Here is a 57,671-nt window from a genome sequence, read left to right on the forward strand (position 1 = left end):
AGCATTTACTGCGTAAGCCCATGCCGGTCGAAGATACCAGGCCGCTGCGACTGTTTATTAAAAACACAGCACTCTGCAAACACGAAAGTGGACGTATAGGGTGTGACGCCTGCCCGGTGCCGGAAGGTTAATTGATGGGGTTAGCTAACGCGAAGCTCTTGATCGAAGCCCCGGTAAACGGCGGCCGTAACTATAACGGTCCTAAGGTAGCGAAATTCCTTGTCGGGTAAGTTCCGACCTGCACGAATGGCGTAACGATGGCGGCGCTGTCTCCACCCGAGACTCAGTGAAATTGAAATCGCTGTGAAGATGCAGTGTATCCGCGGCTAGACGGAAAGACCCCGTGAACCTTTACTATAGCTTTGCACTGGACTTTGAATTTGCTTGTGTAGGATAGGTGGGAGGCTTTGAAGCGTGGACGCCAGTTCGCGTGGAGCCAACCTTGAAATACCACCCTGGCAACTTTGAGGTTCTAACTCAGGTCCGTTATCCGGATCGAGGACAGTGTATGGTGGGTAGTTTGACTGGGGCGGTCTCCTCCTAAAGAGTAACGGAGGAGTACGAAGGTGCGCTCAGACCGGTCGGAAATCGGTCGTAGAGTATAAAGGCAAAAGCGCGCTTGACTGCGAGACAGACACGTCGAGCAGGTACGAAAGTAGGTCTTAGTGATCCGGTGGTTCTGTATGGAAGGGCCATCGCTCAACGGATAAAAGGTACTCCGGGGATAACAGGCTGATACCGCCCAAGAGTTCATATCGACGGCGGTGTTTGGCACCTCGATGTCGGCTCATCACATCCTGGGGCTGAAGCCGGTCCCAAGGGTATGGCTGTTCGCCATTTAAAGTGGTACGCGAGCTGGGTTTAGAACGTCGTGAGACAGTTCGGTCCCTATCTGCCGTGGACGTTTGAGATTTGAGAGGGGCTGCTCCTAGTACGAGAGGACCGGAGTGGACGAACCTCTGGTGTTCCGGTTGTCACGCCAGTGGCATTGCCGGGTAGCTATGTTCGGAATAGATAACCGCTGAAAGCATCTAAGCGGGAAACTAGCCTCAAGATGAGATCTCACTGGGACCTTGAGTCCCCTGAAGGGCCGTCGAAGACTACGACGTTGATAGGTTGGGTGTGTAAGCGCTGTGAGGCGTTGAGCTAACCAATACTAATTGCCCGTGAGGCTTGACCATATAACACCCAAGCAATTTGTTGACTCGAAAGAGCACCAGATTGCGGTGTGTGAAGACGAAACGAACCGAAAGTTCGAGATACTCACAAAACACCGAAAGCTATCACATACTCAATTTGCTGAAGCGAGGCCAGCTGGCCACGACTCAGTACCCGAATTTTTTGACGACCATAGAGCATTGGAACCACCTGATCCCATCCCGAACTCAGCAGTGAAACGATGCATCGCCGATGGTAGTGTGGGGTTTCCCCATGTGAGAGTAGGTCATCGTCAAGATTAAATTCCGAAACCCCTGTCTGCTTACGCAGACAGGGGTTTTGTTTTTGGGCGCGATTTGCCGACGGTGTTAAAGTCCCTCCCTCGCTTTTGCATTCTTCAAGGAAGCCGCTATGCCGGACGCGACGTCACTCAATGCTGCTTTTATGGTGGTTCAAAGCAACAGCCTGGAAGAACTGCGCAGTCTGGTGATCAACGTAATGCGGCGTTATCCGTTGGCTCCCCTGGAAAATGAAATTGCCCTGGTGCAGAGCAACGGTATCGCCCAGTGGCTGAAGCTGGCATTGGCAGAAGACCCGGAAGCCGGGGATACGGGGGGCTGCGGCATAGCGGCCGCGATTGATGTGCAGTTGCCGGGCAGCTTCATGTGGCAGCTCTATCGTATGGTGCTGGGCCGTGACGAGATTCCGGCCAAATCCCTGCTGGATAAGGCCCCACTGACCTGGCGGCTGATGCGCTTGTTGCCCGAGCTGATCGATCAGCCGCACTTCGAACCCCTGCAACGCTTCCTCACCCACGACACCGACCTGCGCAAGCGCTACCAACTGGCCGAACGGCTGGCGGATCTGTTCGACCAATACCAGGTGTATCGCGCCGACTGGCTGGAAGACTGGGCCGCCGGTCGCCATCAACTACGCAATGTCAGGGGCGAAGCCAAGGCGCTGACGCCCGCCAACTGCTGGCAGGCCGAATTGTGGCGTGCACTGTTGCTGGATGTCGGCACAGAGGGCATGGCGCAAAGCCGTGCCGGAGTCCATCAACGCTTCATTGAACGCATCAACAGCCTGGACGCAGCGCCAAAAGGCTTGCCTTCCCGAGTGATCGTTTTCGGTATTTCTTCACTGCCTGCTCAAGCCCTCGAAGCGCTCGCCGGGTTGGCACGTTTCAGTCAGGTGCTGCTGTGCGTACATAACCCCTGTCGGCACCATTGGGCGGACATCGTCGCCGATAAAGATCTGTTACGGCACCAATACAAGCGTCAGGCGCGCAAGGCCGGAATGCCCGTGGTACTCGACCCGCAAAGCCTGCATCAACACGCCCATCCATTGTTGGCGGCCTGGGGTAAACAGGGGCGTGACTACATCAATTTGCTCGACAGTTATGACGATCCCGGCAGCTATCGTTCGGCCTTTCGCGATGGACGAATCGATCTGTTCAGCGAAAACCAGCCAAAGAATATGCTCAACCAGTTGCAGGACGACATCCTCGAGTTACGTCCTCTGAATGAGACCCGCGAACTCTGGCCGGCGATCGATCCCGCACAGGATCACTCGATCCGTTTTCACATTGCCCACAGCGCCCAGCGTGAAGTGGAAATCCTCCACGACCAGCTGCTCGAGCGCTTCAGCGCCGATCCACAGTTGAACCCTCGCGATGTGATCGTGATGGTCCCGGATATCGACAGTTATGCGCCGCATATCCGCGCGGTATTTGGCCAGCTTGAGCGAGATGACCGACGTTTCATTCCCTTTACGCTGGCGGACCAGGGTCAGCGTGGCCGCGATCCGCTGCTGATTGCCGTGGAACATCTGCTCAAGCTCCCGGACAGCCGTTTCCCGGTCAGCGAGATTCTCGATCTGCTGGATGTTCCAGCCTTGCGCGCTCGCTTTGGGGTTGAGGAGCGCGACCTGCCGACCTTGCATCGCTGGATTGAAGGCGCCGGTATTCGCTGGGGCATGAACGCCGAACAGCGCGCCGGGCTCGGTCTGCCGGATGAGCTGGAGCAGAACAGCTGGCGTTTCGGCCTGCGCCGGATGCTGCTCGGTTATGCCGTTGGCAGCGGCGCTGCGTGTGACGGCATTGAACCTTACGATGAAATCGGCGGGCTGGACGCCGCATTGATCGGGCCGCTGGTGGCCTTGCTCGATGCATTGCAGATCGCCCATCAGCAACTCTCGCTGCCGGCACCGCCACAGCAATGGGGCGAGCGTCTGCAAGCACTGGTACAGGTGTTCTTCCTGGCCAGTAATGAACATGACGACTACCTCCTGGCTCAGCTCGAAGACTTGCGCGAAAGCTGGCTGGACACCTGCGAGTCGGTTGGCTTACAGGATAAGCTACCGCTGACCGTGGTCCGTGAGGCCTGGCTGGCCGGTCTCGACCAGGGCCGGCTATCGCAACGCTTTCTGGCCGGGGCGGTGAATTTCTGCACCTTGATGCCGATGCGCGCGATTCCTTTCAAGCTGGTCTGCCTGCTTGGCATGAATGACGGCGACTATCCGCGTGCGCAGCCACCGCTGGACTTCGATCTGATGGGCAGCGACTACCGTCCCGGCGACCGTTCGCGGCGTGAGGATGATCGCTACCTGCTGCTCGAGGCTTTGCTCTCGGCGCGAGATCAGCTGTACATCAGTTGGGTCGGACGGAGCATTCGCGACAACAGCGAGCGTCCGGCGTCGGTATTGATCGGTCAGTTGCGCGATCATCTGGCCAGCGGTTGGCGGCTGTCCGATAGCGATGAATCGCTGCTTGAGGCAATGACTCAGGAACATCCACTGCAACCCTTCAGTGCACGCTACTTCCATGAAGGCGATGCGCTGTTCAGTTACGCTCGAGAGTGGCAGTTGCTGCATCAGCCATCGGCACCAGCCAGCGAACTCCCAGCGCTTGCGGCCTACCACCAGGAGGAGCCGCTGAGCCTCGGCCTTTTGCAGGACTTCCATCGAAATCCGGTGCGACATTTCTTCAGTCAGCGGCTCAAGGTGTTTTTCGAAGCCGCCGAGGTGCCGCTGGCGGATGAGGAGCCCTTTGTCCTCGATGCGTTGCAACGCTATAGCCTGAGCGACAGCTTGCTGGAAGCCGCCCTTGGCCATGGGGATCAGCCGGATCAGGCATTGGCAGCCCAAGCCAAACGCTTGCAGGGTTGTGGTCTGTTGCCGATGGCCGGGTTCGGTGAACGCCTGCAACAGGAACTGATCGAGCCTTTGCCGGATTTGCTGCAACGCTATCAGCAGCTGTTGGCGTTATGGCCGACACCTCTCAACAGTGCCTTGCCAGTGAGCCTCGAATTGCACGGAATTGCTCTTGAAGGCTGGCTCAGTGGCCTGCATCAACGCAGCGATGGCGGATTATTGGCTGTCACTACGATCCCCAACAGCATCGGTTCGATAAAGACCCGCAAATGGCATCGGCTGACCCGCCCCTGGGTCAATCATCTGGCGGCCTGTGCCAGCGGGTTGTCGCTGACCACGGCGCTGGTGGCCAGCGACGACAGCTTGTTGTTGCCGCCCCTGGAGAAGAACGCAGCCCTGAAAACCTTGGGCGATCTGGTGCAGGCCTGGCAATCCGGCATGCGTCAGCCATTACCGATTGCGGTAAAAACCGCTTTCGCCTGGCTGGCTCAGACCGATCCGCTCAAAGCCGAAGCGGCCGCGCGCAAAGCCTATGAGGGTGATGGTCAAACCACTGATGGCGAGCGCCGCGAAAGCCCGGCCCTGGCCCGGCAATTCGCCGATTACAACGCTCTGGTTGCTGACGAAACCTTCGCCAACTGGTGCGACGCGCTCTATCGCCCGCTGCTTGAAGCCCCGTGGCGATCATTGGCCAGCGAGGAGGCTCGCTCATGACCACCAAGACACCTCTGGCATTGGCGTTCCCCCTGCGAGGCAGCCAACTGATCGAAGCCAGCGCCGGGACCGGCAAGACCTTCACCATTTCGGCGCTCTATCTGCGCCTGGTGCTCGGCCATGGTGGTGAGCCCGCCGGCTTCGGCCGCGAATTGCTGCCGCCGCAGATTCTGGTGGTGACCTTCACCGATGCCGCGACCAAGGAGCTGCGTGAGCGTATCCGCACCCGTCTGGCCGAAGCGGCGCGGTTTTTCCGCGATGAAACGCCGGCACCGGATGATTTGATCAACCAGTTGCGCGAGCAGTACAGCCCGGAGCAATGGCCAGGTTGCGCCAATCGCCTGGACATCGCGGCGCAATGGATGGACGAGGCGGCGGTCTCGACGATTCACAGTTGGTGTCAGCGCATGTTGCGCGAGCATGCCTTCGACAGTGGCAGCCTGTTTACCCAGACCCTGGAAACCGACCACAGCGACTTGCTCGGTGAAGTGCTGCGCGATTACTGGCGGCTGTTTTGCTACCCGATGCAAGGGGATGCGCTGAGCTGGGTGCGTGCCAACTGGGGTGGCCCGGCCGCCTTGTTGCCGCGAGTCCGCGCCTTGTTTGCCAGCGAACGCGACAACGCCCATGGCAAAGCACCGGCCGAGCTGATTGCCGAATGCCTGCAGGAGCGACGCGAGGCCTTGGTGCAACTCAAGACGCCCTGGCTGCAATGGGCGGCCGAGCTGCGCGCTATCTGCCTGCAAGCGGTCACCGACAAGGCCGTCGATGGGCGCAAGATGCAGGCGCGCTACTTCGAGCCCTGGTTCGAAAAAATCAGTGCCTGGGCTGCGGAGGAATCCCAGGAACAATTGGATATCGGCACCGGCTTCAGTCGTCTGACCCCGGACGGCATGGCTGAAGCCTGGAAAGGCCAGGCCCCGAACCATCCTGGGCTGGACGCGATGCCCGGGCTCAAAGCCAGCCTGGATGCCTTGCCAACCCCGGATGCCGCAGTCCTGCAACATGCTGCGCAGTGGGTCGGTGCGCGCTTTGAAGAAGAGAAGCGCCGGCGCGCCGAAATGGGCTTCGACGACATGCTGCTGCGCCTCGACGCCGCCCTGCAAGCCGACGGCGGCGAGCGCCTGGCGACCTTGATCCGCGAGCAATTCCCGGTCGCGTTGATCGATGAGTTCCAGGACACCGACCCGGTGCAGTACCGGATCTTCGAGAGCATCTACCGCATCGAGGACAATAATCCCGAAAGCGGGCTGTTCCTGATCGGTGACCCGAAGCAGGCGATCTACGCCTTCCGTGGCGCCGATATCTACACCTACCTGCGCGCGCGCCAGGCCACCAGTGGCCGCTTGCACACCCTGGGCACCAACTTCCGCTCCAGCCATGGGATGGTCAAGGCGGTGAACCATGTATTCGAGCGAGCCGAGTCTCGTGAACTTGGCCGTGGTGCGTTTCTGTTCCGGGAAAACAGCGGCGAGAACCCGGTGCCCTTCCTGCCCGTTGCCTCCCAGGGACGCAAAGAATTTCTGCAGGTCGATGGCCAGCCGCTGCCTGCGCTGAACATCTGGCAGTTGTCCGCCGAACAGCCATTGTCCGGTGTGGTTTACCGGCAACAACTGGCCGCCGCCTGCGCCAGTGAAATCGTCGCGCTGCTCAATGGTGGTCAGCAGGGCCGAGCGGGGTTTGTTCGAGGCGGTGATGAGTTGCGCGGCCTGCTGCCGGCCGATATCGCGATTCTGGTGCGTGACGGCAAAGAGGCCCAGGCGGTACGCGCCGAGCTGTCCGCCCGAGGCGTACGCAGCGTCTACCTGTCGGACAAGGATTCAGTGTTCGCCGCCCAGGAAGCTCATGACCTGCTGGCCTGGCTCAAGGCCTGCGCCGAGCCGGATGTCGAACGGCCGTTACGTGCGGCACTGGCCTGTATCACGCTGAACCTGCCGCTGGCCGAGCTGGAGCGTTTGAATCAGGACGAACTGGCCTGGGAAGCGCGGGTCATGCAGTTCCGCGGCTATCGGGCAATCTGGCGCAATCAGGGTGTGCTTGCGATGCTGCGCCGTCTGCTGCATGACTTCCAGTTGCCTCAGGCGTTGATTGCTCGCAGCGATGGTGAGCGAGTGTTGACCAATCTGTTGCACCTGTCCGAACTGCTGCAGCAAGCCGCCGCCGAACTCGATGGCGAACAAGCCTTGATCCGGCATCTGGCCGAGCATCTGGCATTGTCGGGGCAGGCCGGCGAAGAGCAGATTCTGCGGCTGGAAAGTGACGAGCAATTGGTCAAGGTGGTGACCATCCACAAGTCCAAAGGCCTCGAGTACCCCTTGGTGTTTCTGCCGTTCATCTGCTCGGCCAAGCCGGTGGATGGCAGCCGCCTGCCGCTGCATTACCACGACGCGGCGGGCAAGGCGCAGGTGTCGTTGAAGCCGACCGCCGAGCTGATTGCCCAGGCGGATGAGGAGCGTCTGGCGGAAGACCTGCGCTTGCTCTACGTGGCACTGACTCGTGCGCAACATGCTTGCTGGTTGGGCGTCACCGACCTCAAACGCGGCAATAACAACAGTTCAGTCCTGCACCTCTCGGCATTGGGTTATCTGCTGGGGGGGGGCGCTGCCCTGACCGAGTCGGCCGGCTTGAACCGCTGGCTGGAAGACTTGCAGCAAGGCTGCGAGGCGCTGAGCTATCGCGAAATGCCGCAAGCCACCGATGAATGCTTCCATCCGCCGCGCAACGAAGCGCGCTTGCTCGCGCCGCTGATTCCTAAACGCAAGGCTGCGGAGAACTGGTGGATCGCCTCCTATAGCGCCCTGCGCATTGGCGAGCGCATGAGCGCCGGCAGCGACGAAGCACCGGAAAGTCCGCAGGCGCAGAAGCTCTTCGACGATGAGCGACTTGATCCGGATTCCCCTCGGGCAGTCATTGCCAGCGGTGGCGATATCCACCACTTCCCCCGTGGCCCGAACCCGGGGACCTTTCTCCACGGCTTGCTCGAGTGGGCCGGTGACGAAGGTTTTGCCGCGGATCGGCACAGTATCGAAGATGCCATCGGCCGGCGTTGCAACCGCCGTGGTTGGGAAGGCTGGATCGGCACCTTGAGCGACTGGCTGCAGCACCTGCTACAAGCGCCATTACCGATCGGCGCCGGACAGCCGCCCGTGGTGTTCGAACAATTGACCCAGTACCGGGTCGAGATGGAATTCTGGTTTGCCAGCCACAAAGTCGACGTGCTCAAACTCGATGAACTGGTGCGCCAATACACCCATAACGGCGTGTCCCGGGTGGCGGCAGAACCGGTGTTGCTCAATGGCATGTTCAAGGGCTTTATCGACCTGACCTTCGAGCACCAGGGCCGTTACTACGTCGCCGATTACAAATCCAACTGGCTGGGCGTCGATGATTCGGCCTACACCGGGCAGGCGATGGAACAATCGATTCTCGACAACCGCTACGACCTGCAATATGTGTTGTACCTGCTGGCCCTGCATCGCCAACTCAAGGCGCGGCTGGCCGACTACGATTACGAGCGGCACATGGGCGGGGCGCTGTATCTGTTTTTACGTGGCACCCAGGCCGCGAGCCGGGGCGTGTATTTCAGTCGTCCGCCGCGGGAGTTGATCGAACGTCTGGACCGGCTGTTCCAGGGCAAACCGGAACAACCCAAGGCTGAACCCGCCTGGGAACAGGGAGTATTGCTATGAATCGTTCCTTTGCCGATTTGCTGCCGACATCGCTGGCCGCGCAAAGCCTGGCCGAGCTGGCGCCCTTGAGTCGAGCCGACGACCTGTTGCTGTTGCTGGAACGCTGGGTCGAACGCGGCTGGCTGAGGGCGCTGGACAAAGCCTTTGTCGCCTTCCTGCATGAACTGGATCCCCAGGGTGACCCGCTGGTGTTGCTGGCGGCGGCGTTGACCAGCCATCAACTGGGCCACGGGCACGTCTGCCTGGATCTGTTCGAGACCCTCAAGGAGCCGGACTTCGCCCTGTCGTTGCCGCCGGAAGGCGAAGTACCGAGCGCTGCCATGTTGTTGCCTTCGCAACTGCTCGAAGCCTTGGAAGGCGCGCACTGGTGCAAGGTCCTGGCCTTGAGCAAATTGGTCGCGCTGGCCGTCGATGTCAGTGACGACGCGCAGCAGCGGCCGTTGGTGTTGTCCGGCAAGCGATTGTATTTGCGCCGTTACTGGGCTTATGAACGGCGCATCGACAGCGCCCTGCGCCAGCGTCTGGCGGCCGACGAAGCAATACCCGATCATCTGCCGGAACGTTTGAGCAGCTTGTTTGGTGTGGCCGCTGGCGAGGCGCCGATCGACTGGCAGAAACTCGCCTGCGCCCTGGCCACTCGCGCAGCCTTCAGCATCATCACCGGCGGCCCCGGCACCGGCAAGACCACCACCGTGGTGCGTCTGCTGGCACTGCTGCAGGCGCCAGCGGTGGAGTCCGGCAAACCGTTGCGTATCCGCCTCGCCGCCCCCACCGGCAAGGCCGCCGCACGGTTGACCGAATCCATCAGCCAACAGGTTCGTACCCTGACAGTCCCGCAAAACGTGCGGGACAAGATTCCCACGCAAGTCACCACCGTGCACCGTTTACTCGGCAGCCGCCCGGGCACCCGGCACTTTCGTCACCATGCCGGCAACCGCTTGCCGCTGGATGTGCTGGTGGTCGATGAAGCCTCGATGATCGACCTGGAAATGATGGCCAACCTGCTCGACGCCTTGCCGGCCCATGCCCGGTTGGTCTTGCTCGGCGACAAGGACCAGTTGGCCTCGGTGGAGGCCGGTGCGGTGCTCGGTGATTTGTGCCGCGATGCCGAGGCCGGTTGGTACAGCCCGCAGACTCGCCAATGGCTGGAGTCGGTCAGCGGTGAAAACCTGAGTGCCAGTGCTTTGCACGAAGACACTGAAGGCGCTCATCCGTTGGCCCAGCAAGTGGTGATGTTGCGCCACTCCCGGCGATTTGGTGAGGGCAGTGGCATTGGCCAGTTGGCCCGCTGGGTCAACCAGCAACACGCCGATGAGGCCCGCAAACTGTTGGCCGCGCGCAGCCATGCCGATGTGTTTTCGCTGGCGCTCAAGGGCGAGCAGGATCGCGCTCTGGAGCAGTTGGTGCTGGAAGGACAGGGCGACGGCCCGCAGGGTTATCGGCATTACCTGAGCTTGCTACGCAGCCAACGCCCGGCAGTCGATACCGCGCTTGAGGATCCACGCTGGACCGAATGGGCGCGCGAGGTGTTGCAAGCGTTCGACCGGTTTCAGTTGTTGTGTGCAGTGCGCAAGGGGCCCTGGGGCGTCGAGGGCTTGAACCTGCGCATCACCGGCGCGCTGCTCAAGGCCCGGCTGATCGACAGCGACCAGCAGTGGTACGAAGGTCGCCCGGTGCTGATGACCCGCAACGATTACGGCCTGGGGTTGATGAATGGTGATATCGGCATCGCCCTGAAACTGCCGGAACGCGATGGTCCACAGGCCGGTAAACAAGTGCTGCGCGTGGCATTCCCGCGCAACGATGGCCAGGGTGGCGTGCGTTTTGTCTTGCCCAGCCGGCTCAATGATGTGGAAACCGTGTTCGCCATGACCGTGCACAAATCCCAGGGTTCGGAATTCGCCCACACCGCGTTGATTCTTCCTGACGCACTGAATCCGGTGTTGACCAAGGAGCTGATCTACACCGGAATAACCCGCGCCAAGGACTGGTTCAGTCTGATCGAACCCCGGCCGGGTGTGTTCGAAGAGGCGGTGCGGCGCAAGGTCAAACGCCTGAGTGGGTTGATGCTGGAGCTCGGGTGATATGGGAGCCCTGTGGCGAGGGAGCTTGCTCCCGCTCGGCTGCGCAGCAGTCGTAAAACCGATGCACGCGTTCTATCTGAAGATACGCGGTGACTGATTTTAGGGCCGCTGCGCGCCCCAGCGGGAGCAAGCCCCCTCGCCACAAAGTGAGAGCTTGCCCCCAAACCTGGCAAATTACCCCACCATCGCCAGCGGCATTTCAGGCGTAGCGGGCAGCCCCATGAAGCGTCGGACCCGCTCCCCCTCCTGTTCATTGCGAATGGCGTGCGGGCTTGCATCCAGCTGAATACGCCCGTCCTCCATAAAGATGACCCGATCGGAAATCGACATCGCGAAGTCCATCTCGTGGGTCACGATCAGCATGGTCATGCCTTCCTTGGCCAAATCGCGGATTACGTTCAATACGTCGCCCACCAGCTCCGGATCGAGGGCTGACGTTGGTTCGTCGAACAGCATGATCTGCGGCTCCATGGCCAATGCCCGGGCAATCGCTACGCGCTGCTGCTGGCCGCCGGAAAGTTGATGCGGGTATTTGTGGGCATGGGCGAGCAAGCCGACTTTATCCAGCAGCGCATAGGCCCGTTGTTCACTCAAGGTTCTGGCACTGCCGTGGAAGCGCGGCGCCAGCGTGATGTTGTCGAGAATGCAGCGATGGGGGAACAGGTTGAAACTCTGGAAGACCATCCCGATATGCCGCACACCCTGGCGGACTTTGCTGCTATTGAGGTTGTCGCCGGCGTTGATGAAGCTTTCGCCGAACAGCATGATTTCACCTTGATCAATGCTCTCAAGACCATTGACGGTGCGAATCAGTGAGGTCTTGCCCGAGCCGGAAGGACCGATGATGGAGACCACCTGGCCGCTGCCGATTTTCAGGTCGATGCCCTTGAGCACTTCATGATCGCCGTAACTTTTATGAATGTCCTGCAGGTGCAGGATCGAGTCCGCTGCGGAGTTGGTCTGTGTGCGGGCCACAACGACCTGCGACGAAATAGCCGACTTGAGTTCGGCCACAGCGGCGTCGTCGAGGGTTTTCGGTTTGCGCTGGTTCAAGTCCAGAGAGTGTTCCAGGCGCTGCAACAGCCAGCCGAACACGCTGACGATCAGTACGTAGTACACCGCCACCGCCGCCAGGGTTTCCATCACCAGGAAGTTTTGCGCGTACAGGCGTTGGCCGACAGTGAGCAGTTCGGTCAGGGAAATCACCGAGACCAGCGACGTCAGTTTCACCACGGTGATGTATTCGTTGATCAGCGTTGGCAAGGAAATACGAAACGCCTGGGGAATCACGATCAGCCGTTGCAGCCCGAGCAGACCAATACCCAGGGCGCGTCCGGCTTCTTTCTGGCCCTTGGCGACCGAGATCAGACCGCCGCGATGGATTTCCGCCATGTACGCCGCTTCCGTCACCACCAGGGCGAACAGTCCGGAATAGAACGGGTTGGACAACACCGAACCGGTGGCCGGGAACAGCTGTGGCAGGTTGTAGACAAAGACCACCAGTACCAACAGCGGAATACTGCGAAAGAACCAGATGTACACCGACGCTGGTGTCCTGAGCCAGGCAGCGCTGGACAGCTTGGCCGACGCCAGCAAAAAGCCCAGCAGCATCCCGATGAACCACGCCAATGCGCTGAGTTCAATCACCGTGACACAGGCATGCCAGAAGCTCGACATTGAGAACAGGGAGAAAAAGTAAGACCAATCAAATTGCATAAACACCTCAAGCCGCCGTATGTCGCTGAAGTCGTGGCGCGCGGGCAAGCCACGCTCCCACAGGTTGGGGACAGTCCTTGTGGGGGCGGGTTCGCCCGCGATAGCTCGTCAGTCAGCTATGGGTTCCAGGTTGTACTTGCTCAGGATCGTTGCGTACTCGCCGCTTTTCTTGACTTCAGCGAAGGCCTTGAGCAGCGCCTGATAGGCGGCGTCGTTACCTTTCTTGACGAAGATCCCGAGGGTCTGCTGATAGACAGGGTGCTGGCTAGTCACCACTACTCGACCATTGGTGCGCTCGGCGATCATCTTCGCGGCGCCAGCGATTTCCAGTTGGGCCTGAATGTTTTTCGACAAGAGCGCCTGGGTGACTTCCGGAGCCGACGGGTATTCGCTCAGGCTGATGGCGCCCTTGTTATTCGGCACGCAGTAGTTGGTCGAGAGCTTCTGCAATTCGCTGACCCAGGTGGTGCCCTGTTCCAGTCCGACTTTCAGGCCACAGAGGTCTTCCGGGGTTTGCAGGTTCAGACCGCTGTCTTTCGGGGCCATGATTGACGCACCGGTTTTCGCGTAGGCAATGGTCATGGCCTGAGTCTGGCGCTCTGGAGTGATGTACATGCCGGAGATGATTGCGTCATAACGCCCGGCATTCAGACCGAGGATCAGGCTAGGGAATTTGGTGTCGACGAACTCGGCTTTCGCTTGCAGATGTTTGGCCAGGGCGTGACCGAGCTCCGGGTCGGAACCGACGACGTTTTTCTCGGCATCGTAGGATTCGAAGGGCGGGTAGGTGATTTCCATGCCGATCTTCAACTGGCCTGGTGTTGCGGTCGTTGCAAGGCTGGCAGTGGCGCAGAGCAGGCCGGCGGCGAGCAGGGTCAGGCGCGATGCAGTATTTTTAGTGAACATGTTCGGTGACTCCAAAATAGGGACGTAGTGGTCGACGACAGGTTTCAGGAAGGCTGCGCCTGGTTTTTCAAATGGCCAAAGCTCGATGGCTTTCGGGCTTTTTCCGGAAGCCGGATTTCGCCGTTTTCGACCCGCTTGCGCAGGTATTGGTAAGTCTGCAAAGCCTGGCCGTACATGTGTTCACCGATAGCGATCTGTTCATAGTCGTGTTCGGCTTTGGCAAAGCTGGGCAGCGGTTTGATTTGGGTATGGAAGTCGCAGGCATAGAACAGCGGGAAGGAGTAGCGCTCTTCACTCACCGAGCGCACGCGGTGAGCGGTCGCCACGAAGGTGCCCGCGGTCATGACTTCGAGCATGTCGCCGATATTCACCACGAAAGCGTCTGGAACAGGCGGCGCATCAATCCATTGGCCAAGGTTGTTCATCACCTCCAGCCCCGGTTTGTCAGCCAGCAAAATGGTGAAGCACTCGTAGTCGGTGTGCGCGCCAATACCGGGTGCGTCCTGGACCGTGTCGTCGAAGGGGTAGTGGATCAGCCGCAGCTTCGAGGGCGGGCGGGTGACCATGCTGTCGAAATAGTCTTCTTCCAGGCCCAAGGCCAGGGCAAAGCCACCGAACAGCCGGCGACCCAGGGCGAAGATCGCCGCGTAGTAAGCCTGCACCGCTTCCTTGAAACCGGGGAGCGACGGCCATTCATTCGGTCCGAGCAGCGGGGTGTTGGCCAGCACCAGCGGGTCGTCTGCCGGGACTTCGAAGCCGATATCGAAGGCTTCCTTGTGATCCGGTTTGCCCTTGGCGTAAACCTCTTCGCCTTCCGGGACATACCCTTTATGGGTCTTCGATGTGCCGATGTAATGCTGCATCTTGGTGTCGAATGGCTGAGCGAAATAGTCCTTCGCCGCCTGACGCAAGTTGGCGATCAGCTGTGGATCAATGCCGTGGCTGGTGATGTAGAGAAAGCCGACATCACTGGCAGCCAACCCAAGCTGCTCGGCGACGGCCAGTCGATGTTCCAGTTCGATGCTGAACAAGCCGGCGATATCCACCACCGGAATGCTGTGGAAGTTAGCGTGGGTCGCACTATTGATCTTCTCAGGCATGACGCAAAAACCTCACAGGAGGGTTGAGTGGTTGAAGCGATCGAAGTGTTCGCGCTCGGTCCTGGCCATCCAGATATTCAGCGACCACAGGTCGGCGACCGGCACATTGGTGAAAGGCAGGTGATGCAAATAGCCGTCGGCGCCGAACTCTGGCGTCAGGGTGCTGACCTGATAGCCGCGAGCCTGCTGGGAGCGCCAGATGGCTTCCCAGTGCTGTTGATGGAAGGCCAGTTCCCGGGCGTATTCCGGGGCAGCGGGATGGGGAACCTGCGGGCCCTGGTCATAACCGACCCGGGCCTGAATATGGTGTACGCGCTCGACGAAGGCACTCAGGTCATCCGCCGGGTCATTCAACAGGCGTTCGCAGGTGACCACCCAGTGGCTGATATCGCTGGTGAAACGCAAGTCGGGTAGCTGTCGGATCAGCTCAAGGGTCAGCCAGGGGTTGAACAGCGAGCGCGAACGGTGAGTTTCGAAGCTGCAGAACTGCCCGTGCTTGCGCGCCAACTCCATGGCCTGCCCGAAGAACTCCACCTGCTGCACCAGTGGCCAGCGGTCATTGCCGGCCAGCACATTGACGAAGCGTGGGTTGAGCTCGGCGGCCCAGGCGAGTTTTTTGTCCAGATCAAGGAGGTGTTCGGCGGGCGCTGCGGATTGTTCCGGCAGCACGTCATAGGCGGTAAAAACCGTGCTGATGTAACCGACTCGATTGGCCTGTAAAAAGGCCCCGAACTCGGCTCGCTCGCGGGTTTCCAGTGGCAGGCGGGCTTCCATGCCGTCGAAGCCGGCTTCCAGCAACTCATCGAGTGCCTGAGCCTTGCTCGCGGTATAGCCCCAAAGGGTACGGAATATTTCAAGTTTCATCGGCGAACCTCCACGATTCCTTCAACTACTCAAGGCTCGACGGCGGTCCATGACCGAGTCGGGCTGTTACGGCAGTAGTAAAAGGTTTCCATGAGTCGGATCTCTGGGTATCCGTTCTCAATCGATCGTTGTTAATTTTTATTGTTATTACGGCCGCTGGCGGCCGCAGGTACGTTGGCGCCGATGGTAGGCAGGACACGGGGCCGGGAAGAATAGCAAACTCAAAATTGTTACTTCAGACTTTTCTGAACAATTAGGCACCTATCTATCAGCGCAGTTTCGTGAAGGTTTCAGCGGCTGTGCTACCGTTTGGGCATCGCCCTGACGATTGAAGAGAATCCCTGCATGGATGTGGACGGTAACGCCGGTCCCATGAAGCGCCTGCGCCAGCACAGCCGTCCTACATTGCACTCGGTCATTGGCCGCGGACATTGGATCGTTGCGTTGGTGGCGGTGGCCATGGCCAGCCTTTCCTTGACCCTGCTCAGCGTTCTGGCCTTGCGCGTCCATGCCGATCACAACCTGCATTTGATAGCCCGCTCGATCAGCTACACCGTCGAAGCCGCAGTGATGTCCGACGACAAGGTCGCGGCCACTGAAGCGCTGGCGTTGATTGCCTCTACCGAGGAGGTCGCGCAGGCCGAGGTCTTCGATGCGCGCGGGCGCTTGCTGACGCATTGGCAGCGCCCGGAATCCGGATTGCTCTTTGATCTGGAAACGCAGATCGCCCGGGCCTTTCTGGAAAAACCGATCACCCAGCCGATCCTTCATCAGGGCCGGGAAATTGGCAGCATCCTGCTCACTGGACACGGCGCCAGTCTGCTGCGCTTTTTGCTCAGTGGTCTGGCCGGCATTCTGTTGTGCACCGCCCTGAGTGCCTGGGTTGCGCTGTATCTGGCGCGCCGTCAGCTTCGAGAAATCATAATTCCGTTGCACCGCCTGGCCAGTGTCGCCCACACGGCGCACATTGAGCGAGCCTTCGACCTACGGGTACCACCGACCGAAATTGCCGAGCTCGATAACCTGGGCAACGACTTCAATGCCTTGCTCGATGAAATGGAAACCTGGCAGACGCACCTGCAAAACGAAAGCCAGTCACTGGCCCACCAGGCCAGCCATGACAGCCTCACCGGCCTGCCGAACCGGGCGTTTTTCGAAGGCCGACTGATCCGAGCGTTACGCAATGCGAAGAGGCTCGACGAGCGGGTCGCGGTGTTGTTTCTCGACAGTGATCAGTTCAAAGGCATCAACGACCACTTCGGCCACGCAGCCGGTGATGCGGTATTGGTAGCCGTCGCTACTCGGGTCAAAGCGCAGTTGCGCGAAGAGGATCTGGTGTCGCGCCTGGGCGGTGACGCGTTCGCTATTCTGCTGACGTCCCTGCACAAGAACGAGGACGCCGAGCGCATTGCCGAGAAGATTATTGCCAGCATGGACCTGCCGGTGCAGCTGTGGGGCAGCACCTCAGTCCTGACGTCTCTGAGCATCGGCATTGCCATCTACCCCGATCATGGCGCTTCCCCGGGTGCCCTGCTCAATGCCGCCGATGCGGCGATGTATCAAGCCAAATGCCTTTCCCGAGGGCAACACACTGCGGGGGCGGACCTCCCGGCTGCCAATGTTCAAACCAGAGGCTAATCCCCTTGATTGTGCTGAGCGCAGATCAGTCGGCGAACAGCATCGAGCGGGTTTCCCCCATCAGCAGCCCGCGATTCTGTTCGGTCACGCTGCGGATATAGTCCCACAACAGGGTGATCCGCTTGAGCTTTCGCAGGTCTTCGCGGCAGTACATCCAGAACTGTCGAGTGATGTTGATCTCTTCTGGCAGCACCGGCAGCAGGCGCGGGTCCTGAGCGGCGAGAAAACACGGCAGGATCGCCAGCGAGCGGCCCTGTTGCGCGGCGACATACTGAGCGATCACGCTGGTACTGCGCAGGGTGGCGCTGGCGCCGGGCAGTACGTTTGCCAGGTAAAGCAGTTCGGAGCTGAACGCCAGATCGTCGACATAACTGATGAACTGGTGTTTGCCCAGGTCCGCCGGGCGGCGGATGGGCGGGTGTTTGTCGAGGTAATCCTGGGTCGCGTACAGCTGTAACCGGTAGTCGCAGAGTTTGCAGCACACGTAGGGGCCGTGCTCCGGACGTTCGAGGGCGATGACGATATCGGCCTCGCGCTTGGACAGGCTGATGAAGTGCGGCAGCGGCAGGATGTCCACCGAGATCGCCGGGTAGGTATCGACGAAGTGGCTCAGCTGCGGGGTGATGAAGAAGCTGCCAAAGCCTTCGGTGCAGCCCATGCGCACATGGCCGGAAAGCGCCACGCCTGACCCCGAGACCTGCTCGCAGGCCATGTGCAACGTGCTTTCGATCGACTCGGCATAGCCCAGCAAGCGTTGACCTTCGGCAGTCAGCACGAAGCCGTTGGTCCGTGATTTTTCGAACAGCAAGGTGCCCAGTGCACCTTCCAGTGAGCTGATGCGGCGCGACACGGTGGTGTAGTCCACCGCCAAGCGCTTGGCGGCCGTGCTGGCCTTGCGTGTTCGGGCGACCTCGAGGAAGAACTTCAGGTCGTCCCAGTTCAAAGAGCTTAAAGACGTGATGTTTTTTTGCATGTTGGACCGGCTTTTATGTGCGTTCTTATTAGAAGTTTGCACATCTATACTCCAAAAACAGTCCGATAACCAATTCGGGACGCACCCTCATTTCAAGGCGACGACACGCCTTGGCTGTCTGCATCACCACTCTCTTCAATAACAAGAAGCCAGGAGACCATCATGAACGCATCTCTCACGCCAGACGAAACCACCCTGCAACGGGTCAAGCTGCTGATCGACGGCGAATGGGTCGAGTCGCAGACCACCGAATGGCACGACATCGTCAACCCGGCCACCCAGCAAGTGCTGGCCAAAGTTCCGTTCGCTACCGCCGCTGAAGTCGACGCCGCCATCAGCGCCGCCCATCGCGCCTTCCAGACCTGGAAGCTGACGCCGCTCGGCGCGCGGATGCGCATCATGCTCAAGCTCCAGGCGTTGATTCGCGAACACTCCAAACGTATTGCGGTAGTCCTCAGCGCCGAGCAGGGCAAGACCATTGCCGACGCTGAAGGCGATATTTTCCGTGGCCTGGAAGTGGTCGAGCACGCCTGCTCCATCGGCAGCCTGCAAATGGGCGAGTTCGCCGAGAACGTCGCCGGTGGCGTCGACACCTACACCCTGCGTCAGCCGATCGGCGTCTGCGCCGGGATCACTCCATTCAACTTCCCGGCAATGATTCCGCTGTGGATGTTCCCGATGGCCATCGCCTGCGGCAACACCTTCGTGCTCAAGCCTTCCGAGCAGGACCCGATGTCGACCATGCTGCTGGTTGAACTGGCGCTGGAAGCCGGCGTTCCACCGGGCGTGCTCAACGTGGTGCATGGCGGCAAAGACGTGGTGGATGCGCTGTGCACCCACAAGGACATCAAAGCCGTATCGTTCGTCGGTTCGACCGCGGTCGGCACCCATGTCTACGACCTGGCCGGTAAACACGGCAAGCGCGTGCAATCGATGATGGGCGCAAAAAACCACGCAGTGGTGCTGCCCGACGCCAACCGCGTACAGGCCCTCAATGCCTTGGTCGGTGCCGGTTTTGGTGCTGCTGGCCAACGTTGCATGGCGACATCGGTGGTGGTGCTGGTAGGCGCCGCCAAGCAATGGCTGCCGGACCTCAAGGCGCTGGCGCAGAAACTCACCGTCAATGCCGGCAGCGAGCCGGGCACCGATGTCGGTCCGGTGATTTCGAAAAAGGCCAAGCAACGTGTGCTGTCGCTGATCGAAGCGGGCATCAAGGAAGGCGCGAAGCTGGAACTCGACGGCCGCGACGTCAAGGTTCCGGGGTTCGAACAGGGCAACTTCATTGGCCCGACCCTGTTCTCCGGCGTGACCACCGACATGCAGATCTACACTCAGGAAATCTTCGGTCCGGTACTGGTGGTGCTGGAAGTCGATACCCTTGATGAAGCCATTGCGCTGGTCAACAGCAACCCGTTCGGCAACGGCACCGGTCTGTTCACCCAGAGCGGCGCAGCAGCGCGTAAGTTCCAGACTGAAATCGACGTTGGCCAGGTCGGCATCAACATCCCGATTCCAGTGCCGGTGCCGTTCTTCAGCTTCACTGGTTCCCGTGGTTCCAAGCTCGGCGACCTCGGCCCGTACGGCAAACAAGTGGTTCAGTTCTACACTCAGACCAAGACAGTCACCAGTCGTTGGTTCGACGATGACAGCGTGAACGATGGCGTGAACACCACCATCAATCTGCGCTGATCGAGGAGAAGAACATGAAGATTGCATTTATCGGTCTGGGCAACATGGGCGCGCCGATGGCGCGCAACCTGATCAAGGCCGGCCACCAGCTGAACCTGTTCGACCTGAACCATACCGTGCTCGCCGAACTGGCTCAACTGGGTGGCACCATCAGCACTTCACCGCGTGAAGCGGTTCAGGGCACCGAGCTGGTCATCACCATGTTGCCGGCCGCCGCCCATGTGCGCAGTGTCTGGCTGGGGGAAGACGGTGTGCTGGCCGGGATCGCCAAGGGTGTGCCAGCGGTTGATTGCAGCACCATCGATCCGCAAACGGCTCGCGATGTAGCGCAAGCTGCGGCCAAACAAGGCGTGACCATGGCCGATGCCCCGGTCTCCGGTGGCACCGGTGGTGCCCAGGCAGGCACCCTGACCTTCATGGTCGGGGCAACGCCGGAGCTGTTCGCCACCCTGCAGCCAGTGCTGGCGCAAATGGGCCGCAACATCGTCCTTTGCGGTGAAGTCGGCACCGGGCAAATCGCCAAGATCTGCAACAACCTGCTGCTGGGGATTTCCATGGTCGGCGTCAGCGAAGCCATGGCATTGGGCGATGCATTGGGAATCGACACCCAGGTGCTGGCCAGCATCATCAACAGCTCGACCGGGCGTTGCTGGAGTTCGGAGATGTACAACCCATGGCCGGGCATCGTCGAAACGGCGCCAGCCTCGCGTGGCTACACCGGCGGTTTCGGTGCCGAGCTGATGCTCAAGGACCTGGGCCTGGCCACTGAAGCCGCGCGTAAGGCGCACCAGCCGGTGGTACTCGGCGCAGTGGCCGAGCAGCTGTATCAGGCGATGAGTCAGCGTGGGGAAGGTGGCAAGGACTTCTCGGCGATCATCAACAGCTATCGCAAACCCCTGTAGGAGCTGCCGCAGGCTGCGATCTTTTCGCATGCAACCCGGTAGCAATCTCCCGAGAGCCCGCATGGGTGGGCTCTCGGTTTTTTTGTGTTTGATGAGACCCTGATCCCTCTGTAGCAGCTGCCGAAGGCTGCGTTCGGCCGCGCAGCGGTCGTCATTCTGAATGTCATATCCATCTGACGAACCGTGGTCTCAGGTTTTACGACCGCTTCGCGGCCGAACGCAGGCTGCGCCAGCTGCTACAGGTTCAGGCAAAAACGAAATACTTGCGCACGGTCTCGACCACTTCCCAGGTACCTGTCATCCCCGGCTCGATGACGAAAATATCACCCGCCCGCAGATGGATCGGCGCCATGCCGTCCGGGGTGATCACGCAGTAGCCTTCCTGGAAATGGCAGTATTCCCACTTCACATACTCGACCCGCCATTTGCCCGGGGTGCAGATCCAGGTGCCCATGATCTTGCTGCCGTCTTCGCTGGTGTAGGCGTTGAGGTTGACGGTGTGCGGGTCGCCTTCGAGCTTTTCCCATTTGCAGGCATCGAGTACTGGCAAAGGGTGGGTATCGCGAAGAACGGTAATCGGTGCGGTCATGATGACTCCGAGCGGTAGGGAGAACTGAAGTCGCACCCTATAGCGCCTGGCGTGGTGCCAGTTGTCTGTACTCGACACTCAGCTGTCCAGAAACGCAGCGTTCGTCATGCATCCACGCCACCGATCGGCGGATCAGATCAGGCGTTTGAACGGGCGGTTTTTTTCATTGAAACTTCCTCCCGGTAAATGCCTGATTCTTGGCAGTATGTGCGAAAAATCCGGGCCTTCCCGAAGGCTTTCGCAAGAATATTCACAGCTATCAACCGTATCATTCACTTCGGGAACAGGCCGAGAGCTTTGCAATGGAAAAAACAATGTCGTGGTGGGATATCAGCCCGCCCTTGAGTATCGCGACACCTACCTGGCCGGGTGATACACCTTTTCAGGAGGAGCGCGTCTGGACCTTCGGGCCTGAGTGTCCGGTGAATGTCGGGCGTATCACCCTGTCGCCGCACACCGGTGCCCATGTCGATGCGCCGCTGCATTACAGCGCTGACGGCGCGGCCATTGGTGATGTGTCGCTGGATGTCTATATTGGCCCTTGCCGGGTGCTGCATTGCCTGGACAGTGGCCGGCTGGTGCACCCTGAGCAGCTAGAAGGTCGTTTGCAAGACCTGCCTGAGCGCGTGCTGCTGCGCACCTATCGCCAAGCGCCGTTGGCCGCCTGGGATCCGCACTTCACTGCCGTCGCCAAGGAAACCGTCGACTTGCTGGCGAGCCTCGGCGTGCGCTTGATCGGTATCGATACGCCGTCGCTGGACCCGCAACAATCCAAGACCATGGATTCGCACAACGCGGTGGCCCGCCACGGCATGGCCATTCTCGAAGGCATCGTGCTCGATGAGGTCCCGGAAGGGGACTATGAATTGATCGCGCTGCCGCTGCGTTTCGCCAACCTGGACGCCAGTCCGGTCAGGGCGATTTTGCGTCCACTGAATAAACCGCCACGTGAGGAGCCTGCTCAATGAGCCAATGTCCCTATTCACCTGCCAACCAGACAGAGGAATGGCATAACGCCGAGCTGAATTTCTCCGACTCCATGAGCTACGGCGATTACCTCGACCTGGGCCGTATTCTCAGCGCTCAGCACCCCTTGTCGCCGGACCATAACGAGATGTTGTTCATCATCCAGCATCAGACTTCCGAGCTGTGGATGAAGCTGATGCTGCACGAGCTCAAGGCCGCTCGCGAACACCTCAGGCTGGGAGAGTTGCCCCCGGCATTCAAGATGCTGGCACGGGTCTCGCGGATATTCGATCAGTTGGTGCATGCCTGGACAGTGCTGGCCACCATGACCCCCACCGAATACCACGCGATACGGCCGTTTCTGGGGCAGTCCTCGGGCTTCCAGTCGTTCCAGTACCGCGAGATCGAATTTATCCTGGGCAACAAAAGCGCGACCCTGTTACGCCCCCATGCCCATCGTCCCGAGTTGTTGCAGGAACTTGAAAAGGCGATCGCCACCCCTTCGCTGTATGACGAAGCGATCCGCTTGATGGTCAATGCTGGCCTGACCATCGATCCGCAACGCTTCGAGCGCGACCCGAGCAGCCCTACGGAGCATGACGCCTCGGTCGAAGCGGCCTGGCGCGTGGTCTATACCGACCCTTCGCAATACTGGGATTTGTATCAATTGGCCGAGAAGCTCATCGACCTTGAGGATTCATTCCGGCAATGGCGCTTCCGGCATGTGACCACGGTCGAGCGAATCATTGGCTTCCAGCCGGGAACCGGCGGCACCGAAGGCGTCGGCTATCTGCGCAAGATGCTCGACACCGTACTGTTCCCGGAATTGTGGCGGGTGCGTTCGACCCTCTGACCCCGGATAAACAAACGGCCCGGCATTCATCGAATGCCGGGCCGTTTTTGGTTGAGCGGAAGATCACTTTTTTTGTCACCTGCATACCCCTCTGCAACCGCTGGTCGACACTGTAGTTTCTGACAGTAGCCAGGGATGGCTTTTCAGCATTAGCTGTCTTGAAGCCCAAGGAAGACCACAAGCCATGCTGGCCCGGACACCGACATTGCACAGCAGCACCCCGACGCTGACCGTCACCGACCCGCGTGGTTTGCCTGTGCGCTCGGTGGGTTATTGCCGCATTGCGCAAGGCGGAGCTGCCGAAGCGCGCGTCAATCGCACGGCCCATGACCCGGCGGGGCGCGCCATCGCCCAGTGGGATCCGCGATTGTTCAGCGACGCTTCGGCCCCGGCCAACCTTGTCTCAATTTATTCCCTTTCCGGCAAGGTGCTGAGTTCGACCAGCGTCGATGCCGGGTGGCGCGTCAGTTTGTGGGGCGAAGCGGATCAGCGGGTGCACAGCTGGGATGGCCGGGGCAGTCAGCGGCGGCTGGAGTACGACACGCTGCTGCGGCCGCAGGCGGTGTTCGAGCAGGAAGGTGAACTGTCATTCTGCTCGGAGCGTTACCTCTACGGCGGTGCCGATCCGGGCTTCGTCGACCGCAACCAATGCGGGCAATTGATCCGCCACGATGACCCAGCGGGAACAGGAGTGTTCGCTGAGTTTGGCTTGATGGGCCAGCTGCTGGAACAGACTGAGCATTTTTTGCGTCAGCTGGACTCGCTCGACTGGCCCGAGGAGTTGCTCGAGCGCAATAAGTTGCTTGAACCCGGCGCGGGCGCAACCACCCGATCGCGCTTCAATCCACTGGGCGATGTGCTGGAGCAGAGCGATGCCAAAGGCAATCGACAGAGCTTCAGCCAGACCGTTGGCGGTCAGTTACGCGAATCCCAGCTGCAATTGAAAGGGCCAGGGTCTGTGGGAGCGGGCTTGCCCGCGAATGTTTCACCTCGGTTTCAATCAGACCCGCAGCTCCTGGTCAGTGCCATCCAGTACAACGCCCACGGCCAGACCGAGCGGGAAACTGCGGGCAACGGCGTCATCACCACCCTGGAATACCGCCCTGAAGACGGTCGCCTGATCCGTCTTCAAGCCCGGCGCAGTGATGGCGGTACGTTGCAGGATCTGAACTACTGCTATGACCCGGTCGGCAATGTGCTGAGCATTGCAGACAAGGCGCAACCGATTCGTTACTTCGCCAACCAGCGCATCGACCCGATCAGCCGCTATGTCTATGACAGCCTTTACCAGCTGATCCAAGCCACCGGTTGGGAGGCGGGCGGCCCGAATAAAGGCCCGCACTATTCAGGTTTCGACGATCCTGCGCCGCGGGCCAATTACCGCCAGACCTACTGCTACGACGAGGGCGGCAACCTGCTGAAGCTGACCCACGACGGCCCGCAACACCATGGCCGCACCCTGACCGCCGCCCGGCACAGCAACCGCTGCCTGCCCGAACAGAATGACGGACCACCGAGCGAAGCAGAGATTGCCGCCGCTTTCGATGCCAACGGCAATCTGCTGAACCTGCAACCGGGGCAGGCGCTGAGTTGGGACCTGCGAAACCAGCTAAAGGAGGTGCGGCCGGTGGCGCGCGACTCCGGCCTCAACGACAGCGAAGGTTATGTCTATGGCGCCGACGGCATGCGCCGGCGCAAAGTCCGCTCGACCCAGACCAATGTCCGCACGCTGAATGCTGAGATTCGTTACTTGTCGGGTCTGGAAATCCGCAACCACAGCGGCACCGGTGAAGTGCTTCATGTGATCGTCGCCCAAGCCGGCAGAAGCAGTGTGCGGGTGTTGCACTGGGAGACGGAGCCGCCTAAAGGGATTGCCAATAATCAGTTGCGGTACAACGCCGCCGATCATCTGGGCTCCTGCACGCTGGAGCTCGATAGCGCGGGCGAGGTGATCAGCCAGGAAAACTATCATCCCTTCGGCAGCACCGCGTGGTTTGCCGGCAGGGGCGAAGTGGAGGCGAGTTACAAGACCGTGCGCTATTCGGGGAAAGAGCGCGATGCGACAGGGCTTTATTATTATGGGTTCAGGTATTACATAAACTGGCTACAACGCTGGACCAATCCGGATCCGGCTCTAAATCTGGACGGCCTGAATATGTTCGCCTTTGTGGGTCATAACCCCATCAGGTATGTCGATAAACAAGGGATGATGAAGTATGAAGTGGCCAATTTGTTTCGCGGAACCAAGGTAGAAACGCCGCCCGCCATGAGGGAATTAGTTCAACACAACATCGCTGCGCCACCGCACGGCATGACCGTGAACAGTACCCTTCATGCAGGTTTTGAGTTTGCCTACGACATGATATGGGCGACCAAAGGTCTCATGGTGCTGGGCGCAGGCAATCAGATTCCGGATCTGCTGAGTAGCCAGAACGGTTCAGAAAGTCATGCTAGCCAAGTGCGGGATCTCAGCGTTGTGGGAAGGTCCAGATATGAGCATGCATTGGCTGCGGGAGCGGGGCTTTGTAATGAATTTGCAGGGGTAACAGCGTACCTGGCTTCTTCTTCGAACAGGTGGCCTGGACTCCCGGTATCCATCACTTCCTTTCCGGGGCATATGTTTTCACTGTTAGGCGATTCGCGAATCAGTGACCCTATCGTCATGGACAGTTGGGTGACCTATCCGATACCTCATTTGTTTTCTCAAAGTCGCTATTCCGCGTATCCGGTGACTTCCGTTGATCACTCTCCGCGTATGCCGGGTGACCCCTTTTACGAGCTCGATACCGATGTGGTCGATCAGTTGCGGACCCAGCATTATGGGAACATCCAATCCCTGACTGGAAGTGACTGGATAACCGCTATCATTGAGATCGAATTGGTCTTGGGGCGAACGCAAAGCAACGAAGTTTGGTATCAACACACCGCAATGAATCATTCCCAGGATTTATTTGCGGTCAGCGACAACCTGGATCATGTGAATTTTGCTGAAGTCCCCGCTGATCAGGCTCCAGTGATAGAACAATCAGTTGTCTTGGCCCGGCACTTTGAAAACTCCTCGCCGCTGGCCAGGCTCTACAAGAGAATATGAACTGTGGTTCGGGTTGCTGCAAAACCAGGCACCTCGGTCATACAAGTACAATCGAGGTGTCTGGTAACGGCCGCTGTGTGGCCAATTGCAGACTGCACTAGCGATTACAAGACATTACTGCATCACGCTCAGAGTCCGACTCCTGGCCACCCGCAGCCGATAGAAACCGTAGATGACCAACACCCAGACCGGCATGGCGAAGACCGAAGCGCGTACCCCCGGGATCATCAACAACACGCAGATGATCATCGCCATGAAGGCCAGGCACAGGTAGTTGCTGAAGGGAAACCAGAACGACTTGAAGCTCGGCACTATGCCTTGCTGGCCCATGATCTTGCGAAACTTCAGATGGGTCAGGCTGATCAGCGTCCAGTTGATCATCAGCGATGCAACCACCAGCGCGAACAGCAACTCAAGCGCATTCTGCGGGGCAATGTAGTTAACCACCACGCACAACATAGTGACCAACGCCGATATGCCCAACGCCCGCAACGGCACACCCTGTTTGTTCAGTTTCATCAGCGCCTTGGGCGCGTCGCCCTGTTCGGCCAGGCCGTAGAGCATGCGGCTGTTGCAGTAGACGCCGCTGTTGTAGACCGAGAGTGCCGCGGTGAGCACTACGAAGTTGAGGATATGCGCGGCGATATCGCTGCCGATCAGGGAAAAGATCTGCACGAACGGACTGCCGCTGTAGGCATCGCCGGAAGCGCCGAGGGTCTGCAACAACTGATCCCATGGATACAGCGACAGCAGCACGGTGAGTGCGCCGACATAGAAGATCAGCACACGATAAACCACTTGGTTGATCGCCTTGGGAATCACCTTGCGCGGTTCGCTGGCTTCGGCGGCGGTGATGCCAACCAACTCCAGGCCGCCGAAGGAGAACATGATGAAGGCCATCGCCATCAGCAGACCGCTGCTACCGTTGGGGAAGAAGCCGCCGTGGCTCCACAGGTTGCTGACCGAAGCCTGCGGGCCGCCGGTGCCGCTGAACAGCATGTAGCAGCCCAGGACAATCATGCCAATGATCGCCACGACCTTGATGAGCGCGAACCAGAACTCCATCTCGCCGAAGACTTTGACGTTCATCATGTTGATCAGATTGACCAGCACAAAGAACACCGCCGCACTGACCCAGGTGGGGACCTCTGGCCACCAGAACTGCACGTACTTGCCCACGGCCGTCAGTTCCGCCATGCCGACCAGTACATAGAGCACCCAGTAGTTCCAGCCGGACAGAAAGCCGGCATAACCACTCCAATACTTGTGGGCAAAGTGGCTGAAGGAGCCGGCCACCGGCTCTTCGACGATCATCTCGCCCAGCTGGCGCATGATCAGGAAGGCGATGAACCCGGCAATTGCATAGCCGAGGATCATCGACGGCCCGGCCGACTTGAGCACTCCGGCCGAGCCCAGGAACAGCCCGGTACCAATCGCCCCGCCCAAGGCGATCAGCTGAATGTGACGATTTTTCAACCCCCGCTTGAGCTCGCCCTGTTGCAAGATTTCATCCGCCATCTGGATCCCTTCTAGTTGTTCTGGTCAGGCTTGGTTTGGTTGCGTGAGTGTATTCAATCCAGGCGCTTTTTTTCAGCGTTCAGACATTTCTCTCGGTAAATTTCTCGTAATACAGGTGCACGCTGTCGAACGCCTGGCTCTGCAACCAGCTCTTGATCGACTCGACGTTTTTTGCGCCACTCATGGGTTGACCTTCTTTATTCAGACCAATCGGTGCGTTCATTAGAGAGAGTGGGGCGGGCGGGGGTCTATCCGGTTAGTCGGCGAAGGCAGTCCAGAAAGTTCGGTAGCTGGTCAGTCGAGCAATGGGGTGGCCCCAAAAGATCGCAGCCTGCGGCAGCTCCTACGCCGACCGAGTACACCCGTGAATGGGCAGAAACACGCGATCGCGTAGCAGCTGCCGCAGGCTGCGATCTTGGCGATCTCGCGCGCGCCGGGTAACACCCTCGTGTACCGAACTGAGCAGCTACTACTCAACCTCTGCACCAAGCGATGAACGGCTGCACTCAATTGCAGCAATCAGGTACTGTTTTTCGGGGCGTCGAAGGCCTGCCCCAGCTTCGAACCGGCCGCGTTATCCGCTTAGTCGATGATTGCTATCCACTGGGTTGGCACAGCCGTTTTGTGGCTTGGAACTTGCTCTTTTCAAGCCTGATGCGTGCCGCTAGAGCGCGCTAAAAGAATATTGCCGTGGGTGCGCCGTGATGAGTAGCAACGCTGATCCGCAGTTTCGCGACATTCGTATCGATCGCTATGACCTCGAGGGTGCGCGGAACTGGATGTCCGGTATCTGCGGGCCGCACCGACTGCAAACCTCGACCCCCGAACGGATCCGCTTTCATCACAGCGCCAATGTGTTCAAGTCCATGGCCACGACCCTGGGCACCATCGAATACGGCACCGATGTCACCGTCGATATCGAAGACGCCGAGCACTTCAGCAGCTACAGCCTGAGTCTGCCGCTGGTGGGTGAGCAGGAGTTGAGCAAGGACGGCACGCTGGTGAAGTCCAACCGCGATCAAGGGGTGATCATTTCCCCGAACGAGAACCAGCTGCTGGCAATTTCCGGCGACTGTCGCAAAGTCCAGGTGGTGATCACCCGCGCGGCCATGAGCGAGTCCCTGGAAGGCATGCTGCAACGACCGCTGGATGCGCCGCTGCGTTTTGAGCCGGTGATGGATGCGGTCGATGGCGCCTCGGCCTCGTGGTGGCGCATGGCGCGTTACTTCATCGCCGAGCTGGAACGCAGCAATGAACTGTACGCGCAGGTCGCCTTCACCCGGGACATCGAAAGCTCCTTGATCAAAGGCTTGATCCTCGCCCAGCCGAATAACTATTCCGAAGAATTGCGGGGCGTATTAGGGGTGAAGCTGCCGCACTACTTGATCAGGGCCAAGCAGTACATTCACGACAACGCCCGCGAAGCGCTGCATCTGGAGGACATCGAAGCCGCGGCCGGGGTCTCGCGCTTCAAGTTGTTCGAGGCGTTCAAGAAGTACTTCGCCCTGTCGCCGATGGTCTACCTGAAAAAATACCGGCTGAACGCCGTGCGTCAGGAGATTCTTGAGCACGGTTCGGCACGCAATATCTCCGAAATCGCCATGGGCTGGGGCTTCAGCCATCTTGGGCGATTCTCTGCCGAGTACCGCAAGTTGTTCGACGAGTCCCCGAGCATGACCGTGCAGCGTCACGAGGCCCGGCGCATGCAGCGCTAGAGCAATTCTTCAATCAACTGCAGGCAATGATTGAGCCCCGGCGACTGGTCCGCGACCCGTCGACTGAGAATGATCGGCGAGGTGGCGGTGGCCTCGATCAACGGGGTGTAGCCGATATCGGCGCGGTGCAGCACCTGGACCGAGGCCGGCACCAGTGTGGTGCCCATGCCGGCCGCGACCAGGCCGATGGCGGTCTGCAACTCATTGGTCCACTGCGATACCTTGATACTCAGCCCATGGGCATCGAACAGCGCGATCACATGGTCGGCGTAACTCGGCCGGGGGTTGCCCGGATAGAGCACAAAAGGCTCCTTGGCCAACTCGGCAAGGGTCGTCGGCCCGGCCAGCAACGGGTGACCGGCAGGCAGGACGGCGACCAGACGATCCTCGATCAACACCCTTTGCGCAATGGCCGGATCGTCGATGCGGATGCGGCCGAAGCCGACGTCGATTCTGCCGGCCTTGAGCGCCTGGACTTGTTGCAGGGTGGTCATTTCCGACAGGCCCAGTTCCAGCTCCAGGGCGTCGTTGTTGCGCAGCCGACGAATCAGCTCCGGCAACATGCCATACAAGGTCGAAGGGGCAAAGCCGATGCCCAGCCATGTCTTCTCGCCCAGCCCGATGCGACGGGTGTTATCGCAGACCTTGCCCAGTTGCTCGAGCAGGACCTTGGAATGTTCATAAAAAAACCGCCCGGCTTCGGTCAATCGCAGCGGCCGGCCGCGCTCCAGCAGCACCACGCCCAACTCGTCTTCCAGCTGCTGAATCTGCCGGCTGAGGGGCGGCTGGGCGATATGCAGACGCTCGGCGGCGCGGGTGAAGTTGAGGGTCTCCCCCAGAACCTGGAAATAACGCAGATGGCGAAGCTCCATGGAGACTCCTCAAAGACAATGGTTCGGTACGCTGCATACCCTCAGGGTATGGATCGAGACCAATTCTATATTGGAACCTACAAACAATGGCGACCAGAATCGGGGGAAACAAGCAAAGAACCTGACGGGTATCGACATGCACGCTAGCGCCATTGAATCGATCGAGACGATCATCGTCGATCTTCCGACCATCCGCCCGCACAAGCTGGCGATGCACACCATGCAGAACCAGACCCTGGTGATCATCCGTGTGCGTTGTGCCGACGGTATTGAAGGTATCGGTGAGTCCACCACCATTGGCGGCCTGAGCTACGGCAACGAAAGCCCGGACAGCATCAAGACCAACATCGATCGCCACTTCGCCCCGCTGCTGATCGGTCAGGATGCCTGCAACATCAACGCCGCCATGCTGCGACTCGAACGCAGCATCCGTGGCAACACCTTTGCCAAGTCCGGCATCGAAACCGCCTTGCTCGATGCCCAGGGTAAACGTCTTGGCCTGCCGGTCAGCGAATTGCTCGGTGGACGGGTCCGTGATGCCCTGCCGGTGGCCTGGACCCTGGCCAGTGGCAACACGGCAAAAGACATCGCCGAAGCCGAACAGATGCTTGACCTGCGCCGTCACCGGATCTTCAAGCTGAAGATCGGCGCTGGCGAAGTGAATCAGGACCTGGCGCATGTCATCGCGATCAAAAAAGCCCTGGGTGATCGTGCCAGCGTGCGGGTCGACGTCAACCAGGCTTGGGATGAAGCTGTCGCCCTGCGCGCGTGCCAGATCCTCGGCGACAACGGTATCGATCTGATCGAGCAGCCGATCTCGCGCAACAATCGTAGCGGGATGGCCCGGCTCAACCTGTCCAGCCCGGCGCCGATCATGGCCGACGAATCCATTGAATGTGTCGAGGACGCCTTCAACCTGGCCCGCGAAGGCGCGGCCTCGGTGTTTGCCCTGAAAATCGCCAAGAACGGCGGCCCGCGCGCGGTATTGCGTACCGCGGCGATTGCCGAAGCAGCGGGGATCGGCCTGTACGGCGGCACCATGCTCGAAGGCGGGATCGGCACGCTGGCCTCGGCCCATGCCTTCCTGACCCTGGCCAAGCTGGCGTGGGATACCGAACTGTTCGGCCCGCTGCTGCTGACCGAAGACATCCTGGCCACGCCGCTGGTGTACCGCGATTTCCAACTGCACGTGTCGAACGAGCCGGGCCTGGGCCTGAGCATCGACGAGGAGCGCCTGGCGTTCTTCCGTCGCGACAAGTCTTCCCTGACCACTTCTCACGCCTGAGGACATACTGCCATGTTGTTCCACGTAAAAATGACCGTGAACCTGCCGGTCGACATGAATCCAGAGCGCGCCGCGCAGCTCAAGGCCGACGAAAAAGCCCTGGCCCAGCGTCTGCAGGAGCAAGGCAAATGGCGGCATCTGTGGCGGATCGCCGGGCTCTACGCCAACTACAGCGTGTTTGACGTCGACAGCGTGCAGGAACTGCATGATCTGCTGATGCAACTGCCGCTCTATCCGTACATGGCCATCGAAGTGAATGCACTGTGCCGGCATCCTTCGTCGATTCGCGAAGACGATCGCTGAGCCCTGTGAGCTTTGTGCTCTAACCTAATAAATACAAGATGAGGAATGAATCATGTCAGTCAGAATTTCCCACACTGCCAGCGCCCAGAAGTTTCTCGAAGAAGCCAGTGGCAACTTCAATGACGGTGGCAACCCACGGGCCAAAGCGCTGATCTACCGGATCCTGCGTGATTCGGTAAACATCATCGAAGACCTGGAAGTGACCCCGGAAGAGTTCTGGAAAGCGGTCAACTACCTCAACGAACTGGGCAAAAACCAGGAAGCAGGATTGCTGGTGGCAGGTTTAGGCCTCGAGCATTACCTGGACCTGCTGATGGATGCCGAGGACGAGCAGGCCGGCAAGTCCGGTGGTACGCCACGGACCATCGAAGGGCCGCTGTATGTTGCCGGCGCGCCGCTGTCGAAATACGAAGCGCGACTGGATGATGGTCTGGATCCTGGCGTAGTGTTGTTCATGCAAGGCCAGGTCCGCGACACCGACGGCACACCGCTGGCCGGCGCTATCGTCGACGTATGGCAGGCCAACACCGGCGGCACTTACTCCTACTTCGATGGCTCGCAGTCGGAATTCAACCTGCGCCGGCGTATCGAGACTGACGAGCAGGGTCGTTACCGCTTCCGCAGCATCGTGCCGTCCGGCTACGGTTGCCCACCGACCGGTCCGACCCAGCAACTGCTGGATCAGTTGGGCCGCCACGGCCAGCGCCCGGCGCATATCCACTTCTTCATCTCGGCACCGGGTCATCGTCACCTGACCACCCAGATCAATCTGTCGGGTGATCCGTACCTGCACGACGATTTCGCCTATGCGACCCGTGATGAGCTGATCGCCGATATCCGCTTCAGCGAGGACCAGGAAATGGCCCGCGAGCTGGGCGTCGAAGGGCGTTTCGCGCAGATCGACTTCGACTTCACCTTGCAGTCCGCTGCCGAGCCGGTTGAACAGAAGCGTATGGAGCGAGTCCGCGCCCTGGAAGACTGATAGCCCATCGCCGCAAAGATCGCAGCCTGCGGCAGCTCCTACGGGTCTACACCGGCCTCTGTAGGATCTGCCGCAGGCTGCGATCCTGGCGATCTTGCCAGAGCCGCGAGATAACCGACCGTTTATCTCGCGGCATTATTTATGCTGCCAAACGGCTTAGAATCACGGCATAGAACAATAAGAGTGTCTGGTTATGGAAAGTCTGCTGAGCGAGCGCAGTCTGGTGTTTGAACGTGCCGATCCCCATGCGGTGTCCGGCTACGTCAATCAGCACGTCGGCGTGCATTGCATCCACCTGCCCAAGGCGTCCAGCCCGCAGGCCAGCCTCAATCACCGAAAATTCGCCAGCCTGGACCTGTGCCGCATCAGCTATGGCGGCAGCGTTCACGTCACCTCTCCGGCACTGGAAACCATCTACCACCTGCAAGTGCTGCTCAGGGGCAATTGCCTGTGGCGCGGGCATAACCAGGAACATTACCTGGCGCCTGGCGAACTGCTGCTGATCAACCCGGATGACCCGGTCGATCTGACCTATTCCGCCGATTGCGAAAAATTCATTCTGAAAATCCCCACCAACCTGTTGGAATCGGCCTGCCTGGAGCAGCGCTGGTTGTACCCGGGGCCTGGGGTGCGCTTTTCGCAGAATCGCTACAATCTCGGCGAGCTGGACGGATTCGTCAATTTGCTGGCCATGGTCTGCATGGAAGCCGAGGCGAGTGAACCGATACTCAAGGTCCAGGAGCATTACGCCCAGATCGTCGCCAGCAAGATGCTGAGCCTGATGAAGTCCAACATCCAGCGCAGCCACCTGAGTTCGCGGGACGCCACCTTCGAGCACATCGTCGACTATATCGAGCAGAACCTGAAACAGGACATCGGCAGTGAAGAGCTGGCCTTTCAGGCCCGCATGAGCCTGCGTTCGCTGTACTCGCTGTTCGAGCGCCATGCCCGAACCACGCCGAACAACTACATTCGCCTGAAGAAGCTGGAACGGGTACATGCCTGTCTCAGCGATGAGACGTGCAACGTGCGTAACGTCACGGAACTGGCCATGGACTATGGCTTCCTGCACCTGGGACGGTTCTCGCAGAGCTATCGTCAGCAGTTCGGCGAATTGCCGTCGGACACCCTCAAGCGTCGCCACTGAATCATCGCGCCACCCCTCTGAGTCTCCCCCCCGTCCCCCGTGCAGAAAACGGATAGCGATCTGCACTCAGCGGATATTGCCGTTTTCGCCACCTCCCTAGCATGAGCCTTGCCTGAATAAAAACAACGGAGGGCTGTGACCATGTCATTGCGACCTGAATACCTTAATTCACTGCTTGAAGAAGACCCGGATCAAGGCGTCTACCGCTGCAAGCGCGAGATGTTCACTGACCCGCGGTTGTTCGATCTGGAAATGGAACACATCTTCGAAGGGAATTGGCTGTACCTGGCCCATGAGAGCCAGATCCCCAACAAGAACGACTTCTACACCACCACCATGGGCCGCCAGTCGATCTTTATCGCGCGGAACAAGGACGGTGTCCTCAATGCCTTCATCAACGCCTGCAGTCACCGCGGTGCGATGCTGTGCCGGCACAAGACCGGCAACAAGGCGTCCTATACCTGCCCGTTCCATGGCTGGACCTTCAACAACTCCGGCAAGCTGCTCAAGGTCAAGGACCCGGCCGAAGCGGGCTACCCGTCGAGCTTCAACTGCGAAGGCTCCCACGACCTGACCAAGGTCGCGCGGTTCGAGTCCTATCGCGGTTTCCTGTTCGGCAGCCTGAAAGCCGACGTAGTGCCGCTGGTCGAGCATCTCGGTGAGTCGGCGAAGATCATCGACATGATCGTCGATCAATCCGCCGACGGCCTGGAAGTGCTGCGCGGTTCGTCGAGCTACATCTACGAAGGCAACTGGAAACTCACCGCCGAGAACGGTGCCGACGGTTATCACGTCAGCTCCGTACACTGGAACTACGCGGCCACCCAGAACCAGCGCAAACAGCGCGAGGCCGGCGACTGCAATCCGACCATGAGTGCCGGCAGCTGGGCCAAGCAGGGCGGTGGTTTCTATTCCTTCGACAAGGGCCACATGCTGCTCTGGACCCGTTGGGCCAACCCGGAAGACCGTCCGCTGTACGAGCGTCGCGATGAGCTGGCCCAGGACTTCGGCCAGGCTCGCGCCGACTGGATGATCGAGAACTCGCGCAACCTGTGCCTGTATCCCAACGTCTACCTGATGGACCAGTTCAGTTCGCAGATCCGTATCGCCCGGCCGATTTCGGTGAATCGCACCGAGATCACCATCTACTGCATCGCGCCCAAAGGCGAGAGCGACGACGCCCGTTCCAAGCGCATTCGCCAGTACGAGGATTTCTTCAACGTCAGTGGCATGGCCACTCCCGATGACCTGGAAGAGTTCCGCTCCTGCCAGGTCGGTTATCAGGGCAGCGGTGGCTGGAACGACATGTCGCGCGGCGCCATGCATTGGGTCGAAGGCGCCGATGCGGCAGCCCAGGAAATCGATCTGCATCCGCTGCTCAGTGGCGTGCGCACCGAAGACGAAGGCCTGTTCGTGCTGCAACACAAGTACTGGCAGGAGACCATGCTCAAAGCGCTGGCCGCCGAGCAGTCGAAAACCATTCCCGTGGAGGCCGTGTGATGAGCATTTCTCACGACGCGGTGCGTGACTTCCTTTACCGCGAAGCGCGCTACCTGGACGACAAGGACTGGGACAACTGGCTGGAGCTGTACGCCGCCGATGCGAGTTTCTGGATGCCGTCCTGGGACGACAACGATGAACTCACCGAAGACCCGCAGCGGGAAATTTCGCTGATCTGGTACGGCAATCGCAGTGGTCTCGAAGACCGGGTCTTCCGGATCAAGACCGAGCGCTCCAGCGCCAGCGTGCCGGACACCCGGACCTCGCACAACATCAGCAACATCGAAGTGCTGGAAGTCGCCGATGGCCAGTGCAAGCTGCGCTTCAACTGGCACACCCTGAGCTTTCGCTACAAGACCGTGGACAGCTATTTCGGGACTAGTTTCTACACCCTCGACGTGCGTGGCGAGACCCCACTGATCAAGGCCAAGAAAGTCATCCTGAAGAACGATTACGTCCGTCAGGTCATTGACATCTACCATCTGTGAGGCCGCTGCCATGAGTCATCAAATTGCATTGAATTTCGAAGACGGGGTGACCCGCTTCATTGCCGCCGATGTCGGCGAAACCGTTGCCGACGCGGCCTATCGCCAAGGCATCAACATTCCGCTGGACTGCCGTGATGGCGCCTGCGGAACCTGCAAATGCTTCGCCGAAGCCGGTCGCTATGAGCTGGGCGATGAATACATCGAAGACGCCCTCAGCGAGGATGAAGCGGCACAGGGTTACGTGCTGACCTGCCAGATGCGCGCGCAAAGCGACTGCGTGGTGCGAGTGCCGGTGTCTTCGGACGTCTGCCGCACCCAGCAGAGCAGCTACAACGCCGCCATCAGCCAGATTCGCCAACTCTCCGACAGCACTCTTTCGCTGTCGATCAAGGGCGAGGCCCTGAGCAAGCTGGCATTCCTGCCGGGTCAATACGTCAATCTGCAGGTGCCTGGCAGCGAACAGACTCGCGCCTATTCCTTCAGTTCGCTGCAACGTGATGGCGAAGTCAGTTTCCTGATCCGCAACGTGCCGGGCGGGCTGATGAGCAGTTTCCTTACCGGGTTGGCCAAGGCCGGCGACTCGATCAACCTTGCCGGACCGCTGGGTTCCTTCTACCTGCGGGAAATCCGTCGGCCGCTGTTGCTGCTGGCCGGCGGCACCGGTTTGGCGCCCTTCACCGCAATGCTCGAACGCATTGCCGAGCAGGGCAGCGAACATCCGTTGCACCTGATTTACGGTGTGACCAACGACCACGACCTGGTGGAAATGGAGCGCCTGCACGCCTTCGCGGCGAGCATTCCAAACTTCAGCTTCAGCGCCTGTGTCGCCAATCCGGACAGCGGACATCCGCTCAAGGGCTATGTCACCCAACATATCGAACCACAGCATCTCAACGCTGGAGATGTCGACGTCTACCTCTGCGGGCCACCGCCGATGGTTGACGGGGTCAGCCGTTACCTGGCCGAACAAGGCATTGCGCCAGCGAACTTCTACTACGAGAAATTCGCCGCCAGCGCGGCCTGAATCCCATCCCAAGGTTGAGGAGCTGACATGAGCATTTCACGTTTCACCGGTAAGGTTGCATTGATCACCGGCGCCGCCCAGGGCATTGGCCGACGGGTTGCCGAACGCATGGCGGCCGAAGGGGCGCGACTGGTGGTGGTCGATCGTTCGGAGCTGGTGTTCGAGTTGCGCGATGAGTTGGCCGCCGGCAGCGAAGTGCTGGCGCTGACCGCCGACCTTGAGCAGTACAGCGAGTGCAACCGGGTGATGGCTGAAGCCATCGCTCGTTTCGGCCGGCTGGATATCCTGGTCAACAACGTTGGCGGGACGATCTGGGCCAAGCCGTTCGAACATTACAAACCCGACGAGATCATGAGCGAGGTGCAGCGCTCGTTGTTCCCGACGCTCTGGTGCTGTCATGCCGCGTTGCCGTACATGCTGGAGCAGGGCAGCGGCGCCATCGTCAACGTCTCGTCGATTGCCACCCGCAGCATCAACCGCGTGCCCTACGGTGCGGCCAAGGGTGGGGTGAATGCGCTGACGGCGTGCCTGGCATTCGAAACCGCCGAGCGCGGAATCCGGGTCAATGCCACCGCGCCTGGCGGCACCGAAGCACCACCCCGGCGCATCCCGCGCAACAGCGCCGAGCAGACGCCCCAGGAAAAAATCTGGTACCAGCAGATCGTCGACCAGACCTGCGACAGCACGCTGATGAAGCGCTACGGCACGATCGATGAACAAGCGGCGGCGATCCTGTTCCTGGCCTCGGACGAAGCGTCCTACATCACCGGCATGACACTGCCGGTGGGTGGTGGTGATCAGGGTTGATCGGCTGCTGACAGTTTCAATTTCAGCCAGTTATTAGCGTGAACGCAGAACCTGTGGCGAGGGGGCTTGCCCCCTCGCCACAATTCATCACCTGACCATAGATATTCATTACTGGCGTTCACTTTCGCACCACCAAATCAAGCAACGCCTCCCGCTCCTTGATTTTCTGCAACACGATTTCCGAGCGGATATCGGTCACCCCCGCCGTGCGATTCAGCTGGTTGACGATAAAATCCGAGAAGTGCTTGAGGTTGCGCGCCTGGACCCGCAGCACATAGTTGCTCGCGCCGGTAATCACGTAAGCGGTGACAACCTCCGGCCACAGCTGGACCTTCTTGATGAAGGTCTCGTGCCAGTCCTCGACGTCCTGTCGCAACGACACATGGACAATGGCTTCCAGTTCGATTCCGAGCTTTTCGGAGTTCAACACCGCGCGATAACCGGTAATGATTCCCTCACTTTCCAGCAGGCGCAAACGGCGTAAACAAGCCGACGGCGACAGGGCGACTTTCTCCGCCAATTCCTGATTGCTGATACGGCCATCCTGTTGCAGGTGATGCAGGATCCGCAGGTCTGTCGAGTCGAGAGTCATGGTTTGAATAAATCCGCGATTTTTGTAGTTGGATTCGAATTTTATTCGAGATAACTACTATACGGCTGCTCACTTTGCACGAATATTCTGCATTACGTCGTTCATTATCTCCCTATCGTGCAGCCGCGAATAACCCCTGAAACACGGCTCTCGCACCCATGTTCGACCCGACTTTCGCGATGTGCCCGGACGGCATGTCATTCAACAAACAGGACACTCAATGACTACAAGAAACGATTGCCTGGTGCTTGATGCACAGGACTCGCTGGCGCCCCTGCGTCACCAGTTTGCGCTCCCCGAAGGGGTGATCTATCTCGATGGCAACTCCCTCGGTGCACGCCCGGTTGCAGCGCTGGCGCGGGCTCAGGCAGTGATCGCCGAGGAATGGGGCAATGGCCTGATCCGCAGTTGGAACAGCGCTGGCTGGCGCGACCTGCCTGAACGTCTGGGCAATCGCTTGGCGGGGCTGATTGGTGCGCGTGAGGGTGAAGTGGTGGTGACCGACACCACCTCGATCAACCTGTTCAAGGTGCTCAGTGCCGCCCTGCGGGTGCAGGCCACACGGGCGCCGACCCGGCGAGTGATCGTCACCGAGACCAGCAACTTTCCGACCGACCTGTACATCGCCGAAGGCCTGGCGGACATGCTGCAGCAGGGCTACTCCCTGCGTCTGGTCGACAGCCCCGAAGAGCTGCCGCAAGCGATTGACCAGGACACCGCGGTGGTCATGCTCACCCACGTCAACTACAAGACCGGCTACATGCACGACATGCAGGCCCTGACCGCGCTGACTCACGAGTGCGGCGCGCTGGCCATCTGGGACCTGGCGCACTCCGCCGGCGCGGTGCCGGTCGATCTGCATCAGGCCGGCGCCGACTACGCCATCGGCTGCACCTACAAATACCTCAATGGCGGTCCTGGCTCGCAAGCTTTCGTCTGGGTTTCACCCGAGCTGTGCGATCTGGTGGCACAACCGCTGTCCGGCTGGTTCGGCCATTCGCGACAATTCGCCATGGAGTCGCGTTACGAGCCGAGCAGCGGCATCGCTCGCTATTTGTGCGGTACTCAGCCGATCACCTCCCTGGCCATGGTCGAATGCGGTCTGGATGTTTTCGCCCAGACCGACATGGCCAGCCTGCGCAGCAAATCCCTGGCCCTGACGGACCTGTTCATCCAGTTGGTCGAGCAGCGCTGCGCCGCGCACGAGCTGACCCTGATCACCCCGCGCGAACACGCCAGACGTGGCAGCCATGTCAGTTTCGAACATCCCGAAGGTTATGCAGTGATCCAGGCGCTGATCGCCCATGGCGTGATCGGTGATTACCGTGAACCGCGGATCATGCGTTTCGGCTTCACCCCGCTGTATACCAGCTTCACCGAAGTCTGGGATGCGGTGCAGATCCTCGGCGAGATTCTCGATCAGCAGACCTGGTCCCAGGAGCAGTTCCAGATCCGCCACAGCGTGACTTGAGCGGTCTGCCGCACACCCAATCACAATAATAAGGGGGCACCCAGAGTGACCACGACCGAGACTGGTTTTGAAAGCATCGCCAATCGCGAGCAGGGCCTCAGGCGCCAGCTCACCTCGGGGCAAATGAGCATGATCGCCATTGGTGGGGCGATCGGCACCGGGCTGTTCATGGGCAGTGCCTACGCCATTGGTTATGCCGGGCCGAGCGTGCTGCTCAGCTATGCCATTGGCGCGATCATCACCTTGCTGTTGATGGGCTGCCTGGCGGAAATGACCGTGGCCCATTCGACCTCGGGTTCGTTCGGCGCCTATGCCGAATTCTACGTCAGCCCGTTGGCCGGGTTCCTGGTGCGCTACGCCTATTGGGCGGCGATTGTGTTGGCGGTCGGCACGGAAGTGACGGCGGTGGCGATGTACATGAAGTACTGGTTTGCCAACGTCCCGGAATGGATCTGGATCGTCTCGTTCTCCAGCATCCTGATCCTGCTCAATGCCATCAGCGTGAAGACTTTCGGCACCTTCGAGTACTGGTTCTCGACCATCAAGATCGGCGCGATTGTCGGCTTCATTATCCTCGCGGTGTACGTGGTGTACGGTTCCGGCAACCCGGACTACGGCGTGCACAACTACACCGCCCACGGCGGGTTCTTTCCCCATGGTCTGCAAGGGATGTGGATTGCGGTGATCGTGTCGATCTTCAGCTACCTGAGCGTGGAGATGATCGCGGTGGCCGCCGGTGAAGCGCAGGACCCGGAGCGGGCGGTGAAGAAAGCCTTCCGCGCAACCATCGTGCGACTGGTGGTGTTTTACCTGCTGACCCTGGCGCTGATGCTGGCGATTGTGCCGTGGGTCCAGGCTGGTCATGCCCAGAGCCCGTTCGTCACCGTCATGCAGACCATTGGCATTCCGGGCGCAACCGGGGTGATGAACTTCGTGATTTTGATCGCGGCGTTGTCGGCGATGAACAGTCAGCTGTACATCACCACCCGCATGATGTTCAGCCTGTCCCGTGGCGGTTATGCACCTGAATCCATGGGCCTGTTGAGCAAGACCGGGATCCCGCTCAATGCCTTGTTGCTGTCGAGTTCAGGCATTGCCCTGGCCACCTTGCTCAACGTGCTGTACCCGGAAAGCTCCTTCACTTTGATGATGGCGATCTCGATGTTCGGCGCGATCTTCACCTGGTTCATGATCTTCCTGACCCACTACTGTTTCCGTCGCTACCACGAGCGCCACGGCGAGCGGAAACTGTCCTTTCGCATGCGCCTGTTTCCCTACAGCACCTTGTTGGGGCTGGTGCTGATGGGCGCGGTGATGATCACCACCTACTTCACCGAAGCCTTCAAGATGACCCTGGTATTCGGTGTGCCTTTCCTGATGCTGCTCACGCTGGTCTACGCGATCTTCTTTAGAAAACCCAAGGCCGCTGCAGCCTTGAGCCCGCTGCCAAAGGCCTAGCGCAAGGAACCATCAACGTCTGGCTCGGCGGCATTCAAAGGCTGCCGAGCCGGCATTGATCCTGGGCGGTCTCAAGACTGGCTTCGAACGCCTCCAGACCGGCGTGGAGTTGCTGCAAGGCGCCGATGCGCTCCAGTAGCTCGCGTTTTTTGGCGGCGATGGCGGCTTGCGCAAGCTCCCAGGGAAGGGCTTCGCCTCGATGTTGCTCAAACATCGCCTGCATTTCCTTGAGCTTGAAACCCAGTTGCTGGGCGCACTTGATGAACATCAGCAGCTCGACGCTTTGTTGGGTGTAGATCCGGTAGTTGCCCTGGCGCTGTGCGGGCGGCAACAAGCCGATGGCTTCGTAGTGACGGATGCTCTTGACGGTGGTTCCCGACAGCTGCGCGGCTTTGCCGATGTACATGAAAAATCCCTTTTATGAATATCCCTGAGTACATTATCCGAGAGATTCAATGGCTGGCGATAGCCTGTACTTGCTTGAGCCAGGTCTGCCGTTGCGCAACTTTGGAACCGAGAATCGGCCCGAAGGTGAGGGTTTTGATTGGCTTGATGCCGCAGAACTCCAACGTGGTTTTGCGCATCTGGTGCAGCCCGGGCATGCGGTAAATCCATTGGTAGTACCAGGGCGGCGTGTCCATGGTCACCAGCAGGTGGGCGGTGCGCCCTTGCAGGAGTTTGTCCGGGAAGGCCTTGCCTTCACGGTACTTGAAGGCGAAACCCGGAAGAAAAATCCGGTCGAGAAAACCTTTGAGCAACGCCGGAATCCCGCCCCACCAGATCGGATAGATAAACGCCAGATGTTCGGCCCAGGTGATATCCGCCTGGGCTTGCAGCAGATCGGCTTCCAGGGGCTGGAGCTGATTGTAGCCTTCGCGCAACACCGGGTCGAAACTCAGCGTGCCCAGGCGTAACTGGCGTACCTGGTGCCCGGCACTTTGCGCGGCTTGTACGTAGCTGTCGGTGAGCGCACTACAGAAGCTGTCGCTGGAAGGGTGGCCAAGAATCACCAGTATGCGTTTGCTCATCAGACCGCTCCGGAACAGGAGTCCGCAGGATAAAGTCTGTCCTTGGGGGGAGAGTCAAGCGTGCGCTACTCGGCGATCAAGGCCTCAAGCAAGGCCCTGGCATAACCGGGCAGAGTGTCGAATGAGCGCGCGCACAGCAGCAACTTTCGCTGAGCCCAGTCTTCCTGCAGGGCGACGCTTTTGAACGGCTGATCGCCCGTCCAGCGCTGGATCGCCGCCAGGGGCACGATCGCCACTGCGGCGCCGCGAGCGACCATGCGGATCACCCCGTCGAAGCCTTCGGCGCGGATGCGGATTTGCATGCGGATGCCGACGTGCAGCGCCTGTTCTTCGAGGTACACCGCCAACGCGCTGTTGGCGGCCAGACCGACGTAGTCGTGAAGCAAGGTGTCGCTGAAGCTCGGTGGCCCGCCAGCGGCCAGGGGATGATCGGACGGCATGATCAGCACCAGCGGGTCGTCGCGAAAGGGCCGGGTCTCGAGGTCGTGAGTGTCCACGGCGTCGGAGACAATCCCCAGATCGGCCGAACCCTGGCGCAGGGCGTGGGTGATGCGCAGGCTTGGCAGTTCTTGCAGATCAATGTCGAGGTTGGGGTGACTGCGCAGAAAGTCCGCGAGCAATTCCGGCAGATACTCGGTGATCGCCGTGGTGTTGCACAACAGCCGCACCTGACCTTTGACGCCCTTGGCGTATTCAGCCAGATCCTGCTGCATGCGTTCTGCCTGTTGCAGCAGCCCCCGGGCATGTTGCGCCAGGGCCTTGCCCGCTGGAGTAGGGCTGACGCCACGCCGCCCGCGCTCGAGAAAGGGCGTACCCAACGAAGCTTCCAGCGCCCGGATCCGCGCACTGGCCGCCGCCAGCGACAAGTGACTGCGGGCGGCACCGGCGGTGATATTGCCGGCTTCGAGGATGTTCAGGTACAGGCGAAGGTCGGTCAGGTCGAAGTGCATGCTGGGGCGCCTGAGATTAGAAAGTTATGAGTTGACTGGGCTGGCGCCTATCGCGAGCAAGCTCGCTCCCACAGGGAATCTATGTTGGGTGAAAATTGTGTGTGCACTGCAAATCCAATGTGGGAGCGAGCTTGCTCGCGATGGCGTCGGCAGCCTCAACAAAGTTTACAGCCTCTTGCTGAGCAAGAGGCAGCCTCAGTATATGGCGAATTTTCAAGATCGATCCCAGGCCCCAGGATAACGCCATGAATACTCTCGTCGCGTTCTACCAAAACCTTGGTCTGGCCTTATCTCTGTTGGTCATCGGCACCTTCCTGCTGGCCGGCATGATCAAAGGCGTGATCGGCCTCGGCCTGCCGACCATCGCCATGGGCCTGCTCGGTCTGGCTATGCTTCCGGCGCAGGCTGCAGCACTGCTGATCATCCCGGCGACTGTGACCAATGTCTGGCAACTGGCCTTTGGCGGGCATTTGAGTGGGCTGGTTAAACGGTTGTGGCCAATGCTGCTGGCGATCTTTATCGGCACCGCGGCAGGGACGTTGTGGCTGGGGATCGATGGTGGATATGGGGTGGTTCGGGCGCTGGGCGCGGCCTTGTTGCTCTACGCCTTGAGCGGTCTGTTCTTGCCGACTTTGCAGGTGAACGCCGGCACCGAGGGTTGGCTCGGCCCGCTTTGCGGTGTACTGACCGGCATCATCACCTCGGCCACTGGCGTCTTCGTGATTCCGGCCGTGCCGTACCTTCAGGCGTTGGGGTTGAGCAAGGATGAACTGGTACAGGCGCTGGGCCTGTCGTTCACTGTTTCGACCCTGGCGCTGGCCGCCGGTCTGCTCTGGCGCGGGGCATTGGGCGGTGGCGAGTTGAGTGCATCGCTACTCGCCCTGATGCCGGCGTTGCTGGGTATGCTGCTGGGGCAGTGGCTACGCCAGCGAATCAGTGCCGTGCTGTTCAAGCGGGTGTTCTTCATTGGCCTCGGCGTACTCGGCGGCCACCTGTTGATCAGCGGCTAGCGGACGACGGGCTGAGCATGTCGATGCGACGGATATCGAAATCGCGCTCCAGATAATCCATGCGCTGCTCGAAGAACTGCTTCATGTGCGGCAGGTTCGAATGCACATCCAGATGCGCCCGGGATTGCCAGATCTCGTAAAAGATAAACAGCGTCGGGTCTTGCTGGTCGCGCAGCATGTGGTATTCGATGCAGCCGGGCTCGGCGCGGCTCGGTTCCACGTAAGCGCGGAACAGCGCTTCGAAGGCTTCGGCTTTTTCCGGTTTGGTCTCGGCGTGCAGGATGAAGCCGTGCAACTCACTCATGTCGATCTCCTCAAATTCGGGTTCGAAAAGTCTACGACAACAATCCGCTGGTGATTCGTGCGTATGGGTCAAATGTATTTTGCCAGTTTCTGGCTTATTCCCGCAGCGCTCCATCGATACCCTGCCGTCATCATTTTTTAACCCTTCTCGATCCAGCGACTTATCCACAGCGCTGCCGATTGGACCCTGATGAGGCTCACCATGAAAAAAGTCCTGTTGCTCAACGGTGGCAAGAAATTCGCCCACTCCGATGGCCGCTACAATTCGACCCTGCATGACGCCGCGCTGAGTGTGCTGGACCGCGGCGGCGTCGATGTGAAAGTCACCCACATCGATGAGGGTTACGACCTCGCTGAAGAGGTCGCCAAGTTCCTTTGGGCCGACGTGATCATTTATCAGATGCCGGGCTGGTGGATGGGCGCACCGTGGACCGTCAAGAAGTACATCGACGAAGTCTTCACTGAAGGCCACGGCAGCCTGTACGCCAGCGACGGTCGCACCCGTTCCGATGCCTCGCAGAAATACGGCAGTGGCGGCCTGTTGCAGGGCAAGCAATACATGCTCTCGCTGACCTGGAACGCGCCGCAGCAAGCTTTCGACGACCCGACCGACTTCTTCGAAGCCAAGGGCGTGGACGCGGTGTATTTCCCGTTCCACAAGGCCAACACCTTCCTCGGCATGAGCGGTCTGCCGACGTTCCTTTGCGTCGACGTGATGAAACGTCCAGCTATCGAGGCCGACGTGGCGCGCTACGAGCAGCACCTGAAAGAGGTTTTCAACCTGCCGCGATAAGCGTTTCTTTTGTGTGACTTGCGGCTAGTATCGGGTTTACCGCTGAAAAGATCGCAGCCTGCGGCAGCTCCTACGGGATCGCGTGTTTCTGCACATTCAGGGGTATACCCGGTCGGCGTAGGAGCTGCCGCAGGCTGCGATCTTGGCCATCTTGCTGCAGACTGATCCGCTAAAGAGGACACACGTGAAAGCCAGATCCGATGAGTTGCAGATTTTCGTCTGTGTGATCGAGTGCGGTTCGATTTCCGCGGCGGCCGAGCAGGTCGGACAAACGCCCTCGGCGGTCAGCCGTACGCTGTCGCGGCTCGAGGCCAAGCTGGAGACCACGCTGATCAACCGCACTACGCGGCGCATGGACCTGACCGAAGAGGGCAAGTACTTCTTCGAGCACGCCAAGTTGATTCTCGAACAGATGGATCACCTCGAAGAGCGCTTGTCCTCGCGTCAGCAAACACCCTCGGGTCGCTTGCGGATCAACGCCGCCTCGCCGTTCATGCTCCACGCCATCGTCCCGTACATTGACGAATTTCGCCGTTTGTATCCGGACATCCAGCTGGAACTCAACAGCAATGACCTGATTATCGACTTGCTCGAACAAAGCACCGATATCGCCATTCGCATCGGGCCCTTGGCGGATTCAACCCTGCATGCCCGCTCCCTGGGTTGCAGCCCGCTGCACATCCTCGCCAGCCCCGAATACCTGGATAAGCACGGCACACCGACGACCGTAGCAGAACTGGCTGGGCATTCGCTGCTGGGCTTTACCCAGACCGAAAGCCTCAATCATTGGCCCTTGCGGCATGCCCAGGGTGATCGCTGGCAGATTCAGCCGGGAATCTCGGCATCCAGCGGTGAAACCCTGCGCCATCTGGCGCTGGAGGGGCAGGGCATTGCCTGCCTGTCGCATTTCATGACCATCGATGACATCAAGGCCGGTCGCTTGACGGTGCTGTTGGCCGAAGCCAATAGCGGTTATCGGCAACCGATCAATGCGGTGTACTACCGTAACTCGCAGTTGGCGTTGCGTATTCAATGCTTCCTCGACTTCATCCAGAGCAAGCTGGCGGCCTACGCCATGACGGTGTTCGAAGGCTGATTCGTGACCTCTGCGCAAGATTGAATTGGGCAATCCGGACTTTTTCAACAGGGATCAGTCCTCGATACTCGTTCCATCACTTACTCACGCAGGGAGTCCTCTCCATGAACGTATTCGTAACCGGCGCCGCAGGTTTTATCGGTGGCTCCATCGCAACTGGCCTGATCAAGGCCGGCCATCAAGTCACCGGCCTGGTGCGCAGCGCCGAACAAGCTAAAGAAATGACCGCATTGGGCATTACCCCAGTGATCGGTACGCTCGACGACAGCGTCCTGCTGGCCGAACAGGCTCGCGCCGCAGACGCTGTGATCAACGCCGCCAGCAGCGACCATCGCGCAGCAGTCGAAGCCGTGCTCGGAGCGCTGCGCGGGACGAACAAGACCTTCCTGCATACCAGCGGTTCGAGCATTGTCGGCGATGCCAGCGGCGGTAAATCCAGCGATGTCATCTACTACGAAGACAACTTGCCGGAGCCGACCGTCGACAAGGCTGCTCGCGTGGCCATCGACAATCTGATCCTCGCCGCGGCGCGCGAAGGTGTGAACTCGGCAGTGATCTGCAACACGCTGATCTACGGCCACAGCCTCGGGGTCAAGCGCGACAGCGTCCAGTTGCCACGCTTGCTCAAACAGGCGCGTAAAAGCGGGGTGGTCCGGCATGTCGGCCCGGGTCAGAACATCTGGTCCAACGTGCACATCGAAGACGTGGTCGCGCTGTACCTGCTGGCGCTGGAGAAGAATGTGCCCGGCACTTTCTACTTCGTCGAAAGCGGCGAAGCGTCCTTCATCGAAATGACCACCGCCATTGCTCAGGCACTCGATCTGGGTGAACCGCAAGACTGGCCGCTGGCCGATGCCGAAGCCGAGTGGGGTTATGAAATGGCCAACTATGGCTTGGGTTCCAACAGCCGGGTGCGCGGAAAACATGCCCGCGAAATGCTCGGTTGGGCGCCGAAGCGTACGTCGGTTGTAGAGTGGATTCGTAACGAGATGGTCTGAGGGCATTCGCTCCAGACCGAGTTGAGGCCATCGCGAGCAAGCTCGCTCCCACAGGTCCAGCGCCAGCCCATATATTTTGGAGCGACGCGATCCAATGTGGGAGCGAGCTTGCTCGCGAAAGCGGCTTCAGCTTCGCCGCAGAGCTTCGAACCAGACCCGGATCAATGCTCCAACAACCGCTCAATCCCCTCCGGCTTGTCATGCACGCCGAAGCGATCCACCAGGGTTGCGCTCGCTTCATTCAATCCCAGCACCTCAACCTCGGCACCAGCGCTGCGCAACTTGAGCACCACCTTGTCCAACGCGGCGACGGCGGTGATGTCCCAGAAGTGTGCGTGGGTCAGGTCGATGCAGACGTTGCGCAAGGTTTCCTTGAAATCGAAGGCGGCGCTGAATTTGTCGGCGGAGCTGAAGAACACCTGGCCGATCACCCGGTAAGTGCGCTGCTGGTTGGCGGCGTCGACCGATGATTCCACCGCCAGGTAATGGCCCATCTTGTTGGCGAAAAACATCGCCGCCAGCAGCACCCCGGCCAATACGCCATACGCCAGGTTATGCGTGCCGACCACCACCGCCACGGTAACCACCATCACGATGTTGGTCGACAGCGGATAGCGTTTGAGATTGCGCAACGAGTCCCAGCTGAAGGTGCCGATGCAGACCATGATCATCACCGCCACCAGCGCGGCCATCGGAATGCGACTGACCCAGTCACTGAGAAACACCACCATGAACAACAAGGCGACCCCGGCAATCAAGGTCGACAGCCGTGTGCGGCCACCGGATTTCACGTTGATCACCGACTGGCCGATCATCGCGCAACCGCCCATGCCGCCGAGCAGGCCGGTGGCGATATTGGCCAGGCCCTGGCCTTTGCATTCGCGGTTCTTGTCGCTCGGCGTGTCGGTCATTTCGTCGAGGATGGTGGCGGTCATCATCGACTCCAGCAGGCCGACCACCGCCATCGCCGCCGAGTACGGGAAGATGATCTTCAACGTCTCCAGGTTCAGTGGCACATCCGGCCAGAGGAAAATCGGCAGTGTGTCCGGCAGCTCGCCCATGTCGCCGACGGTGCGGATATCCAGCCCCAGCCACATCGCCACGCCAGTCAGTACCAGGATGCACACCAGCGGCGAGGGAATGACCTTGCCGATCTTCGGCACATAGGGGAACAGGTAGATGATCCCGAGACCGGCGGCGGTCATGGCGTAGACATGCCAGGTGACGTTGGTCAGCTCCGGCAGCTGGGCCATGAAAATCAGAATCGCCAGCGCGTTGACGAAACCGGTGACCACCGAGCGCGAAACAAAGCGCATCAACGAACCCAGCTTGAGAAACCCGGCGCCGATCTGCAGCGCGCCGCATAGCAGCGTGGCCGCCAGCAGGTATTGCAAACCGTGGTCTTTGACCAGGGTCACCATCAGCAACGCCATGGCACCGGTCGCGGCGGAAATCATCCCCGGCCGACCCCCGGTGAAAGCAATCACCACCGCCATGCTGAACGAGGCATACAAACCGATCTTCGGATCGACCCCGGCAATGATCGAAAAGGCGATGGCTTCGGGGATCAGCGCAAGCGCGACCACCAGACCGGCCAGCACGTCGGCGCGGATGTTGGAGAACCAGTGTTGTTTGACGGTTGAAAGCATCGGGGTGTCCAGGGTCGAGCGGGGGAGTGCGAAGGACGCGAGTTTACGGGACTGGGGAAGAGGGTGCGACCGACCAGTAAAGCCGAGCACAACCCTGTGGCGAGGGAGCTTGCTGTGGCGAGGGGGCTTGCCCCCGCTGGGGCGCGCAGCGGCCCTAAAATCTGCAACACCATTGTGACAGGCATACCGCATTCTCAGGTTTTACGACTGCTTCGCAGCCGAACGGGGGCAAGCCCCCTCGCCACAAGTGATCACCGGACAGGATATTCGCGTATCTGTTAATCAAGGCCCAACCAGATACTCCAGCTCCTGGGCCCGGGTCCTGGTCATCTCCAGAACGCAGGAACCAGCGTTGATACTGTCGATGGTCCCGCCCGTCAAACTGCCGACCAATCCGCAGTTGGCATCACGGTACTTGATCCACATCCGCTGGACGTTTTGCAGCTGGCTCTTCTTGTCAGCCTCCAGCGCCGCCATGGCTGCCTTGTACCCTTTGTTCAGCCGGGTATCCTGCAGTTGGATTTCAGCTGCGGTGCAATCGAGCATGTTGACGGTTACGCCTCCCGACGCCTCCATGCACTTTTTGTAGGCAGGGCTATCAGCGTTGTCAGCGGCATAAGCCGAGCCGCAAAACGCCACTAACAGGCTGCAGGTAGTAAATAGAGAGCGGGGGTTCATGGTTGGCCTTTCCTGGTCAATGGGTCGTAAAGCGCAAGATCCGCAGTCTAAGCCGCGCCAAGGCATGCTGCTAGCTATCGAGGTACTTGCCACCGAGCGGGCTCTGGTTCAGCCTGAAGACAATCAAGAGCGTCGGCACCGGATCATACTGGCGCTGGACGACTACCGCGGCGGTGCCGATGCCTGCCGCTGGGAGACTGACATGAAGTACGACACGCTGATCCGCAATGCCCTGGTCATCGACGGCACTAACATCCCGGGTTACCTCGCCGATGTGGCGATTCTGGATGGCCGCATTCAACGCATCGACAGCTTGAATGGCGCCTGTGCCGATGAAGAGATCGAAGCGGGCGGTCGAGTGTTGGCGCCGGGCTTCATCGATGTCCACACCCATGACGATACCGTGGTGATCCGCCAGCCGCAGATGCTGCCCAAGCTCAGCCAGGGCGTGACCACGGTGATCGTCGGCAACTGCGGGATCAGCGCATCCCCGGTGAGTTTGCGCGGCGAGCCACCGGACCCGATGAACCTGCTGGGCACCGCCAGCGCTTTTGTCTACCCGCGCTTTGGCGACTACCGCGCCGCGGTCGAAGCCGCGCACCCAACCCTGAATGTGGCGGCGCTGGTCGGTCACACGGCGCTGCGCAACAACCACATGGACGACCTCTATCGCAGCGCCACGCCTGGTGAAATCAGTGCCATGCGCGAGCAACTGCGCGCGAGTCTGGAGGCGGGCGCGTTGGGTTTATCCACAGGTCTGGCCTACGCCAGTGCCTTTTGCGCCGAGACGGATGAAGTGCTGCAACTGGCCGAAGAGCTGGCGGCATTTGGCGCGGTCTACACCACTCATTTGCGCAGCGAATTCGAGCCGGTGCTGGAGGCAATGGACGAAGCGTTCCTGATCGGCCGTCATGCCAGGGCACCGGTGATCATCTCCCACCTCAAATGCGCCGGTGCCGGCAATTGGGGTCGCAGCCCGCAACTGCTCGCCTCCCTGGAACGCGCCGCGCTGAGCCATCCGGTGGGCTGCGATTGTTATCCCTACGCGGCCAGTTCTTCGACCCTGGACCTCAAACAGGTCACCGACGCCTTTCGCATCACCATCACCTGGTCGACGCCTCATCCCGAGGTGGGTGGCCGCGACCTGATGGACATCGCCGCCGAATGGGGTCTGTCGCTGCTGGACACCGCCCGCCGATTGCAACCGGCGGGCGCGGTGTATTACGGCATGGACGAAACCGATGTGCGGCGCATCCTTTCCCATCCACTGTCGATGATCGGCTCCGACGGCCTGCCGGAAGATCCGTTCCCCCATCCGCGTCTGTGGGGGGCTTTCCCGCGGGTACTGGGGCATTTCAGTCGTGACCTGGGACTGTTCCCACTGCACACCGCCGTACACAAAATGACCGGGCTTTCGGCAGCGCGTTTCGGTCTGCAAGAACGGGGTGAACTTCGCGAAGGGCATTGGGCGGATATGGTGCTGTTCGACCCGCTACGGGTGCGCGACGTGGCCGATTTCAGCGACCCGCAACGGGCGGCTGAAGGCATCGATGGAGTGTGGGTCAATGGCGTATGCAGTTATGCGCAGGGCATAGTCACTGGACGCAGTGACGGGAGATTTCTGGCCCGGGCAGGAGATTTGCGGCGGGGGTTCCATTAAAAGATCGCAGCCTGCGGCAGCTCCTGCAATGACCGTGTATACCCCCGAACTCTGGGTGAACACAAACCCCGTAGGAGCTGCCGCAGGCTGCGATCTTTTGATCCTGCTTGCCGGACCCCATGCTCGTACTAGGTATTCAGCTTGTATAGGATGATCACCTTCAATCAAGGAGCAGCACCATGAGTTTTGGAAAAACCACCCCCATCCTGCGGATTTTCGACGAAGCCAAGGCCCTGGAATTCTACGTCGACTTCCTCGGCTTCACCCTCGACTGGCAGCATCGTTTCGAAGAAAACTTCCCGCTGTACCTGCAGGTATCGCGCGACGCCTGCGTGCTGCATCTGTCCGAACACCACGGCGACAGCTCGCCGGGAGCGGCATTGCGCATCGAGACTGATGAGCTGGAAGCGTTCCACCAGCAATTGTCAGCCAAGGACTATCGCTACGCCAAGCCACAGATCCAGACAATGCCCTGGGGCAGCCAGGACATGACCATCAGTGATCCGTTTGGCAATCGGTTGGTGTTTACCAATGCGATCAGTGTCTGATTGAAGTTGTAGGGTGCCTGCTGGAAAGTCATCGCGAGCCCGCTCCCACAGGTTATGTGTCGATCACACTATGTAGTCCGGCGCAGATTCAGTGTGGGAGCGAGCCTGCTCGCGACAGGACCTTCAATTCACCAATGATTCAACTGCCAAACCCCGATCTACACCTTGCCCCGCCCCACCGCATGCTCGTTATCCAGCGCCTTCTCGATCAACAATAATCCCAGCTCCATCATTTGATGAATCGCCAAGGCAAGATTGCGGTCTTTGCCGTCCAGGTCATAGGCAAGATCCAGCACCAAGGTGCTCGCCGAACAGAAGGTTTCGTAGGCATTGGGCAGCAGGGCATCGGTGTTGATGCCGGGGGCGACGGCAAAGATTGGTAGCGGACGGTCGTCGGCGGGTCGGGAATTGCTGATCGGTGGCTTCAGGTAATGATCGAGGGCACGGTTTGCAGCCTCGTGAAGTTTGTTCGAATCAAGGGATTCGTAGGGGGAAACGTTTGGGGTTTCAGGAAGATTAGGGATGGCTTTGTGCATGGTGGTACTCCAGGTTTGAAGGGAGCTACCAAGTAAAAGCGGGCCGCGACGCCCGGACGCTGATATGCAGCGACCGACGAAGGTTAGCCATGGGCCTAGGTCAACGCAACCTCAAAAACCTGTCGGAAATTTCTGTGTTCCTACGCGAGTTTGATCGCTCCGAAATTCAGGACATGCCGTTGTACGGTGTCCAGGACACAACACATAAGGAGTGTGCTAGGCTCAATCAATGATTTCATTGATTGCACGAGGGAAGCATTCATGGCCAGTATCACTATTCGTAATCTGGACGACCAGATCAAAGAGCAACTGCGTATCGAGGCGGCTCACAATGGCCACTCGATGGAAGAAGAAGCACGTCTGATCCTCGGGCGGGCGTTGGCCCAGGTCAATCGTGCCGGAGGCCTTGCCAGTCGAATTCGCGCTCGATTCAGCGCAAGTGGAGGGGTTGAACTCGACTTGCCTGCTCGTCATGAAAAAGCCACCGCCGTGGATCTCACCGAATGATTGTGCTGGATACCAATGTTCTATCGGAGTTCATGCGCGCTGAACCTGCCACTCAAGTGCTGGCTTGGGTTGATGCACAACCGGCGATGGATCTGGCCATTAGCGCGATCACCGTCGCCGAAATTCTCCACGGTATCGCCCGTCTTCCTGCTGGCAAGCGTAAACAAGGGCTGGAGGCCCAGGCGATGGCGATGTTCGAAGAGGATTTTGCTGGCAAGATCCTGCCCTTCGACGCTCATGGGGCCGTCGAATACGCCATGTTGGTGGCCGGTAGTGAGGCCAACGGGCGCGCAGTCTCCATGGCGGACGCGCAGATTGCGGCGATCTGTCGAGTACATGGAGCATCGATTGCGACGCGCAATGTGCGCGATTTCGAGTTTTCCGGTTTGTCTGTTATCAATCCGTGGGGCGTTTGAACGATCAAAAATCGGCGATCAATGGGTAGCTGAAGCTGGTTCCAGGCGCAGGATGTAGGGCGCTTATTGAATAGTCATCGCGAGCAGGTTATGTGTGGATCACACTATGTGATCCGACGCATATCCAGCGTGGGAGCGAGCCTGCTCGCGATGGGGTCTGTAATTCACCCACTTATTCAACTGCTCACAATGTGATCAATCACACCCGAAAATGACTGACCATCATCTGCAACTGGTTTCCGAGTCGCGCCAGTTCAACACTGGATTTAGCGGTTTCATCGCTGGCGGCGGCGGTCTGTTCGGAGACGTCGCGCACGTTGATGATGCTGCGGCTGATCTCTTCGGCCACGGCGCTTTGTTGCTCGGCGGCGGCAGCGATCTGCTGGTTCATCGACTGGATGTTCGACACCGTGCGGGTGATGTTTTCCAGTGAACTGCCGGCCTTGCGGGTCAGTTCGACGCTACTGGCGGTCAGGCTGCGGCTGTTGTTCATCACCGTGGCCACGTGCTGGGTACCGTTCTGCAAACCGGCGACCAGCCCCTGGATTTCTTCAGTGGATTTCTGCGTGCGCTGGGCCAGGCCGCGGACTTCGTCGGCGACCACCGCGAAACCACGACCGGCTTCACCGGCGCGGGCAGCTTCGATGGCCGCGTTGAGCGCCAGCAGGTTGGTCTGTTCAGCCACGGCTTTGATCACGTCCATGACGCTGCCGATCTTGTCGCTCTCTTGTTGCAGCAAGGTCATGGCGTCGGTGGAACGCGCGACTTCAGTGGCCAGGCGCTCGATCTGGGCGATGGCTTCGGCAACCACCTTGTCACCTTCGCGGGCTTCGCCGTCGGCGGCCGCAGCGGCTTGCGAGGCGTGCTCGGCATTGCGTGCGACTTCCTGCACGGTGGCGGTCATTTCGTGCATGGCAGTGGCCACCTGATCGGTCTCGATCTTCTGGCTGTTGACCCCGGCACTGGTTTGTTCGGTGACGGCCGACAGCTCTTCGGCGGCGCTGGCGATCTGCGTGACGCCGTCACGAATGCCGCTGATCAGCTCGCGCAAGGTTACGCCCATGCGCACGATGCCTTGCTGCAACACGCCGAGTTCGTCGCGACGGGTGACGTGCACGTCGTGAGTCAGGTCGCCGGCGGCGATGCGTTCGACCACGGCCAGGGTCTCGCGCAACGGGCGGGTAATCTGTCGGGTGATGATCACCGCGGCCAGCACGCCAACCAGTAACGCCAGCAGAGTGCTGACCAGTTGCAGGGTGCGTGCCCGAGCGCTTTCGGCGTCGCGACGATCGAGCTGGATCTGGTACAGCGCATCGCTGCTGGCGACGATGGCACCGCCTTGTTCGGTCATTTCCTTGCGCGCCTGAATCGCTTCGCTGTTCGCCGCTTTGTAGTCCAGCAGCGCGCTGCGGTAGCGGGTCAGGGCACCTTCAAGCTGACGCAGGGCGTCTTGCTGGGTGTCGGCAAAATGCTCATTGAGGCCTTTCAGGCTGGCGATGGCGGCGTCCAGTTGGGCGACGGCTTTTTGCTCGGTTTGCGGGTTGCTGGTGGCGGTGTAGCCACGGACCTCATAACGGGCAAGCAGAAACTCTTCCTTGGCCTGGGAGATGGCCCGGAACTGTTCGAAACGCTGGTCGCTCAAGGGCATCTGCTGCACACGAGTGTTGATCGCGCTTATCAGTCCGTTGGCGCTTTCGGCGTTGTCGCCCATGACCTGGCGAGCGGCGTTGCCGGTGCGGTAGGCGTTGCGCATTTTGTTCAGCGATTGCTGGTAGGCACTGATGGTCGCGCTTTGCTCTCTGAGCAGCTTGAGGTTTTCCGGGCTCTTGAAACTACTGAGCAGCGCCTGTTGCTGGGCAACGAAACCATCGAGAGTGGTTTGCACATTCTGCGCGGCGGTTTCGTCGCCGTTGGTCAACATGTACTGCAAGCGGGTGATGCGCAGTTTGGTCAGGCCAGCGTTCAGCTGAGTGATGTCGCTCATCCAGTTACTGCGATCGATCAGCCCGCCAAGGCTGGTCCAGCCAGTCAGGGCGAGAAGGGTGGTGAGCGTCAGTACCAGGCCGAAACCCAGGCCCAGTTTCAGGTTGACGCTGATGTTGCCGAACCAGCTATTCATCGAATTCCTCCAGGAACAGTGCGAGTGTTGGTCGTCAGTGGCTGGAAGGTTGTTGTTTTTGGTAGCCAGCAAGGTTTGTCGTAGGAGGTATCGGCAGCAATCGCGAGAGCTGAAACGGTTTTTGTCCGGTCTCTCAAGCTTTTTTTCACATTCATTTCACGCTGTCCCGACTTCCTGCCCCCTAAAGTTTCGCTCAGCCGTTGAGCGGTGGGTGCCGGTCTATCACCTCAAAAAAACAGACATTCTCAAGAGCACGGTGGTCATCGCTGTGCTGTGCGGTTCATTGCCAGGGGTTGGCCAAGGTGGCGGGTTGGTTGTGGAATCAAGACCCAATCTTATTAGTGTCAGACGTTTACTGGGCCTGAGTGGGGTTGCCAGGTACAGGAATGCGGCCGTCATACTGGTGTCTGCCTTGATTGTTTTGGCGCTGACCCTGTTTCTTCTGAAACCCGCGGCGGTCCCCGATCTGGCCAATGGCAACGCCGCGGTAGTGGCGCGGCTGAAGGCGGATTGGGCCAAGGGCGAAATCATTGTGCTGGTTCGTCACGTCGAGCGTTGTGACCACTCCAGTGCGGCGTGTCTCGGCAGTGCCGACGGTATAACCGAGCGCTCGCGCAGTGTCGCCGCGGCAGTTGGCTCGCAGTTCGAGCGGTTGGGTCTGAGCAAGGCGGATATCTACAACAGTCCGTTGACCCGGGCGGCGCAAACGTCTTTCTACATGTTCAATAAGGTCACTGCGGGCCAGGACTGGTTGATCCGCTGTAAGGGGCGCATGTTGAGTGATGCCCTCAGCCACAAGGTGGCCGGCCGCAACCTCGTTCTGGTGACGCACAGTGAATGCATGTCGCAGCTTGAAAGCGACATGCAGTTGCCTTCGGCCACGCTGGGCTACGGCGCCTCGCTGTTCGTTTCAACCGCGGGAGTGCCTGGAAAGCCACAGATGCTCGGCTTCATTGACGCCAGCGACTGGCATTCAATTCAATCGTTATCAAACAAATAGACAGGCTTGCCTCTTCAATCAGGAAAAAAGATGCTGACTTCTTCTCGCTACCGATTTTATTGGGTGAATTTCGGTATTCCACTGCTCTGCGCTGCCGTGGTGTTTTTGTTGTTTGATCTGACAAAAATAGATATTGCCTTCAGTGATCTTTTTTACGATCCAGCGACGAAATTGTTTCCGTTGAATCACGTTCGCCTGTTCGAACAAGTCACCCATAAATGGGCGCGGATCATTCCGAACTGGACAGGCGAAGCGGCGATTATCGGCGCATTATTGTCGTTTCTCTGGCCGCGGTTGAAGGCCGAGAAACACGCCAGACTCATCGCGTTCCTGGAGAAGGTGCGGATTGCTCCGTTGCTCAGGTTTGCGACCCGGCACCGCCGGGACTGGCTGTTCGTGGTGTTTGCGTTTTCGATCAGTACCGGGGTCATCCATTATCTGAAAGGCCACACCAGTGTGTATTGCCCGGTTGAAACCACCCAGTACGCCGGCAAGATCGAACACAAAGAGTGGTACGAAAATTTCGATCTGCTGAAAGTCGCAGGCCCGGGCCGCTGCTGGCCAGGTGGTCATGCCTCGGGTGGTTTCACCATGCTCGCCCTGTACTTCGTGGCTCGCCGCTATCGCTGGCGCCATTCCAAAGCAATCCTGCATGGCTCGCTGTTGCTCGGCTTTGTCTATGGCACCACCCGGGTGCTGCAGGGCTGGCATTACATGTCCCACACCTTCTGGGCGGGGATCTTCGTCTGGCTCGCCTGCCTGCTGACCGCACTGGCATTTTACGGGCGAGCGCGACTTGAGCTGCCGGTTCTGCAAAGAGGCGAAGAACCGCTGGTGGATGCTCAGCCTCAGTCGATTGGCTGAGATTCAAAACCTGGCAACAGCCCTGACGGGATGACCGTGAGCACCAGGCGCGAGGCAAACCTCGCGCTCAGGTGCAGGGTGTTGCAGGCGATCCTTGGGTGTTGTGCCTGACCTTCGGCCTCACCGCTGTTGGGGTTGACGTCGAAATGCGGGAAGTTGCTGCTGGCGATGTCCAGGCGCAGGCGATGGCCGCGCTTGAACAGGTTGCAGGTGGCAAAAGGTTCGATCACGATCTTCACCCTCTTTCCCGGTGTCAGCAGCTGTGGGGCCTC

The 57,671-nt window shown here is 59.7% G+C and carries 48 protein-coding genes, 2 rRNA genes and 1 pseudogene (1 of these 51 running past the window's edge); 32 read left to right on the forward strand and 19 right to left on the reverse strand.

Annotated elements, in window-relative coordinates; translation table 11 throughout:
* From F8N85_RS16335 to recD, 5 genes are all read left to right on the forward strand, one after another.
* A 23S ribosomal RNA gene (locus F8N85_RS16335) occupies positions 1 to 1,181 on the forward strand; the annotation flags it as partial.
* A 159-nt stretch (positions 1,182 to 1,340) separates the two neighbouring features.
* Positions 1,341 to 1,456 (forward strand): 5S ribosomal RNA (rrf, locus tag F8N85_RS16340).
* 113 nt (positions 1,457 to 1,569) lie between these two features.
* The gene (recC, locus tag F8N85_RS16345) at positions 1,570 to 5,022 is read left to right on the forward strand and encodes an exodeoxyribonuclease V subunit gamma (protein ID WP_150804600.1); all 3,453 of its coding nucleotides are present in this window, start codon (positions 1,570 to 1,572) and stop codon (positions 5,020 to 5,022) included.
* Positions 5,019 to 8,711 carry an exodeoxyribonuclease V subunit beta gene (recB, locus tag F8N85_RS16350; RefSeq protein WP_150804601.1) on the forward strand — a complete coding sequence of 1,231 codons (3,693 nt, stop codon included), beginning with the start codon at positions 5,019 to 5,021 and terminating at the stop codon, positions 8,709 to 8,711. The genes recC and recB overlap by 4 nt, the downstream gene beginning before the upstream one ends.
* A complete protein-coding gene (recD, locus tag F8N85_RS16355) occupies positions 8,708 to 10,795 on the forward strand; it encodes an exodeoxyribonuclease V subunit alpha (RefSeq protein WP_150804602.1) in 2,088 nt (695 codons plus the stop codon). The genes recB and recD overlap by 4 nt, the downstream gene beginning before the upstream one ends.
* A gap of 174 nt (positions 10,796 to 10,969) precedes the next feature.
* Here recD and F8N85_RS16360 read toward each other — a convergent pair whose 3' ends face one another.
* The 4 genes from F8N85_RS16360 to F8N85_RS16375 form a co-directional block, all read right to left on the reverse strand.
* The gene (locus F8N85_RS16360) at positions 10,970 to 12,511 is read right to left on the reverse strand and encodes an amino acid ABC transporter permease/ATP-binding protein (protein WP_150804603.1); all 1,542 of its coding nucleotides are present in this window, start codon (positions 12,509 to 12,511) and stop codon (positions 10,970 to 10,972) included.
* A gap of 108 nt (positions 12,512 to 12,619) precedes the next feature.
* A complete protein-coding gene (locus F8N85_RS16365) occupies positions 12,620 to 13,417 on the reverse strand; it encodes an ABC transporter substrate-binding protein (RefSeq protein ID WP_150804604.1) in 798 nt (265 codons plus the stop codon).
* 44 nt (positions 13,418 to 13,461) lie between these two features.
* Positions 13,462 to 14,517 carry an isopenicillin N synthase family dioxygenase gene (locus F8N85_RS16370; protein WP_150804605.1) on the reverse strand — a complete coding sequence of 352 codons (1,056 nt, stop codon included), beginning with the start codon at positions 14,515 to 14,517 and terminating at the stop codon, positions 13,462 to 13,464.
* A gap of 12 nt (positions 14,518 to 14,529) precedes the next feature.
* Complete coding sequence (locus F8N85_RS16375) at positions 14,530 to 15,381, reverse strand: sugar phosphate isomerase/epimerase family protein (RefSeq protein ID WP_150804606.1); 852 nt, start codon at positions 15,379 to 15,381, stop codon at positions 14,530 to 14,532.
* Between the two features lie 372 nt (positions 15,382 to 15,753).
* On the opposite strand from F8N85_RS16375, the gene F8N85_RS16380 reads away from it, so the two are divergent.
* A complete protein-coding gene (locus tag F8N85_RS16380; protein ID WP_150804724.1) occupies positions 15,754 to 17,019 on the forward strand; it encodes a diguanylate cyclase domain-containing protein in 1,266 nt (421 codons plus the stop codon).
* A gap of 25 nt (positions 17,020 to 17,044) precedes the next feature.
* On the opposite strand, the gene F8N85_RS16385 is transcribed toward F8N85_RS16380, so the two are convergent.
* A complete protein-coding gene (locus F8N85_RS16385; protein ID WP_150804607.1) occupies positions 17,045 to 17,992 on the reverse strand; it encodes a LysR family transcriptional regulator in 948 nt (315 codons plus the stop codon).
* A gap of 162 nt (positions 17,993 to 18,154) precedes the next feature.
* Between F8N85_RS16385 and F8N85_RS16390 the strand changes: the two genes are divergently transcribed.
* Together F8N85_RS16390 and mmsB are read left to right on the forward strand one after the other, a co-directional pair.
* Positions 18,155 to 19,681, forward strand: a complete 1,527-nt coding sequence (locus tag F8N85_RS16390) for a CoA-acylating methylmalonate-semialdehyde dehydrogenase (protein ID WP_150804608.1) — start codon at positions 18,155 to 18,157, stop codon at positions 19,679 to 19,681.
* A 14-nt stretch (positions 19,682 to 19,695) separates the two neighbouring features.
* A complete protein-coding gene (gene mmsB, locus F8N85_RS16395; protein WP_150804609.1) occupies positions 19,696 to 20,583 on the forward strand; it encodes a 3-hydroxyisobutyrate dehydrogenase in 888 nt (295 codons plus the stop codon).
* A gap of 244 nt (positions 20,584 to 20,827) precedes the next feature.
* Here mmsB and F8N85_RS16400 read toward each other — a convergent pair whose 3' ends face one another.
* Positions 20,828 to 21,172, reverse strand: a complete 345-nt coding sequence (locus F8N85_RS16400; protein ID WP_150804610.1) for a cupin domain-containing protein — start codon at positions 21,170 to 21,172, stop codon at positions 20,828 to 20,830.
* 302 nt (positions 21,173 to 21,474) lie between these two features.
* Here F8N85_RS16400 and kynB point away from each other — a divergent pair, with 302 nt between their 5' ends.
* The 3 genes from kynB (at position 21,475) to F8N85_RS16415 (ending at position 26,082) form a co-directional block, all read left to right on the forward strand.
* On the forward strand, positions 21,475 to 22,140 hold the full coding sequence (gene kynB, locus F8N85_RS16405; RefSeq protein WP_150804611.1) for an arylformamidase: 666 nt from the start codon (positions 21,475 to 21,477) through the stop codon (positions 22,138 to 22,140).
* Complete coding sequence (gene kynA, locus F8N85_RS16410; protein WP_150804612.1) at positions 22,137 to 22,991, forward strand: tryptophan 2,3-dioxygenase; 855 nt, start codon at positions 22,137 to 22,139, stop codon at positions 22,989 to 22,991. Before kynB ends, kynA begins: the two co-directional genes overlap by 4 nt.
* A gap of 184 nt (positions 22,992 to 23,175) precedes the next feature.
* Positions 23,176 to 26,082, forward strand: a complete 2,907-nt coding sequence (locus F8N85_RS16415) for an RHS repeat domain-containing protein (protein WP_150804613.1) — start codon at positions 23,176 to 23,178, stop codon at positions 26,080 to 26,082.
* Between the two features lie 114 nt (positions 26,083 to 26,196).
* On the opposite strand, the gene F8N85_RS16420 is transcribed toward F8N85_RS16415, so the two are convergent.
* On the reverse strand, positions 26,197 to 27,600 hold the full coding sequence (locus F8N85_RS16420; protein ID WP_150804614.1) for an amino acid permease: 1,404 nt from the start codon (positions 27,598 to 27,600) through the stop codon (positions 26,197 to 26,199).
* Between the two features lie 704 nt (positions 27,601 to 28,304).
* Between F8N85_RS16420 and F8N85_RS16425 the strand changes: the two genes are divergently transcribed.
* Complete coding sequence (locus tag F8N85_RS16425; RefSeq protein ID WP_150804615.1) at positions 28,305 to 29,315, forward strand: AraC family transcriptional regulator; 1,011 nt, start codon at positions 28,305 to 28,307, stop codon at positions 29,313 to 29,315.
* On the opposite strand, the gene F8N85_RS16430 is transcribed toward F8N85_RS16425, so the two are convergent.
* The gene (locus F8N85_RS16430) at positions 29,312 to 30,187 is read right to left on the reverse strand and encodes a LysR family transcriptional regulator (RefSeq protein WP_150804616.1); all 876 of its coding nucleotides are present in this window, start codon (positions 30,185 to 30,187) and stop codon (positions 29,312 to 29,314) included. The two genes, F8N85_RS16425 and F8N85_RS16430, sit on opposite strands and share 4 nt — an antisense overlap.
* A 136-nt stretch (positions 30,188 to 30,323) precedes the next feature.
* Between F8N85_RS16430 and F8N85_RS16435 the strand changes: the two genes are divergently transcribed.
* The 8 genes from F8N85_RS16435 to F8N85_RS16470 all read left to right on the forward strand — a co-directional run bounded on the left by F8N85_RS16435 (position 30,324) and on the right by F8N85_RS16470 (position 37,723).
* Entirely contained in the window at positions 30,324 to 31,472 is a 1,149-nt protein-coding gene (locus F8N85_RS16435; protein ID WP_191636197.1) for a muconate cycloisomerase family protein, read from the forward strand.
* Positions 31,473 to 31,484: 12 nt separating this feature from the next.
* Complete coding sequence (catC, locus tag F8N85_RS16440) at positions 31,485 to 31,775, forward strand: muconolactone Delta-isomerase (protein WP_007936026.1); 291 nt, start codon at positions 31,485 to 31,487, stop codon at positions 31,773 to 31,775.
* Between the two features lie 52 nt (positions 31,776 to 31,827).
* Entirely contained in the window at positions 31,828 to 32,757 is a 930-nt protein-coding gene (gene catA / locus F8N85_RS16445) for a catechol 1,2-dioxygenase (protein WP_150804617.1), read from the forward strand.
* A 193-nt stretch (positions 32,758 to 32,950) separates the two neighbouring features.
* Positions 32,951 to 33,904, forward strand: a complete 954-nt coding sequence (locus F8N85_RS16450; RefSeq protein ID WP_150804618.1) for an AraC family transcriptional regulator — start codon at positions 32,951 to 32,953, stop codon at positions 33,902 to 33,904.
* A 141-nt stretch (positions 33,905 to 34,045) separates the two neighbouring features.
* Entirely contained in the window at positions 34,046 to 35,404 is a 1,359-nt protein-coding gene (gene benA / locus F8N85_RS16455; RefSeq protein WP_150804619.1) for a benzoate 1,2-dioxygenase large subunit, read from the forward strand.
* The gene (gene benB / locus F8N85_RS16460; protein ID WP_150804620.1) at positions 35,404 to 35,892 is read left to right on the forward strand and encodes a benzoate 1,2-dioxygenase small subunit; all 489 of its coding nucleotides are present in this window, start codon (positions 35,404 to 35,406) and stop codon (positions 35,890 to 35,892) included. Before benA ends, benB begins: the two co-directional genes overlap by 1 nt.
* Before the next feature lie 10 nt (positions 35,893 to 35,902).
* Complete coding sequence (benC, locus tag F8N85_RS16465; protein WP_150804621.1) at positions 35,903 to 36,916, forward strand: benzoate 1,2-dioxygenase electron transfer component BenC; 1,014 nt, start codon at positions 35,903 to 35,905, stop codon at positions 36,914 to 36,916.
* A 27-nt stretch (positions 36,917 to 36,943) separates the two neighbouring features.
* Positions 36,944 to 37,723, forward strand: a complete 780-nt coding sequence (locus F8N85_RS16470; RefSeq protein ID WP_412072497.1) for a 1,6-dihydroxycyclohexa-2,4-diene-1-carboxylate dehydrogenase — start codon at positions 36,944 to 36,946, stop codon at positions 37,721 to 37,723.
* A 118-nt stretch (positions 37,724 to 37,841) separates the two neighbouring features.
* On the opposite strand, the gene F8N85_RS16475 is transcribed toward F8N85_RS16470, so the two are convergent.
* Complete coding sequence (locus tag F8N85_RS16475) at positions 37,842 to 38,315, reverse strand: Lrp/AsnC family transcriptional regulator (RefSeq protein ID WP_150804622.1); 474 nt, start codon at positions 38,313 to 38,315, stop codon at positions 37,842 to 37,844.
* A gap of 220 nt (positions 38,316 to 38,535) precedes the next feature.
* On the opposite strand from F8N85_RS16475, the gene kynU reads away from it, so the two are divergent.
* Both kynU and F8N85_RS16485 read left to right on the forward strand, forming a co-directional pair.
* Positions 38,536 to 39,786, forward strand: a complete 1,251-nt coding sequence (kynU, locus tag F8N85_RS16480; RefSeq protein ID WP_150804623.1) for a kynureninase — start codon at positions 38,536 to 38,538, stop codon at positions 39,784 to 39,786.
* 45 nt (positions 39,787 to 39,831) lie between these two features.
* Complete coding sequence (locus tag F8N85_RS16485) at positions 39,832 to 41,244, forward strand: amino acid permease (RefSeq protein WP_150804624.1); 1,413 nt, start codon at positions 39,832 to 39,834, stop codon at positions 41,242 to 41,244.
* A 34-nt stretch (positions 41,245 to 41,278) separates the two neighbouring features.
* Here the strand turns inward: F8N85_RS16485 and F8N85_RS16490 are convergent, their stop codons facing one another.
* From F8N85_RS16490 to F8N85_RS16500, 3 genes are all read right to left on the reverse strand, one after another.
* Positions 41,279 to 41,650, reverse strand: a complete 372-nt coding sequence (locus F8N85_RS16490; protein WP_150804625.1) for a MerR family transcriptional regulator — start codon at positions 41,648 to 41,650, stop codon at positions 41,279 to 41,281.
* 46 nt (positions 41,651 to 41,696) lie between these two features.
* The gene (locus F8N85_RS16495) at positions 41,697 to 42,272 is read right to left on the reverse strand and encodes an NAD(P)H-dependent oxidoreductase (RefSeq protein ID WP_150804626.1); all 576 of its coding nucleotides are present in this window, start codon (positions 42,270 to 42,272) and stop codon (positions 41,697 to 41,699) included.
* Between the two features lie 65 nt (positions 42,273 to 42,337).
* A complete protein-coding gene (locus F8N85_RS16500; protein WP_150804627.1) occupies positions 42,338 to 43,222 on the reverse strand; it encodes a LysR substrate-binding domain-containing protein in 885 nt (294 codons plus the stop codon).
* Positions 43,223 to 43,467: 245 nt separating this feature from the next.
* On the opposite strand from F8N85_RS16500, the gene F8N85_RS16505 reads away from it, so the two are divergent.
* Positions 43,468 to 44,232, forward strand: coding sequence for a sulfite exporter TauE/SafE family protein (locus tag F8N85_RS16505; RefSeq protein WP_150804628.1), 765 nt, complete (start codon positions 43,468 to 43,470; stop codon positions 44,230 to 44,232).
* Here F8N85_RS16505 and F8N85_RS16510 read toward each other — a convergent pair.
* A complete protein-coding gene (locus F8N85_RS16510; protein WP_150804629.1) occupies positions 44,222 to 44,536 on the reverse strand; it encodes a putative quinol monooxygenase in 315 nt (104 codons plus the stop codon). The genes F8N85_RS16505 and F8N85_RS16510 overlap by 11 nt on opposite strands.
* A 201-nt stretch (positions 44,537 to 44,737) precedes the next feature.
* Between F8N85_RS16510 and F8N85_RS16515 the strand changes: the two genes are divergently transcribed.
* The 3 genes from F8N85_RS16515 to F8N85_RS16525 all read left to right on the forward strand — a co-directional run bounded on the left by F8N85_RS16515 (position 44,738) and on the right by F8N85_RS16525 (position 47,422).
* Complete coding sequence (locus F8N85_RS16515) at positions 44,738 to 45,328, forward strand: NAD(P)H-dependent oxidoreductase (RefSeq protein WP_150804630.1); 591 nt, start codon at positions 44,738 to 44,740, stop codon at positions 45,326 to 45,328.
* A gap of 184 nt (positions 45,329 to 45,512) precedes the next feature.
* Positions 45,513 to 46,424 (forward strand): LysR family transcriptional regulator, encoded by a 912-nt coding sequence (locus F8N85_RS16520; RefSeq protein WP_150804631.1) that lies wholly within the window; start codon positions 45,513 to 45,515, stop codon positions 46,422 to 46,424.
* A 104-nt stretch (positions 46,425 to 46,528) separates the two neighbouring features.
* Positions 46,529 to 47,422: an NAD-dependent epimerase/dehydratase family protein gene (locus F8N85_RS16525; protein WP_150804632.1), complete on the forward strand. Its 894-nt coding sequence runs from the start codon at positions 46,529 to 46,531 to the stop codon at positions 47,420 to 47,422.
* A gap of 161 nt (positions 47,423 to 47,583) precedes the next feature.
* Here the strand turns inward: F8N85_RS16525 and F8N85_RS16530 are convergent, their stop codons facing one another.
* Both F8N85_RS16530 and F8N85_RS16535 read right to left on the reverse strand, forming a co-directional pair.
* The gene (locus F8N85_RS16530; RefSeq protein WP_150804633.1) at positions 47,584 to 49,071 is read right to left on the reverse strand and encodes a SulP family inorganic anion transporter; all 1,488 of its coding nucleotides are present in this window, start codon (positions 49,069 to 49,071) and stop codon (positions 47,584 to 47,586) included.
* Positions 49,072 to 49,353: 282 nt separating this feature from the next.
* Positions 49,354 to 49,749, reverse strand: coding sequence for a lysozyme inhibitor LprI family protein (locus F8N85_RS16535; protein ID WP_150804634.1), 396 nt, complete (start codon positions 49,747 to 49,749; stop codon positions 49,354 to 49,356).
* Positions 49,750 to 49,951: 202 nt separating this feature from the next.
* On the opposite strand from F8N85_RS16535, the gene F8N85_RS16540 reads away from it, so the two are divergent.
* The gene (locus F8N85_RS16540; RefSeq protein WP_150804727.1) at positions 49,952 to 51,409 is read left to right on the forward strand and encodes an N-acyl-D-amino-acid deacylase family protein; all 1,458 of its coding nucleotides are present in this window, start codon (positions 49,952 to 49,954) and stop codon (positions 51,407 to 51,409) included.
* 179 nt (positions 51,410 to 51,588) lie between these two features.
* Positions 51,589 to 51,957, forward strand: a complete 369-nt coding sequence (locus F8N85_RS16545) for a glyoxalase superfamily protein (RefSeq protein WP_150804635.1) — start codon at positions 51,589 to 51,591, stop codon at positions 51,955 to 51,957.
* Between the two features lie 158 nt (positions 51,958 to 52,115).
* On the opposite strand, the gene F8N85_RS16550 is transcribed toward F8N85_RS16545, so the two are convergent.
* Positions 52,116 to 52,493, reverse strand: a complete 378-nt coding sequence (locus F8N85_RS16550; protein ID WP_150804636.1) for a DUF6124 family protein — start codon at positions 52,491 to 52,493, stop codon at positions 52,116 to 52,118.
* A 261-nt stretch (positions 52,494 to 52,754) separates the two neighbouring features.
* Here F8N85_RS16550 and F8N85_RS16555 point away from each other — a divergent pair, with 261 nt between their 5' ends.
* A complete protein-coding gene (locus F8N85_RS16555; protein ID WP_150804637.1) occupies positions 52,755 to 53,000 on the forward strand; it encodes a FitA-like ribbon-helix-helix domain-containing protein in 246 nt (81 codons plus the stop codon).
* Positions 52,997 to 53,416, forward strand: coding sequence for a type II toxin-antitoxin system VapC family toxin (locus F8N85_RS16560; RefSeq protein ID WP_150804638.1), 420 nt, complete (start codon positions 52,997 to 52,999; stop codon positions 53,414 to 53,416). Before F8N85_RS16555 ends, F8N85_RS16560 begins: the two co-directional genes overlap by 4 nt.
* Before the next feature lie 199 nt (positions 53,417 to 53,615).
* On the opposite strand, the gene F8N85_RS35780 is transcribed toward F8N85_RS16560, so the two are convergent.
* Entirely contained in the window at positions 53,616 to 54,479 is an 864-nt protein-coding gene (locus F8N85_RS35780) for a methyl-accepting chemotaxis protein (protein ID WP_412072498.1), read from the reverse strand.
* Positions 54,474 to 55,535 (reverse strand): annotated as a pseudogene (locus F8N85_RS35785) (methyl-accepting chemotaxis protein); the annotation flags it as partial. The pseudogene F8N85_RS35785 and the gene F8N85_RS35780, both read right to left, overlap by 6 nt.
* A gap of 316 nt (positions 55,536 to 55,851) precedes the next feature.
* Here F8N85_RS35785 and F8N85_RS16570 point away from each other — a divergent pair.
* Together F8N85_RS16570 and F8N85_RS16575 are read left to right on the forward strand one after the other, a co-directional pair.
* Positions 55,852 to 56,535: a histidine phosphatase family protein gene (locus F8N85_RS16570; protein WP_150804728.1), complete on the forward strand. Its 684-nt coding sequence runs from the start codon at positions 55,852 to 55,854 to the stop codon at positions 56,533 to 56,535.
* Between the two features lie 30 nt (positions 56,536 to 56,565).
* Positions 56,566 to 57,399 (forward strand): phosphatase PAP2 family protein, encoded by an 834-nt coding sequence (locus F8N85_RS16575; protein ID WP_150804640.1) that lies wholly within the window; start codon positions 56,566 to 56,568, stop codon positions 57,397 to 57,399.
* Here F8N85_RS16575 and F8N85_RS16580 read toward each other — a convergent pair.
* Positions 57,384 to 57,671: the final stretch of a CocE/NonD family hydrolase gene (locus F8N85_RS16580; RefSeq protein ID WP_150804641.1), read on the reverse strand. 1,572 nt of this gene lie beyond the right edge of the window; only the last 288 of its 1,860 coding nucleotides appear in the window; the start codon falls outside the window, past its right edge; the stop codon is at positions 57,384 to 57,386. The genes F8N85_RS16575 and F8N85_RS16580 overlap by 16 nt on opposite strands.

The organism is Pseudomonas fluorescens (assembly GCF_902497875.1).
Taxonomy (GTDB): domain Bacteria; phylum Pseudomonadota; class Gammaproteobacteria; order Pseudomonadales; family Pseudomonadaceae; genus Aquipseudomonas; species Aquipseudomonas fluorescens_BR.

Coding starts and splice junctions, on each gene's coding strand:
- recC (WP_150804600.1), top strand. CDS start 1,570: ATGCCGGACGCGACGTCACTCAATGCTGCTTTTATGGTGGTTCAAAGC.
- recB (WP_150804601.1), top strand. CDS start 5,019: ATGACCACCAAGACACCTCTGGCATTGGCGTTCCCCCTGCGAGGCAGC.
- recD (WP_150804602.1), top strand. CDS start 8,708: ATGAATCGTTCCTTTGCCGATTTGCTGCCGACATCGCTGGCCGCGCAA.
- F8N85_RS16360 (WP_150804603.1), bottom strand. CDS start 12,511: ATGCAATTTGATTGGTCTTACTTTTTCTCCCTGTTCTCAATGTCGAGC.
- F8N85_RS16365 (WP_150804604.1), bottom strand. CDS start 13,417: ATGTTCACTAAAAATACTGCATCGCGCCTGACCCTGCTCGCCGCCGGC.
- F8N85_RS16370 (WP_150804605.1), bottom strand. CDS start 14,517: ATGCCTGAGAAGATCAATAGTGCGACCCACGCTAACTTCCACAGCATT.
- F8N85_RS16375 (WP_150804606.1), bottom strand. CDS start 15,381: ATGAAACTTGAAATATTCCGTACCCTTTGGGGCTATACCGCGAGCAAG.
- F8N85_RS16380 (WP_150804724.1), top strand. CDS start 15,754: ATGAAGCGCCTGCGCCAGCACAGCCGTCCTACATTGCACTCGGTCATT.
- F8N85_RS16385 (WP_150804607.1), bottom strand. CDS start 17,992: ATGCAAAAAAACATCACGTCTTTAAGCTCTTTGAACTGGGACGACCTG.
- F8N85_RS16390 (WP_150804608.1), top strand. CDS start 18,155: ATGAACGCATCTCTCACGCCAGACGAAACCACCCTGCAACGGGTCAAG.
- mmsB (WP_150804609.1), top strand. CDS start 19,696: ATGAAGATTGCATTTATCGGTCTGGGCAACATGGGCGCGCCGATGGCG.
- F8N85_RS16400 (WP_150804610.1), bottom strand. CDS start 21,172: ATGACCGCACCGATTACCGTTCTTCGCGATACCCACCCTTTGCCAGTA.
- kynB (WP_150804611.1), top strand. CDS start 21,475: ATGGAAAAAACAATGTCGTGGTGGGATATCAGCCCGCCCTTGAGTATC.
- kynA (WP_150804612.1), top strand. CDS start 22,137: ATGAGCCAATGTCCCTATTCACCTGCCAACCAGACAGAGGAATGGCAT.
- F8N85_RS16415 (WP_150804613.1), top strand. CDS start 23,176: ATGCTGGCCCGGACACCGACATTGCACAGCAGCACCCCGACGCTGACC.
- F8N85_RS16420 (WP_150804614.1), bottom strand. CDS start 27,600: ATGGCGGATGAAATCTTGCAACAGGGCGAGCTCAAGCGGGGGTTGAAA.
- F8N85_RS16425 (WP_150804615.1), top strand. CDS start 28,305: ATGAGTAGCAACGCTGATCCGCAGTTTCGCGACATTCGTATCGATCGC.
- F8N85_RS16430 (WP_150804616.1), bottom strand. CDS start 30,187: ATGGAGCTTCGCCATCTGCGTTATTTCCAGGTTCTGGGGGAGACCCTC.
- F8N85_RS16435 (WP_191636197.1), top strand. CDS start 30,324: ATGCACGCTAGCGCCATTGAATCGATCGAGACGATCATCGTCGATCTT.
- catC (WP_007936026.1), top strand. CDS start 31,485: ATGTTGTTCCACGTAAAAATGACCGTGAACCTGCCGGTCGACATGAAT.
- catA (WP_150804617.1), top strand. CDS start 31,828: ATGTCAGTCAGAATTTCCCACACTGCCAGCGCCCAGAAGTTTCTCGAA.
- F8N85_RS16450 (WP_150804618.1), top strand. CDS start 32,951: ATGGAAAGTCTGCTGAGCGAGCGCAGTCTGGTGTTTGAACGTGCCGAT.
- benA (WP_150804619.1), top strand. CDS start 34,046: ATGTCATTGCGACCTGAATACCTTAATTCACTGCTTGAAGAAGACCCG.
- benB (WP_150804620.1), top strand. CDS start 35,404: ATGAGCATTTCTCACGACGCGGTGCGTGACTTCCTTTACCGCGAAGCG.
- benC (WP_150804621.1), top strand. CDS start 35,903: ATGAGTCATCAAATTGCATTGAATTTCGAAGACGGGGTGACCCGCTTC.
- F8N85_RS16470 (WP_412072497.1), top strand. CDS start 36,944: ATGAGCATTTCACGTTTCACCGGTAAGGTTGCATTGATCACCGGCGCC.
- F8N85_RS16475 (WP_150804622.1), bottom strand. CDS start 38,315: ATGACTCTCGACTCGACAGACCTGCGGATCCTGCATCACCTGCAACAG.
- kynU (WP_150804623.1), top strand. CDS start 38,536: ATGACTACAAGAAACGATTGCCTGGTGCTTGATGCACAGGACTCGCTG.
- F8N85_RS16490 (WP_150804625.1), bottom strand. CDS start 41,650: ATGTACATCGGCAAAGCCGCGCAGCTGTCGGGAACCACCGTCAAGAGC.
- F8N85_RS16495 (WP_150804626.1), bottom strand. CDS start 42,272: ATGAGCAAACGCATACTGGTGATTCTTGGCCACCCTTCCAGCGACAGC.
- F8N85_RS16500 (WP_150804627.1), bottom strand. CDS start 43,222: ATGCACTTCGACCTGACCGACCTTCGCCTGTACCTGAACATCCTCGAA.
- F8N85_RS16505 (WP_150804628.1), top strand. CDS start 43,468: ATGAATACTCTCGTCGCGTTCTACCAAAACCTTGGTCTGGCCTTATCT.
- F8N85_RS16510 (WP_150804629.1), bottom strand. CDS start 44,536: ATGAGTGAGTTGCACGGCTTCATCCTGCACGCCGAGACCAAACCGGAA.
- F8N85_RS16515 (WP_150804630.1), top strand. CDS start 44,738: ATGAAAAAAGTCCTGTTGCTCAACGGTGGCAAGAAATTCGCCCACTCC.
- F8N85_RS16525 (WP_150804632.1), top strand. CDS start 46,529: ATGAACGTATTCGTAACCGGCGCCGCAGGTTTTATCGGTGGCTCCATC.
- F8N85_RS16530 (WP_150804633.1), bottom strand. CDS start 49,071: ATGCTTTCAACCGTCAAACAACACTGGTTCTCCAACATCCGCGCCGAC.
- F8N85_RS16535 (WP_150804634.1), bottom strand. CDS start 49,749: ATGAACCCCCGCTCTCTATTTACTACCTGCAGCCTGTTAGTGGCGTTT.
- F8N85_RS16540 (WP_150804727.1), top strand. CDS start 49,952: ATGAAGTACGACACGCTGATCCGCAATGCCCTGGTCATCGACGGCACT.
- F8N85_RS16545 (WP_150804635.1), top strand. CDS start 51,589: ATGAGTTTTGGAAAAACCACCCCCATCCTGCGGATTTTCGACGAAGCC.
- F8N85_RS16550 (WP_150804636.1), bottom strand. CDS start 52,493: ATGCACAAAGCCATCCCTAATCTTCCTGAAACCCCAAACGTTTCCCCC.
- F8N85_RS16555 (WP_150804637.1), top strand. CDS start 52,755: ATGGCCAGTATCACTATTCGTAATCTGGACGACCAGATCAAAGAGCAA.
- F8N85_RS16560 (WP_150804638.1), top strand. CDS start 52,997: ATGATTGTGCTGGATACCAATGTTCTATCGGAGTTCATGCGCGCTGAA.
- F8N85_RS35780 (WP_412072498.1), bottom strand. CDS start 54,479: ATGGGCGTAACCTTGCGCGAGCTGATCAGCGGCATTCGTGACGGCGTC.
- F8N85_RS16575 (WP_150804640.1), top strand. CDS start 56,566: ATGCTGACTTCTTCTCGCTACCGATTTTATTGGGTGAATTTCGGTATT.